The following is a 48,356-nucleotide window of genomic DNA, read 5'->3' on the forward strand; positions in this document are numbered from 1 at the left end:
CCAGAAAGCTTATATTTAACAAGGCTGCTAATAAGAAAGCCCCAAACCAGCATAAACCTGATTTGGGGCTTTTTGTTATTAAGTAACAAAAAAATATTTTACATTATTTATTTATGTAAAGAGCTAAAATTCTTTATTCTAAAAATTTGCAACTGACCACTTACTTATAAATATATAGTTAGTCGGGACTCAGGGTTTTGGCTTTGCTTGTTGGGGCATTCTGGTGCAGGCGGTAACTAATGGTAAGGTTTACCTGGCGGCGGCGGGGTTGGTTCTTACTGCTAGTATAAAAAGTAACCCCGTCCAGGTCGGTGCCCCGGTAAATGGCCCGGGTAATGCGGGTGTTAAACAAATCGAGAGCATTGAGGGTAATAGTACCTTTTTTATTCATAAAATCTTTGCTAAGGCCTAAATCCAGGTAATACAAAGCTTTCAGACTGCCCTGAGGTGTTTTTTGCGGCGCTTCGTAATTGCCGCGCAACTGCACATCAATATTTTTGGGGAGCGAAAACCGGGAAGTGTGCCGGGTAAACCAACTGTAGGTATCGGTACTAAAGTTTTCTGCGAAGTTGCTGCCATCTATAATTGAGTGGAAAAAGTTAAAACTCTGATCTAATTTCCACCAGACTACCGGGGTAAAAGAACCGGTAAATTCAGCGCCAAAAGCGTCTTCGGCTTCCAGGTTCTCGGGGCGTAAGTTAGCCACTCCCTGGGTATTTACCCGCCGGATGGTAGCAATACGGCCAATAGAGTGCCGGTAAAACAACGAAGACGAAAGCGAACCTTTATCAAAATATTTAATGTGTCCAAAATCAAAGGCATGGGTAAATTCCGGGTTTAAGTTCGGGTTACCAGTATTTACATTCCGGCTATCGGATAAAGTAGAGTAGGGGCTTAAATCGTTGTAAACGGGGCGCCGCACCCGTCGGCCGTAACTTACTTGCAAAGCGTGCTCTTTGGGTAAATTATAGGTGAAATGCGCACTCGGGAATAAATTGGTGTAACGCCGCGGGTTTACTTCGTTTGTTTCGCGCAGAGTGGTTTTTACATCGGTATGTTCGGCGCGCAAGCCCACCTGGTACGATAGTTTTTTGGTTTTATTACCCAGTATCCCGTAAATGGCGTTAATATTCTCGTCGTAAATAAAATAATTATCAAAGCCGGGTAGCGGGGTTATTACGCCGTTCTCGTCCTGGTTGCCTACTAAGTAATCGTTTACCATATCACGAAAGCTGCTGCGCAAGCCAGCCTCCAGTTTGCCACCTTCGCCAAAAGGCTGCACGTAGTCTACTTGGGTCAGGTATTGTTTTTCGTACTCATCGTTTATCGACCGCTGGTATAAAGACTGAGAAATATCGCGGTTGCCCTCCGGCGAGTACGTGTCTTGGGTATAAATTTGGTCGGAGTTTTCCCAGTAATCTAAAAACCGGAAATCGGCGGTTAGCTCCTGACCGGGGCGGGCAAACGTTTTTTTGTAAGTAAGCGCATACTCGGCATTAACTTCATCTTCGTCTTCGTCTTGTTTGCGTTTGGTATAACTCTGCAGCGATTGGCCAGCCACGTAGTCTTCGTAGCGAATATTCCGGATGCGGTTTACATCGCTCCGCCTAAATAGGTAAGATGCCGTTAGGATGCTGGTTTCGGTAAAGAAGAAATCCAGTCCGCCGCGAATATTGTTGTTAAAACCCTGTAGCTTGGTTTTGTAATTTTGCCTTAAAAAAGAGGCGGTATTATCGGCAAGTAGTTCTTGGTAAAGCGAACCAACACTGGGCGTAATGCGGTAAGCCAAGCCATAGTTTATAAAAAAGTTAACTTTGTTATGGCGATAATTTAGGTTAGCGGCCCCTCCGTAATTGGTAGGCTCGCCGGCAATAACTTCAAAAGAACCATTAAAGCCATTTTTACGCTCTTTTTTTAAAACAATGTTTATAATGCCCGACATACCTTCGGCTTCGTAGCGGGCCGAGGGGTTGGTAATAATTTCTACTTTATCGATTAAACTACCCTGCAATTGTTGTAACCCGCTGCCGCCCTTAAAACTAACCAGGCCCGATGGTTTTCCGTCGATCAAAATCCGGACATTCTCGCTGCCCCGCAGTTTTACGTTGCCTTCGGCATCTACCGAAACCGACGGAATATTGCTTAATATTTCGGTGGCCGAGCCGCCGGCATTGGCTAAATCCTGACCTACATTAAATATTTTTTTATCTAGTGATAATTCCATGCTGCTTTTTTCGGCTTGCACCACCACTTCGTTCAGGGTTTTGGCCGCAGCAGTTTCCAGCTTTAAAGTGCCTAAATTATGGTCTGGTTTATCGTTGGTTAAGTTAAAGATGGGCGATTTTAAAGCTTTGTAACCCATAAATTCTATTAAGGCGTAGAATTCGCCTAAGGGCGCATCTAAAGTAAACTGCCCGGCTTCATTGGTAATATTTCCACTCACTAAACCATTACCGGAGTTTTTAAAAAGCCGCACGGTGGCATAGGGCAGTGGCTGACCGGTTTGGGCATCGAGTATTTTGCCGTTTACCGCCGCTTTTTTATTTGCCTGGGCCACACTTATTAACGGTAATAATAAAAACAGCCCGCAGACCACAGCTGGCAAATATATTTTAAATATTATTTTGGGTAAAGGGTGGGGCATACTTTAAAGCTTTGTGGTGAATGAATGACCGGCATTTGCACAAAAATAAAGGCGCTGCACAAACACGTTGTAAGATAATAATATAAGGTAAATTATTCTTGAAAAAAGCACTTACCAGCTAAAAGGAAAGCGTTAGCCATTAGCTTGGGCATAGCAAATGCAGCAGATAATATTCTTTCCCGATAAAGTATTTAGGATTTTATTTTACCTTAGTAAAAAAGGAGCGAGGCAGTTAAAGTATGTTTAGCGGCGCTTTTTCTCCGGGGTCCAAATGAGAATATATAGTTTAGCGGCCCCGGTAAAAATAGATAAACGGCTTTGCCGATAGCTAAATATTTAATTTTGCTTTTTAGCAGTTTGCATAATCCCGTAAATAACCGGGCTAAAAAAAGCCAGATTTTCCAGAATGCAAGCCATGCTATAAAACTTCTCCGGATTTATTTCGCCATGTTCGGCCATGGCCACCAATAAATTATCTACCGTTTCCTGAATTGTATGGTCAAATTCTTCTTTTGTAAGCTCCATTGCAGAATAATATCATGTCTTTATTTATTAACCGCAATTTCGTTAATTTAATTTCACCGGGTACATGGTTCGGTTAATATTTAGTTAGAACTACAGGCTTAATTGTTTGGCGTAGTTGTTCCTTAATCAATTCTAAATATTTAAAGTATAAACCAGAAGTAAAAGGAATTAGTAGTAGCGTGCAGCCTATAGATAAAAGTTTATAAGCTTAAAGGATGTCACTTTGGGGCAATACTGGTTAAAAGGACCTAAACAATAGTTAAAGTTTGGGGATTTTTGTGTGCGCAATATTTAATAAAAAAGGCATCATCCTTACATAATTCCAGGCCTTTTAAAGAAGCTTCCTGCCAACTGCAAAAATCGCCCAGAATAGTTTCATTCTTAATAATAATGTAACGGCCGCTGTAGCCTTTGTTTAAATCTTCCTGGTTCTGATAGAAAAAGGAAATATCCTTTAACATAGTTTTAATTGGTTTATTTAGTTATTCTCTGCGAACTGCGGAAATTACAATCTTGCGCGGGTAGTGGTTCAATATTGTTTAATAATTACGTATAAGTTGATGTTATTTAAGTATTTACATCGCTATAGGTGTATTGGCTACTGTATATTTATAGATTAGAGTTCGTTCTGGATAAGGCCAGAAGAAATTTGTTTGTAAATAGCTAGTGGCGTAACAATTTATGCTGCTAAATCTAACTACAGGTATAATACCCCGCTTATTTAAATAAAGTGCTGGTTTTGTTAAGCTTTGCCGGAACAGCTATTTGTTACATTAAGGCTGTAGTAACACCTTCAGAAAGTTTATGACAACAAAAGTTAGTTATAACGCGCTTTACTATTCATTAGTAACAAAAAAAGTTGTCTGGAAAAGGGAAGGGCAGAGTTAAGTTGAACCCTAATCTGACGCCTTCCTAAATATTAATCTCTGAAAACAGTTAATATTGATTGCCTTGCTTTGCAAATATTACGGAGGTTAGCAGCAATATATAGTAGTGGTATATAGATAAAATTATATTTTTAAAAGTAAGATTAAATACTTAATTTCTGGTGAGAATTAAGCTAATATTAAAATTTGTTTCGGCTAAAAAGCTACCTTTAAAGAAGGGGTAAGGCTGTTTTAAGGCTTGTATGTATTATTTGAAATGAAAAATAAGTACTTATTCCAGATTAATTTGGTAACCATATTTTCTGGAATATGCGTAAAAGTAGGCTGTTAGTTTTCTTTAAACTTAAATAAATTAAATTTATGAAAAAAGGTTGGATTTCGGCTTTCGCTGCAGCTTTGATGTTCTCATCAACATCCCTTATTGCCGCCTCTACAAATAACCATACAAAAGACTTTGATAAACCAGCACAAACTACCGGCGGAACTACTGCTGGCGGTACATCTGGATCTACAACTAGTGGTTCAACTACAACTGGTTCAACTTCGGGCACTACTGCTGGCCGGGGTACAACCTCCGGCACCACGGCGGGGCGTAGCACTACGGGCACAACTAGCGGCACTACCGCTGGCCGCAGTACTACCGGCACTACCAGTGGCACTACGGCCGGCCGTAGCACTACTGGCACCACAGCCGGTACTACCGCTGGGCGCACTGGCACTACTGCGGGTATGACTACTTCTGGTACCACAGCCGGTACAACCAGAGGTACTACTGCCGGCTCAACCACCGGAACTACAACTGGTACTACCACGGGTACTACTGCCGGCCGCACAGGAACCACTACCGGCACAACGGCTGGTACAACTAGCGGTACTACCGCTGGCCGAACTACTACTGGCACTACTAGTGGCACCAGAGGTACTACCAGCGGAACAACTGCCGGCAGAACCACAGTGGGTACTACTAGTGGCACAACCAGCGGGACTACTGGTGGCGGTTCAACTAGCGGTACTACAACCGGTGGGAGATAATCTGAAACCTGATAAAATAAAAAGGGCAACCAGGCAAGCTGGTTGCCTTTTTTATTTTATCAATATTTTAAGAAAAGCCACTACGGGTTCTGGTAACTAACTTTCTTGCATAAATCCTTAATGCCACCTGTAGCAGCAGCTCTGCTTTCTGTAGTATTGCCCGGGGCAGGATGCTTTTGCTTAAGCTCTTAACTATTTGACTGTTGTTTAAGCGTAATTATTCTTTCTTTCTTTCTCAATTAATATTTCTATAATATTTCTTCCAGTATAAAATTATTCGCTACTTGGTTTTGCAGCCCGATAATAGCTGTTTATTTAAATGGCTAAACCTTGTCCTGCTAACCGATAGTACCAATTCAGGCACTCCACCGGCTGAACAACCACTAGCGGTACCACTACTGGCGGCACAAGATTGGGCGGAACCACTTCAGGTGGTACTGCTACCGGAGGAACAACTGGTGGTGGCGGTTCAAGCGGTGCTTACTAGTTTTAATAATTTCGTAAGGGATAAAAGACAGTCTTTAATATAAAGGCTGCTTTTTTGTTTTCTTTACCTGGTATTAAGAACTTCTTACATCCAAGAGTTAATCAATACCATCGTTCATAGACTGGTACTTAAGTTCAGTAGAGAGCTATGGGCGGTCCGGGGGCGGTGGTTTTGAATATGTCTGGATCAATTTATCCTAAGGTTCATTCTAGCCACTTTGTAGCGGCAAGGTGTGCCTTGAATTGAATTTCTTGCCCTCTGCCGGAGTAAGATAATGAACCGGCAAAACCGTGTTGTACCCACACCCGGACAATCCCTGGCATCTGCTTCCTGATCGCTGAGCTGTCTTTTGCACTAAAATAATATTAAGCAGAGTGGCAGAATATCTTCGGCTTACAAGCCTTTGTAATGGAAACGTAGTATTAATCGGTTAGCTATTAGGTAAGTCCCATAACTGAAATTTCTTCAGAGTTTTTTTAGGTCCGCTAAACGTAAGTTAGTCTCGTTAAAGTTCAGGTTTGCCACCTGTTACTTAAGCATAAAGTTCTCCTCCTCCAGTTAATAAAATTACGTAGTTCGGACAGTCCTAATCCATCTTATTTTTCAATTGCAGAAGGTGGTCTCTGAACTATCTATTTCCCTGCATACTTCTGATTTCTTAATTCCTATCTCAAATTGCTCGATGGCGCAGCTATTTGCTTCTATGTGAATTTTGATCTTTTTACGGCATTTTGGTTTGCTTTAGTGCGACAACTTGCCTGTTCGCTTTACTTATTTATGAATAGGTTAGATTTTAGGACATGTTAAAAATATTCGTGGAATAAAAGGCTACATTCTTATAATATAGATGCTTACTTTTAAAAAAAAATAGATAAAGTTTTTTTAATTAAATTAAAAACTAACATATTTAAGCATATTTAACTCAATTGCTAAGGCATCTTTATGTCTTATCTTAAATTATGAATAAAAGAAAGCCAATTATTATTTAATGTTATCAAGAGCATACATTGTTATCCAGTTCAATTCTAGTGGAAATGCATAGAATAATCCTTAGAAGATTTTGGTAAAAGCATCTGTTCTTTTACAGGTGATAGTTTGTACTGTTCTTGATATTCCCTTTTTGAGGCACTAAACAGCAAAAGAACCTTTGGGAACTTACCCATTAAAGAAGCTTAAGAAAAAATAGAAAAATACATAGTAAACAAACTATGTTTTAGTTATTGTACTTTTTTAATAAAAATAAAAGCACTTTAAAGCAGCCTCATTTTAAAAAAGCCCTGAACACATGAAAAGAAAGGAGGATTATAGTTAAAAATAGACATGCAAACAGACTCTTAAAGAATTGATATTATAACTGTGACAATATTATTAAGGGATATGAGCAGTTGATTTTAAAACCTATAATTTGAAGAAAGATGTATAATCTTAAGTTTATATTTTTACTGACATTTTTATTGTCAGCATTTTCTTTACACGCCCAACACAAAACAATTACGGGTACTGTTAAAGATGTGCAGGGAACGCCACTTCCGGCAGTTTCTGTTTTGGTTAAAGGCTCGAATGTAGGAGCTATTACGGATAATGCGGGTGCCTTTCAGATTAATACGGAAGGAGATGTAACCTTAATGTTTAGCTATACAGGCTTTAATAGCCAGGAAGTAAGTACAAAAGGTAAAACCAGTATTAATATAGTATTAGAGGAAAAGAGTGTTGGTTTAAACGAGGTAGTTATCGTTGGGTATAACGAGGTAGAAAGAAAGCACCTTGCCTCTTCTATATCTGTTTTAGACGTGGAAAAGGTAAAAACACGTCCGGTGGCAAAATTAGAAGAAGCTTTTAGCGGTACTATTGCGGGTGTTACCATGACCCAGGGCAATAACTTACCCGGAAGCGTTCCGGGATCTATTTCCATCCGGGGTATCAGTACACTTCAGAATGCTTCACCACTGGTAATCGTTGATGGTATGGAGCAGTCGCTGACCGATATCGACCCCAACCAGATTAAAAGCATTACGGTACTAAAAGATGCGGCTTCTGCCTCTATGTATGGCTCACGCGGTGCCAACGGTGTAATTATCATTGAAACCAATCGGGGTACAACTACCCAGTTTAAAGTAGATTTGCATTCCTGGGCTGCCATTAGCAAACCAATAGATTTACCAAACCTGGTAGGTTCGGCCGATTATATGCGCCTCAACAATGAGGCAAGATCGATGCAGGGACAAACACAGCTCTACACCGAGGAAGACATCACCAAAGCCAGCCAAGGATTAACCCCTAATACCGATTGGTTAGGTGAGGTTATGGAAAGACAGGCGTACTCCCACAATACGGCGGCTAATATTTCAGGCGGTGGCGGTGTGGGTACTTTCAGTTTAATGGTTGGCTACTTAGAAGAAAATGGGTTAAACAACTTCGAGGGTACCAATAAATTCAGCACCCGGTTTAACACCAATATTAATATTGCGGATAAATTTGTTTTACTGGCCGATTTCTATGCACATCGCTTACAAGTAAACCGGTTAAATGCAAATAACGATGGGCACGGATTATACCAGATTGCCCAGAGAATGAATCCTACCCAAAGCGTTTTCTACGAATCTGACCGGCAAGATCATTACATCCTGCATAATAACATGAACCCTGTCGCTTCTATCAACCACGGTGGGTCCTGGAATGCACTGCACGACCGGAGTTCCATTAACTTAAGACCAAGCTACTTTATTAACAACAACCTGCGTATTGATGGTAATGTTTCTTATGTAATCAATAAATCGGCAAATAAATCTAAAAGAGAAACCTTTAAATTTTTTGATGGCGATGGAAAACCCGTTACTACCTGGGGCAATGCCGTTGCCGCTGAACAAGGGGTAAGTTCGGGTCAGATTACGGCCCGTGCCAATATTAATTACGAGCGCGACCTGCGGGGCGCAAAAGACAAACTCTACCTGGTAGCTGGTTCTGAAGTAATGAACTATAACTACACCGACTACCGCGAGGTAACCAAAGCCTCGTTTTTTTCTAAGCTTAACTATTCATTTGATGAGCGCTACCTGATAGAGGTTACCGGCCGCCGGGATGGCAGCAGTAAATTTTCTCCGGGACACCGCTGGGGTTTCTTCCCCTCTGGTGCCATTGCCTGGAATGCGCATAATGAAAAGTTCTTGGCCGGTCTGAAAAAGAGTGGTATTGTAGATAACCTGAAATTCCGCTACTCTTATGGTTTAATTGGTAATGAAAACGTAGACCCTTACCTGTGGCAGGAAGTGGTAAACACCTGGGGTTGGACCATGCGGGTTCCTAATCCGTTATTCTCATGGGAAAAACAAAAGCAATCTAACTTAGGGGTTGAATTTACCACTTTAAAAAACAAACTGAACCTAACCGCTGAAGTGTATAACAAGCACTCCTATGACCTGATTTATTCTGATTTCCCGGTACCTCCCCTTACCGGATCGTACTACCTAACCTCCTCCATTAACATTGGGGAAGTAGAAAATAAAGGCTGGGAAGTTTCTGCCAACTGGAGTGATAAAATAGGTAAATTATCTTATAGCATTGGCGGGATGCTTTTTGACAACACCAACCGGGTATTAAAAGCAGGTTACACTACGTCAGACACGTTAATCTTTAAAGACAACAACGACAAGCTTTGGTACCGCGGCATTGCCATTGATAACTACTTTGGCTACCAGAGCAACGGCTATTTTAGAGATAAAGAAGATGTTAATGCAACCTCTGCCAAATTACCTAACACCCTTCCGGGCGATATCAAATACGTAGATCAAAACGGCGACGGTGTTATCAATGATCGGGACAAAGTTAATCTGGGAGACCCCTTCCCACATTTAAATTACTCGGTTAACATGAATTTAAGTTATAAAGGTTTTGATTTCAGCGTACTGGGCCAAGGTGTTGGTAAGCGCACCGGCCGCTTGGGCGGCATGGAAGGCTATCCTATCTTAGTAGATGGAACAAACAATAACTTGGGTGTTCCGCGGGTAGAATATATGCAAAACCGGTGGACCCCTGAAAACCAGAACAGCCGCTTCCCACGGGTTTGGACAGGTACCAGTCCCAATGCCGTTTTAAGCGATGTTTGGTTAAGTGATGCCTCTTTCTTCCGGATCAAAATGCTTCAATTGGGCTATACCATACCAAAACTGGGCAATAACATTAAAAACGTTCGGGTATATATCAATGCGCAGGATGCTTTCACCTTTACCAAATGGGAAGGTCTTGAGCCAGAAAGAAACGGTGGTAATGGTAATTACCCCAGAATGGCCGTCTTTAGTTTAGGTGTAAGAGGATTGATATTCTAAAAAGAAAATTAACAGAAATGAGAAAGTTAAATATAAAGAAATTATGCGTAGTCCTGTCCTTGTCAGTGGGCTTGGTAGGGTGCGAAAGCTGGCTGGATAAAACCGACCCTACCGCCACATCGTTTGTTGAATTCTTTAATACCGAAGAGGACCTGCGCCGCGTGGTGTACAGCAGTTATGTAGATGTGTTCACAACTGCTAATAACCATCAAATGATGTTTTATATGCGAGATGGCAAATCTGATAATGCTTATAGCCGCGTAGAAGGCCATCATCATCAGCAAATAGCCAACGGAAACATTAACAGCAATACCCCCGCCTTCTTGTTTTATTATGAACTGCACATGAAGCACTTAGGTAGGTTAAATACCTTTATTGCTAATGCTGATGTGCCTTATGTACAAGATGAAGCTATCCGGACTAAATACAAAAACATACTGGAGGCATTACGGATCTGGCATTACTTTGAATTAACCTTCCGCTGGGGAGATGTGCCGTTTTTTTTGCAACCTGCTAGTTTAGCCGAGGCCACACAGCCGGCAAAACCCAAAGAGGAGATATTGAATATTTTATTCCCATTAGCGGAGGAAGTTGCAAATAAGCTGCCGGAAGACGAGTATACGACTGACAAGTACATGTTTAACCGCAATTCTCTGAAGGCTTTAACCATGCGGTATGCACTTTACAATGGCCGTTATGAACTGGCAGCCAAGTTGGCTAAAGAAATAATGGACAGTAAAAAGTACTCTTTGCATCCTAAGTATGGTGATTTGTTTCAGTACGTGGCCGACGCCAATAACAAGGAGTTCATCATGCACTTTAACAAGGAAAGCCGGAGTAATGCCGCCAGCAATTCCTTCCGGGATTTAGGGCCGCATTTCAGAACAGGTAACGGGCAGTCTTACATTGTTCCTGTAAAATCTTTAGTTGATTCTTACTGGACTTTACAAGGGCACAGCATTGACAACAGCCCGCTTCATACAAAAGAAGAGTATGAACTAAATCCTAATCTGAACCGTGATCCGCGTTATGCCGCGTCTATTATGGGCCATGGAAATGTCTTTTCCGGCGAAGTGATTAATATTTATAACCAAAGCAGCCCTATGTATTATCAGAATCTACGGGCAAGTAAATCAGGCTATTGGTTTAGAAAATTTGTTTCCGATGCCGATGCTTTCAGGTCGGGTGGTAATATGGATTTCCCGCTTTTGCGTTATGCAGAAGTATTATTAACCTATGCGGAAGCAAAAATCATGATGAATGATGTGGATAATTTAGCAAAAAGCTGCATCAACCAGGTGCGGCAGCGTGCCGGCCTGGACATGAAATTTGCGGATGTGACTTTATCTCCATACACTGGTTATAATCAGCAGCAATGGCTTGATTTAATCCGAAATGAAAGAAGGATTGAGTTAGCCGGAGAAGGCCTGCGCTATGACGACATCATCAGGTGGAAAATAGCAGAGGATGTGTTAAACAAACCCGCCTTAGGACACACCACGAAGGTGAATGGAGAGCTTGTTTCCTTAAAAATTGAAGACCGCTCATTCCAGCCCCATAATTATTTATGGCCATTTCATGCCAATAGCTTAAGGGTGGAACCAGGGTTAACACAGAACCCGGGTTACTAGAAATTAACCGAATGTAAAAGGGCTGCTATCATAAAGATAGCAGCCCTTTCTTTTTAACCATAAAATGTAAAAAGTGATTAATACCAGCTAGTATTTAGATTATTTCATAAAAATGAAATGGACAAAGTATCTAATAAAAGTATTTAATCCATCACGGTTGTTCTAGAAAATATTCTATCAATATTACCTATATACAATATACTGTAAAATGGAATAGAACAAAAAAAGCCAGTTCATCTGAACTGGCTTTTCTATCTATAATATATTCTTAAAAATTAAGCTTCAATTTCCTGCTCCTGATTAACTAAGCTCAAATATTTGCTGGTTTTCTCGTAAGCTTCAATCTTATCTTTCAGGGCTAATAAATAATCAATATCGTCGTAGCCGTTAATTAAGCAAGTCTTTTTGTACTGGTTAATTTCGAACTTTTCCGAAATATTGGTACCCGCAATGGTTACGGTTTGGGCTTCCAGATCTACTTCTAATTGCGTGTTTTTATCGGCAAAAATATGCTCGAATACGGTGGCTAAGAATGATTCGGAAACTTGTACCGGCAGTAAACCATTATTCAGGGCGTTGCCTTTAAAAATATCGGCGAAGAAGCTGGAAATAACTACTTTAAAACCATAATCGGCAATGGCCCAGGCAGCGTGCTCGCGGCTGGAACCGCAACCAAAGTTTTTACCGGCTACTAATATTTGCCCGCTATAGTTGGGGTTGTTCAGGATAAAATCCGGCTTAGGATTATTCTGGTTATCATAACGCCAGTCGCGGAAGAGGTTATCGCCGAAGCCATCGCGGGTAGTGGCTTTCAGGAAACGCGCCGGAATAATCTGGTCGGTATCAATATCTTCGATGGGTAACGGAACGGCCGTTGCGGTTATCTTTACAAATTTTTCCATTTGGGCTAAGCGTTTAAAAGTTCACGAACATCGGTTATTTTGCCGGTAATGGCAGTGGCCGCAGCCGTTAACGGACTTACCAGCATGGTGCGGGCGCCTGGTCCCTGGCGGCCTTCAAAATTCCGGTTAGACGTGGAAACACAATATTCGCCTTTGGGCACTTTGTCTTCGTTCATGCCCAAACAAGCCGAGCAACCGGGTTCGCGCAGTTCAAAACCAGCTTCCAGTAATATTTTGTCCAGACCTTCGGCAATGGCTTGTTTTTCTACTTGTTTCGAGCCCGGTACAATCATGGCGTTTACGTTGGGTGCTTTGCGCTTGCCTTTTACAAAATCGGCTACCAAGCGTAAATCTTCGATGCGGGAATTGGTGCAGGAACCAATAAACACGTAATTAACCGGTTTATCAATTAAGGTGTCGCCGGCATTAAAGCCCATGTACGCCAAAGACTTTTCGAAAGAAGCTTTACCGCTTTCTTCTTTTAAATCTTCTATTGTTGGGATATGCTCGTTAATTTTAATACCCATACCAGGGTTAGTACCGTAGGTAATCATCGGGGTAATGTCGGCGGCATCGTAGGTATATTCTACATCAAAGGTAGCGCCTTCGTCGGTAAAGAGGGTGCGCCAGTAAGCTACTGCTTCTGCAAATTTTTCGCCTTTAGGGGCAAATTCGCGGCCCTTAATGTAATCAAACGTAATATCGTCGGGGGCAATTAAGCCTCCGCGGGCACCCATCTCAATGCTCATGTTGCAGATGGTCATGCGGGCTTCCATGCTCAGGCTACGGATGGCCGAACCGGCGTACTCCACAAAGTAACCGGTAGCGCCGCCCATCGAGATTTTAGAAATAATATACAGAATAATATCTTTCGATAATACGCCGGGGTGCAAATCGCCTTCGATATTGATGCGCATGGTTTTGGGCTTGCTCTGCATTAAGCATTGCGTAGCCATAACCTGCTCTACTTCAGAAGTACCAATACCAAAAGCAATAGTGCCAAATGCGCCGTGGGTAGAGGTATGGCTGTCGCCGCACACAATGGTCATGCCGGGTAAGGTTACGCCCAGTTCCGGCCCGATTACGTGTACAATGCCCTGAAAAGGGTGACCCAGGCCATATAGCTCAATGCCAAATTTCTCGCAGTTTTCGGTAAGTTTATCTACCTGAAACCGGGAGAGTGGTTCGGCAATAGGCAAATGCTGATCTTTGGTAGGTACGTTGTGGTCGGCGGTAGCCAGTATGTTCTGGGTCCGGAATACGCCGATACCGCGTTTTTCTAAGCCCGCAAAAGCTTGCGGACTGGTTACTTCGTGAATCAAGTGGCGGTCGATGTACAATACATCCGGACCATCTTCAATGCTGGTTACCACGTGGGCATCCCAAATTTTCTTAAATAATGTTTTCTTATCGGATTCCATTCTGAATTAAGCTTTTATACCGGCCTTCTCCTTTTTTATCTCAATTTTTTGGTAAAGTTCAGCTAAGTGTTCGTCGTTTACTACCTTTACTTCATCTGCTAACACCAGGTAGTCTTTATAAATTTCATTCAGCTCTTCTTTTGAAATAAAATAGCCCAGGTTTTCCATGCGGTGTTTCAGGGCGGCGCGGCCACTACGGGCAGTTAATACAATTTTAGAGTTATCTACCCCAACATCATGTGGGTCGATTACTTCGTAAGTTTCGCGGTGTTTCAGGAAGCCGTCCTGGTGAATACCCGACGAGTGCGCAAACGCATTGTCGCCGACAATGGCTTTGTTCGGTTGCACCCGCATGCGCATTAACCGCGATACCAACCGGCTAACCGGGTAAATACGCTTTGAGTTAACCCCAGTGCTTAGGTTAAGCTCTTTGTGGCTTTGCATAATCATGACCACTTCTTCCAAAGAGGTATTGCCGGCGCGTTCGCCAATGCCATTAATGGTACACTCAATCTGGCGGGCACCATTCATAACCCCAGCTACGGAGTTGGCGGTAGCCAAGCCTAAATCGTTGTGGCAATGCACCGAAATAATAGCTTTGTCGATATTTTTAACGTTTTCTTTCAGGTATTTAATTTTCTGGCCGTAATCCCAGGGTAAGGTATAACCGGTCGTATCGGGTATATTTACCACGGTAGCGCCGGCGGCAATTACGGCTTCCACCATTTGAGCCAGGAAAGGCAAATCGGCGCGGCCGGCATCTTCGGCGTAAAATTCAATGTCTTCTACAAACTGCTTGGCATATTGCACAGCCCAAACGCCCCGCTCCAGTACTTCTTCGCGGGTTGAGTTAAATTTATACTGAATGTGCATATCCGATGCCCCAATACCGGTATGAATGCGTTTGCGCTTGGCAAATTTTAAAGAATCAACGGCAACATCAATATCTTCTTTGCGGGCCCGGGTAAGGGCGCAAATTACGGGCTCCGAAATGGCTTTGGAAATTTCTACAATAGAAGTAAAATCGCCGGGGCTGGAAATAGGAAAACCGGCTTCGATAATATCTACCCCTAGTTCTTCCAGGGCCAGAGCTACCTCTATTTTTTCGCGGGTATTCAACTGGCAGCCGGGAACCTGTTCGCCGTCGCGCAGCGTGGTATCAAAGATATAGACCTTATCGTTGTTCATGATGATAGGTATAAAGATTAAAAATTTAAAGTATTAAATAAAGATATTTTTACAAGTTAGGAACTCTTGCATTAATTGTAAACAGAAATCTGTTTTTTTTAATTTGTGTACCTAAACGCGACTCAGAATAAATTCTTTTAGGTCGTTGTAATTTTGGCTCATTTTTACCGATTCTTTTGGCCGGTGCAGCAGTTGTGCTAAATTTTCGGGTACTTCTATTTTCCGGCCAATCGTTTCTTCAACAATGTCGATAAATTTGGCAGGGTGCGCTGTTTCCAGGAAAATACCGGTTAGGTTGGGTTTGTCTTTTAAGTAATCGCGGAGGGCACCATAGCCAATAGCGCCGTGCGGATCCAGCATGTAGTTGTATTGCTGGTAAACTTCCTGCATGAGCTGGCGGGTTTCGTCGTCGGAGAACCGGTAACCAATTACTTCTTCCCGCATTTTTTCCAGGGAGTTGCCGTACATATCCATCAGGCGGGCAAAATTGCTGGGATTACCCACGTCCATGGCGTTGGAAATGGTATGCTCCGACGGGCGCGGCAAATAATGGCCGGTGTGCAAATATTCCGGTACAATATCGTTGCGGTTGGTAGCGGCCAAAAATTTATACACCGGTAAGCCCATACGTTTGGCCAGCAAACCGCCGGTAATATTGCCAAAGTTACCGCTTGGCGTCGAGAAAACGACTTCTTGCCCCTTCTCTTTTACCTGCGCGTAGGCGTAGTAGTAATAAAAAGATTGCGGAATAAGTCTGGCAATATTAATAGAGTTAGCCGAGGTGAGTTGCAGTTTCTGGTTCAGGTCTTTGTCCAGGAAAGCTTTTTTTACGAGGTACTGGCAATCGTCGAAGGTGCCGTCTATTTCTAAAGCTGTAATATTCTGGCCCAACGTGGTTAACTGTTTTTCCTGGATATCGCTTACTTTGCCGCTGGGGTACAAGATAACCACGTTAATACCCGGTACGCCCAAAAAGCCATTGGCTACCGCGCTGCCGGTATCGCCGGAGGTGGCTACCAGTACGGTAAGTTGTTTCTGGCTGCCTTGGGTAAAGTGGGCCAGCAAACGCGCCATAAAGCGGGCACCTACATCTTTAAAAGCCGAGGTAGGACCATGAAATAATTCCAGGGAATAAATATTGTCGTGCACCTTAACCACCGGAATATCAAAGTTCAGGCTGTCTTCCACAATATTCCGCAAATCTTCCCGGCTAATTTCATCTTTCAGCAGCGTTGCAGCTACTTCCAGCGCAATTTCGGGTAAGGTTAAGTTCTGAATATTCTGGAAAAAAGAAGTTGGTAATTGCGGTATATGGGTAGGCATAAACAAGCCATTGTCGTCGGCCAAACCTTTTACTACGGCCTCTTTCAGGCTTACTACCGGGGTTTGTTTATTCGTGCTGTAAAAAGACATTTTTAGTTGTAAGTTGTTAGCTATTAGTCTTTAGTTTTTATGGTAAAACAGGAAAAAAAATAACTAAGGTTATCTATTTTTAATTTCTTATTAGCGACTGCTACTCGCTTTAATCCTGATTATTTGTAAACCAGTTGTGAGCATTTTAACTAACAACTAATTACTGAAATCTACAAAATTCTGGGCCCTTGCTTGTTTATTTTACACACATAACTGTGGTTTTCAATTTCAAATTTGCTGAACGTGTCGGTCATGGCCAGGGCTACTTGCTGGGCGGTTTCTAAGGAACTGCTCAGGGCAAACATAGACGGGCCCGAACCCGAAATGCTGGCGCCTAAAGCCCCGTGGGCCAGTGCTGCTTCCTTTACCTGGTCGAAACCCGGAATTAAGGTAGAGCGGATTGGCTCAATAATTACATCTTTTAACGAACGGCCAATCAGGCCATAATCGCCTTTCATTAAACCAGCAATCAGGCCGGCAATGTTGCCCCATTGGGTTACGGCGTCTTTCAGGGTAATGCCTTTCTTTAATATTTTACGGGCATCTTCGGTTTTTACCTCAATTTGCGGGTGAATAATGGTGCAGTGCAGCTCTTGGGGGTAAGGAATCTGGATTATGTCCAGTGGGTTGTAGCTGCGCACCAGCACGAAACCACCCAAAATGGCCGGCGCTACGTTATCGGCGTGGGCAACGCCAGCGGCGGCTTTTTCGCCTTGCATGGCAAATTGCACCAAATCGGCTTGTGCCAGAGGCCGGCCCAGTAATTCGTTTACCGCAAAAACACTGGCGGCCGCACTCGCCGAGCTGGAACCAATACCGCTGCCGGGTTTTATTTTGGAGTGAAAAGTGATTTCAAAGCCCTGATCGGAGTTGATATGCTCCAAATAAGCTTTTAGGGAAACAACGGCCGTATTCTTGTTCGGGTCGCTCGGGAAAACCGTATCCGGGGTTTTGTTGATGACGGTAAAGCCCGGTTCATTGCGCGGACGTACTTCTATTTCGTCGCCGGGGTTTTCGAGGGCAAAGCCCAGTACATCAAAACCACAGGCCACATTGGCTACCGTTGCCGGCGAAAATACTCTGATACTTTCTTTCATTTATTTATGCCAGAAGGTTGTGCTTCTGGTTTATATTTTTGTTCTGGGGATAAAACAACCACCCCCAACCCCTCCTAAACTTAGGAGGGGAGCAAGATTACGCTTTCGGCTGCAATAGGATATTTCCCATTGCGTTTATTCTGCATTTCTGGCGCGAGCGCCCCACTCGTGCCTTGTATTTAACTGGCCTCCGGCCAATTTTATCTTAAAATTCATCGGCCAGAGGCCGGCGGGAAATAGACACGAGCGGGACGCTCGCGCCAGCAGACATAATGAGCAATATTAAAAATTTACCATCTCCAGTACATCTACCTTAAATTAACTTGTAGCTAATTACCAGTTAGACCAACTCCCCGCCTTAGCTAAGGAAGGGTGGGAGTGGTTGGATTTTAACCCCTCCAGAACTAACCACTAACCACTAATAACTAATAACTAATTCGCAATTCGGATAATATCGGCAAATACTCCGGCCGCCGTAACTTCGGCACCGGCCCCCGAGCCTTTAATAATCAGGGGTTGTACTTTGTAGCGCTCGGTGGTAAATAAAATAATATTATCGCTACCGGCTACCGAATAAAACGGATGGCCTTTTTCTATTTCGCGTAGTTCTATGCGGGCTTTGCCGGCTTCCCAGGAGGCAATTAAACGATAGCCTTTGCCTTGTTTTTCCAGTTCGGCGCGTTGGGCTTCAAAGGTATCTTCGTAAGCCCGCAGGTTTGCCCAGAATTCATCCATAGGGCCATCTTGCAGGCAGTTGGCCGGTAAAAATGGTTTAATGGCTACATCTTCCAGTTCCAGGTTTTCGCCGGTTTCGCGGGCCAGAATTAATATTTTCCGGGCTACATCTTTACCACTTAAATCTATGCGCGGGTCAGGTTCGGCGTAACCCAGATCCATGGCTTCCTGCACTACGGTACTGAGTTTTTTCTCGGCACTTACCGTGTTAAACAAATAATTCATGGTGCCAGAAAATATTCCTTCAATTTTTAACACGGTGTCGCCGCTGCGGATTAAATCGTTTAGGGTGCTAATAATAGGCAAGCCGGCGCCTACGTTGGTTTCGAACAAAAACTTTACACCGCGTTTGGCAGCTAATGCTTTTAATTGCCGGTAATTATGGTAATTGCCCGAAGCTGCAATTTTATTAGGCGTAACAATAGATATACTTTTATCGAGCAATGTCTGGTACACGGCGGCTACCTCGGCACTGGCGGTAGAGTCAACAAAAATGGTATTGGGCAGGTTAAGCTCCAGCATTTTGTTCACAAATATATCAATGCTGGAGGCTTCGGTCGAGTTTTTAAGCGCTTCCTGACACGAATCCAGCGGAATACCGGCTTCATTAAACAAATAATTACGGGAATTGGATAAGCCCACTAACCGCAAGGCAATATTATGGGCCTTGTATAAATTGGCTGCCTGGCTACTGATTTGGTTTAATAAAGTAGCGCCCACGGTGCCGGTGCCCACCACAAATAAATGCAGGGTTTTGGTTTCGGACAGGAAAAATGCCTCGTGCAAGGTATTCAGGGCTTTTTCTTCGTCTTTCTTCTGAATTACGCAAGAGATATTAAGCTCTGAGGTTCCCTGTGCAATGGCGCTGATATTGATGCCGTTGCGGCCCAAGGCGCTGAACAGTTTACCCGCAATACCCGGCGAGTTTCGCATATTAGAGCCTACTAAAGCTACAATGGCCAAATCGCTTTCCAGTTGTACCTGATCCACAATGCCGGCTTTCATTTCTAAAGTAAATTCTTCTTCTACGGCCTGCTGCGCCCGGATAGCATCTTTTTGGTTAATGCCCACACTAATAGAGTGCTCCGATGAAGCTTGGGTAATTAATATTACGTTTACGCCTTTGCGGCCCAAAGCCCCAAAAAAGCGCATGGCAACGCCGGTAGCACCCACCATGCCGCTGCCCGATATCGTGAGCAAAGTAATATTTTCGATAGAAGAAATACCTTTTACCGGCGCCTCGCTGCGGCGGGGCTGGTGGGTAATAACCGTGCCATGCGCAGTAGGCACAAAAGTATTTTTCAGCCGGATAGGAATATGCTTGCTTAACGCCGGTTGGATGGTAGGCGGATAAATAATTTTAGCTCCAAAGTAAGAAAGCTCCAATGCTTCTTCGTACGACATTTCGTCGATGGGAATGGCATTCTTTACCCGGCGCGGATCGGCGGTCATCATGCCGCTCACATCGGTCCAGATTTCCAGGTCAGAGGCATCAATGGCAGCGGCAATTATGGCGGCGGTATAATCTGAGCCCCCGCGCCCTAAAGTGGTGGTAGTGCCGTTATCGGTAGTGGAGATAAAACCCGGTACCACTGCCAGAGACTCGCCGTTGCCGTTAAAATATTGCTGAATATTGGCGTTGGTCAGTTCAAAATTTACCCGGGCGTTACCAAAATTGTTATCGGTAATAATAAAGTTCCGGTAATCTACGGCCGTAGCCGGTAAGCCATTTTCTTTAAACGCTTCGGCCACAATATACGACGACAGCCGTTCGCCGAAACTCAAGATAAAATCCAGGGTTTTGGGGCTGAGCTCTTTTACCAGGAAAACACCCTGCATAATATCTTCGAGCTCATTTAATATAAATTTAACGTTGGCTACAATGGAGCTCTGGCGTTTGGCATGAATCAGCTCTTTAATAGCCGCTAAATGCCGTTCTTCTATTTTAACCAATGCCTCTTTAAAAGTATCGTCGCCGCGCTCGGCCAGCCGGCTGGTATGCAGCAGGTGGTCGGTAAGGCCGCCAAACGCCGATACTACTACGGCCAGTTGTTTTATAGAAGCATGCGACCGTACAATTTCCAGGACTTTTAAAATATTTTCGGGGGTGCTTACCGAAGAACCGCCAAATTTAAGAACTACCATGTATAATAATTTTGTATGTTGCTGTAAGCTATCGGCTTTATTTTTTTGCCACGGGCAAATTTAAAAGCTAATATTTTACCACCGTTGTAGTTGTTGTAAATAAATTATGCAAGCGCCCATTAACAAAAATCTAAAACCAAGACGGTTAATTGCCTCTATATTTTTAATTTTTTAAAATAATAGGCCCACCGGCTAAAGCAGTGGATTTGCGGGTGCCAATATGAAAAATTACCTTTGAAATTAAAATTTATATTTTGTTTTGTTCTAAATAATTAATTACTTAGCGCCCCAATTTAAAGCATTTACCGAGCCAACCGGAACATGAACTTTCGCAGCGTCATTCTAAGCCGAATTATTTTTAGCGTCATTATTGATGCTAAGCGGTTGATGGTGTGATCTAGTTTTAAAATATTGTAGAAGCGCCATTCCCGAAAGAGTGGCGCTTTTTTTTAAAGGTGTGCTCGGGAAATAAATGGCTGAATAGAAGTTAAAGAATTAAACCTTTTTACCCATACGCATGAGTACTAAATTAAACCGCTACAGTTACCTGGTTACCCAGGAAGAAACCAATCCGGCTGCCCAGGCCATGTTGCACGCTATAGGCCTTTCTAACGCCGATTTACAAAAAGCCCAGATAGGAGTGGTAAGTACCGGGTTTGATGGCAATCCCTGCAATATGCACCTGAACGACTTAGCCAAACTGGTGAAAGATGGGGTTAACAGCACCGATGATGTATTGGGTTTAATATTTCATACCATTGGCGTAAGCGATGGTATTTCGATGGGTACGCCGGGCATGCGCTATTCTTTGCCCTCGCGCGATATTATTGCTGATTCTATTGAAACCGTAGTAAATGCCCAGAGTTACGACGGGGTAATTGCCGTAGTAGGTTGCGATAAAAATATGCCCGGTGCCCTAATTAGCTTTGCCCGCTTAAACCGCCCATCTATTATGGTGTACGGCGGTACCATTGCTTCGGGTAATTACTGCGATGCGGCCGGTAAATTCACGGATAAAAGATTAGATATTGTTTCGGCGTTTGAAGCTCTCGGCGAAAAATATGCCGGTACCATTTCGCCGGAAGATTTTAAAGGCGTGATAGAACACGCTTGTCCGGGAGCAGGCGCCTGTGGAGGTATGTATACGGCCAATACCATGGCTTCAGCGGCCGAAGCATTGGGTATGGCCTTGCCTTACTCTTCTTCTAACCCCGCTATTGGCCCGGAGAAAAGCGAAGAATGTGTGCAGGCTGGTATAGCTATCCGCCAGCTGCTGGAAAAAGATATCAAGCCGCTGGATATCATGACGAAAAAAGCTTTTGAAAATGCAATGGTGGTGGTAACCGTATTAGGCGGCTCAACCAACGCGGTACTGCACCTGCTAGCCATTGCCCGCACGGCCGGGGTAGATATTACCATCGACGATTTCCAGCGCATTAGTGATAAAACGCCTTTATTGGCCGATATGAAACCTAGCGGTAAATACCACATGGAAGCCGTGCACCAGATTGGCGGTATTCCGGCCGTAATGAAAATGTTGTTAAAAGCCGGCTTGCTGCACGGCGATTGCTTAACCGTAACTGGTAAAACCATAGCCGAAAACCTGGCAAACGTACCCGACATGACCGAAGGCCAGGATGTAATTATGCCATTAGATCAGCCCATTAAAGAGACTGGCCACATACGGATTTTGTACGGCAACCTGGCCGAGCAAGGAGCGGTAGCCAAAATTACGGGCAAAGAAGGCGAATTATTTACCGGTACAGCCGTGGTGTTCGACGGTGAGTTTGAGGCCAATGACGGTATATTATCGGGTAAAGTAAAAGCCGGCGATGTGCTGGTAATACGGTACGAAGGGCCAAAAGGCGGTCCCGGTATGCCGGAAATGCTGAAGCCTACTTCTTTAATTATGGGAGCCGGCTTAGGTAAATCGGTGGCATTAATTACCGATGGCCGTTTTTCGGGCGGTACCCACGGTTTTGTGGTAGGCCACATTACGCCGGAAGCCCACGTGGGCGGTATGCTGGGCTTAATTCAGGATGGCGATAAAATTACCATTGATGCCGTGAACAATCGCCTGGAAGTAGATTTGAGCGCAGAAGAAATTGCCCGCCGGAAAGCGGCCTGGCAGCCGCGGCCTTTGCGCAAAAATACGGGTATTTTATATAAGTACGCCAAGTTGGTGTCGTCGGCATCAGAAGGTTGTGTAACAGACAGATAATTTATTTTATTGATATTCAGTATATAAAGAAAAAATAAAACCCTTGCGGGGAATAATTATCTTTGCAAAAGGGTTATTAAAGTAAAACCTAAGGTTAAAAGTCATGAGTGTAGCAGTAGAGATCAAAGAAAAGGAACTGAAGCCAGCACCAAAAAAGACGTTGGTTACCGGCGCCCAAGGCGTATTACTCTCGTTGTTGGAAGAAGGGGTAGACACCGTATTTGGCTACCCGGGGGGCGCAATTATGCCCATTTACGATGCACTATATGATTTTAACGACCAGCTGAAGCATTATTTGGTGCGGCACGAGCAAGGTGGCGCCCACGCGGCTCAGGGTTATGCCCGTATTACCGGCCGACCGGGTGTTTGTTTTGCCACCTCCGGCCCTGGTGCTACTAATTTAATTACCGGTATTGCCGATGCCCAAATAGATTCTACGCCCATGATTTGTATAACCGGGCAAGTATTTTCGCATTTATTGGGTACCGATGCTTTCCAGGAAACGGACGTTCTGGGCGTAACCATGCCGGTAACCAAATGGAGCTACCAGGTAACCCGTGCCGAAGAAATTCCGGAAGCCATTGCCAAAGCTTTTTACATTGCTACCTCTGGCCGGCCCGGTCCGGTATTGATTGATATTACCAAAGATGCTCAGAATGCCACTTTTGAGTTTGATTACAAAAAGTGGAAAAAAATTTCCAGCTACATTCCGGTTCCTAAGTTAAAAATTGCCGAAGTAGAAGCCGCCGCCGCGTTAATTAACCAGGCTAAAAAACCTTTTGTAATCTGGGGACAAGGTGTGCTTTTATCGCGGGCCGAAAAAGAATTTAAAGAATTTATCGAGAAAGCTGGTTTGCCGGCCGCCTGGACTATATTGGGCTTATCGGGTTTACCTACCGAGCACCCGCTCAACGTAGGTATGCTGGGTATGCACGGCAACTACGGCCCTAATGTAAAAACGAACGAGTGCGATGTACTTATTGCCATTGGCATGCGTTTCGACGACCGGGTAACCGGCGATTTAAAACGGTATGCCAAGCAAGCCAAAATTATTCATATTGAGATTGATGCCGCCGAAATAAATAAAAACGTGCGCGCCGATGTGGCTGTGAACGCCGATGCCCGGGAAGCCCTATTGGCCCTAATGCCGCTGCTAGAAAAGCGGGACCATACCGAATGGGTACAAAGTTTTTTCGAATGTTATAAAATAGAGTTTGATAAAGTTATCCGGGAAAAGCTTTACCCGAACACGCCAGGCTTGCAAATGGGCGAGGCTGTACGCCTGATCTCGGAACTGACCGACGGCAAGGCGGTGGTGGTTACCGACGTAGGGCAGCACCAGATGATGGGCATGCGTTATTACAACTTTAAGGAAATCCGCAGTAATATTACCTCAGGTGGCTTAGGTACCATGGGCTTCTGTTTACCGGCAGCTATGGGCGCCAAAGTAGGCGCGCCGCACCGGCAGGTAATTGCCATTATCGGCGACGGTGGTTTCCAGATGACCATTCAGGAATTAGGCTGTATTTTCCAGTACCAGATTGGCGTAAAAATAGTAATCCTGAACAATAATTTTTTGGGCATGGTGCGGCAGTGGCAGCAATTGTTCCACCAGAAACGGTACTCGTTTACCGAAATGGTAAACCCCGATTTTGTGGGAATTGCCAAAGCCTATGGCATAGCCGGCAGCAAAGTAACCGAACGGACTGATTTGGCGGCGCAGATAAAACAAATGCTGGATCACGAAGGCCCTTACTTGTTGGAAGTAGTAGTGGAGAAAGAAGAAAACGTTTTCCCGATGGTTCCGGCCGGCGATTCAGTAGCCAATATCCGGTTAGACTAGTTGGTTTATTAAGCAGTTAACTTAAAAAATAATACTTACAGCCAGGCGAGGAATATTAAAAGAAATAAAATAATATTCCGCCTCTGGCCGCAGCAATAAAAAATGCAGCAATGGATTCAATACCAAATTACGCCGATTCAGAAGAACAAAATTATACCATATTTGCCTTTACCGAAAATAGAGTAGGTCTGCTAAATCGCATCATTATTATTTTTACCCGGCGGCATATAAATATCGAAAGCCTTACCGCCTCAGAGTCGGAAGTGCCGGGCGTTTACCGGTATACCATTATTATCCGGGCCCGCTACGAGCAGGTCGAAAAACTGGTAAAACAAATCGCCAAACAAGTAGATGTGTTGCGGGCTTCTTTTTATCGCGAAGAAGAAACTGTTTTCCAGGAAATGGCCCTGTATAAAATACCCATGACCTCTTTAATAAGTGGCCACGAAGTAGAAAAAATTGTGCGCGACAGTCATGCGCGTATTTTAACGGTAGATCCGCAATACATTATTATTGAAAAAACCGGCCACCTGGAAGAAACCCGGGAGTTGTTCGAACAATTAAAGCCTTTTGGTATTCTCCAGTTTTCCCGTTCCGGCCGGGTAGCTATTACCAAACACATGAAAGACCTGAGTACTTACCTGCGCGAGCAGGCCGAGGCCCATGTATAACCCAAAGCCGGTTAAGCTATCAAAACAACTACTGCCAACTAATAAGCTTAGAATTAGTGGCTTAACTTTAATAAATATTACCTTTTAAATAATAATAAATAATAAAACAATGGCAAAAATCAACTTCGGCGGAACAGAAGAAAACGTAGTAACCCGTGAAGAATTCCCCCTCGAAAAAGCGCGGGAAGTACTCAAAAATGAAGTAATTGCAGTATTAGGTTACGGCGTTCAAGGTCCCGGCCAGGCGTTAAACCTGCGCGATAACGGCTTTAACGTAATTGTTGGTCAGCGGAAAGATTCTAAAACCTGGGAAAAAGCCCTGAAAGATGGTTGGGTAGAAGGTGAAACTTTGTTCGAACTGGAAGAGGCTTGCGAGCGTGGTACCATTTTACAGTTCTTGTTATCAGATGCCGGCCAGATTTCGGCTTGGCCTATGGTACAAAAAGCCTTAAAACCAGGTAAAACCCTTTATTTCTCTCATGGTTTCGGCGTTACTTTCAGCGAGCGCACCGGTATTGTGCCGCCTAAAGATGTTGATGTTATTCTGGTAGCTCCTAAAGGTTCTGGTACCAGCTTACGCCGGATGTTCCTGGAAGGAAAAGGCCTTAACTCCAGCTTCGCCATTTACCAGGATGCTTCTGGCCAGGCCCGCGATAAAGTAGTGGCTTTGGGTATTGGCGTTGGTTCTGGTTATTTATTCGAAACCGATTTCAAAAAAGAAGTATATTCTGATTTAACTGGCGAGCGTGGTACCTTAATGGGTGCTTTAGCCGGTATCCTGGAAGCACAATACAACCTGCTGCGCAAACGCGGTCACTCGCCTTCTGAGTCTTTCAACGAAACCGTAGAAGAATTAACCGAAAGCTTAATTTTGTTAGTTGCTGAAAACGGTATGGACTGGATGTACGCCAATTGCTCTACCACGGCGCAACGCGGTGCTTTAGACTGGAAAAACAAATTCCGTGATGCGGTTGCTCCCGTATTTGAAGACCTGTACGACAGCGTAGCTACCGGCCAGGAAGCCCAACGCTCTATCGATACCAACAGCCAGCCTGATTACCGCGAAAAACTGGACGCTGAGTTAAAAGAACTGCGCGATTCAGAAATGTGGCAAGCCGGCGCGCAAGTGCGTAAGTTACGTCCGCAAAACAACTAATTAATTTAAACTTATAGTTATGAGGCCACAGTAACAGAAATAAATAACAATTCTGTAACTGTGGCCTTTTAGCTTGTATAAACAGGTAATAAAATGTCAGAAGTAGCGCAGGCAGCGGTAAAGCGTTTAGTAAGTGTAGAAGGAATACAAGCTGCCGAAGAAAGATTAAAAGGAGTAGTTGTGCGTACCCCACTTATCCGGAGCATGAATTTATCGGAGCGGTATGGGGCCAATATTTACCTGAAACGGGAAGATTTGCAGGTAGTACGTTCGTATAAATTGCGAGGCGCTTATAATATTATGCAAAGCTTGTCGCCGGAGCAGTTAATAAATGGCGTGGTGTGTGCCAGTGCCGGTAATCATGCGCAAGGGGTGGCTTATTCTTGCCATAAAATGGGTATTCCGGGCCATATTTTTATGCCCATAACTACGCCTAACCAAAAAATTAAGCAAGTACAATTATTTGGCCGCGAACACGTAGAAGTAGTTTTGGTAGGCGATACTTTTGATGATTGTTACTTCGAGGCCCTTAAGTTTTCGGAGCAGCTCCAGACTTCTTTTATTCATCCTTTCGACAATCCTAAAGGTATTGAGGGCCAGGCAACTGTAGGCGTAGAAATACTGGCCGACATGAAAGAACCCATTGATTTATTGATTCTGCCGGTGGGCGGCGGCGGCCTGGCAGCGGGCGTTTCCAGTTATTTTAAAGAGATGAGCCCCGCTACCAAAATAGTAGGAGCAGAGCCCGAGGGCGCCCCTTCTATGAAAAAATCGCTGGAAGCGGGCCATAAAGTAACCCTGGAGCAAATCGATAAATTTGTGGATGGTGCCGCGGTAAAATCGGTGGGTGACTTAACTTTCCAAATTTGCCGCGAAAACCTGGATGAAATGCTAACCATACCGGAAGGTAAAATATGCACCACCATTCTGCAGCTTTACAACGAAGAAGCCATTGTAGCCGAACCAGCCGGCGCTTTATCTATCTCGGCTTTAGATTATTTTAAAGACGAAATAAAGGGCAAAAACGTGGTATGTGTGGTAAGTGGCGGCAACAACGATATAACCCGTACCGAAGAAATAAAAGAACGTTCGTTGTTATACGAAGGGCTGAAGCATTATTTTATTGTAAACTTCCCGCAACGTGCCGGCGCTCTGAAAGAGTTTGTAAACGATATTCTGGGCCCTACCGATGACATTACGCACTTTGAATACACCAAGAAGAACAGCCGCGAAAAAGGTCCGGCCTTGGTAGGCATTGAGCTGAAAAACCGCGATGATTTTCAGGCCTTGGTAAAACGCATGGCTGACCGTAACTTTAATTGCGAATACATAAACGATAGGCCGGAGTTTTACCACTTTATTATTTAAATAATTGCCTGTAAGCAGGTAGCCAAGCCCAATAAAAAGGACAGCTTTTCTTTACACCAGGAGCTGCCTTTTTTTTGGGCTTTATTTTTTTATAGACCTCCTGTTTTGCGTAGCTTATTTCCGGACAGTCAGCAATTTTGTGAAAGTCGGTAATATTCTTTTTAAGGGTAGTTATATTTAAGTATCAGGTAGGGTTTATACAGATTTATAAGATATAATAATATAATTAAATATATATGGCATAAGTAATAAAGTTGTACTATTTTTAAAATGTATATAAATAGTAATAATATATAATATAATATATTTATTAAATATATAGGATTTAAATAATTGGGCTAAAACTATGTTATACATAAAATGTACTTCCAGGGGCTTTAAATGCGTGTTATTTCGGATTTTACTTGTTGGTTTAATTGAATTTTATTAATTAGTATAAAAGTATTAAAAATTATAAATGTAAAATTAGTTAAAATATGCGTATGTATTTTAATAAAGTACTTTTTGTAATTTTTTAATAAAATTGTATATAGTAAATTTCTTTTATTTACCTTTCGAGTGTAAATGAATTATTAACATTATTTGTATGGATAAGCTTAAAATTCTTCTGGCAGAAGATGATGCTTACAACCAGTATTTGGTTAGGAAAGTGACGAGTGATTTTGGTTTTGCATTAGATATTGCCGAGAACGGACAAGCGGCAATAAATAAACTGGACGAGAATGAGTATGATTTGATATTAATGGATTTGGAGATGCCGGTAATGGATGGCTACGAGGCCACTACTTACATCCGCTCCAAAATGGGCCGTAAAAGCAATATTCCGATTATTGTGGTGTCTTGCCGGTCGGCGGTTACCGAAGCGTCAAAGTGCCTGCTGCTGGGGGCTAATTCTTATTTGCCCAAGCCTTTCAACTCACGTCAGTTGTTGTCCGAAATTAATACCTTGTTTATTTAGTTTGCCGCTTATGGAATAGCAACTACGCTTATTAAGTTATATTTTATAATCGGCAAGCTACGGTTAAACTTCGGACCGTAGAATTTCTAACGGCGATTTGCTTAGTACACTGCGGCTATTGAGTAGTCCGATAATTACGGTTAGCAGCGATACAATGGCAAACACAACCAAAGCCGGACCAAGCTGCGGATTGAAGGGTGCCTCGAAAGAATATTTGGCAAGTGCCCAACTGGCAACTATAGATAAAATAATGCCGGTAGCCGCTGCTAAAGCTCCCAGGAAAAAATATTCCAGCGCGGTTATGGTTAAAATTTGCCGGCGGTTTGCACCCAGCGTTCGGAGCAGTACACTTTCCTGAATGCGCTGGTACTTGCTTATCAGCACTGAGGCAATTAATACCACCAAACCGGTACTAATGCAAAAAGCGGCCATAAATTTAATTACAAAGGCTATTTTGCTTAATATTTCGTCTAAAGTGGTTAGAATTAAAGCTAAGTCTATAACCGAAACATTGGGAAATTGCCGAACCAGCGTTTGCTGGAACTTAGCCGATACCTGGTTAGACGGAACCCGGGTAACCAGCACGTGAAACTGCGGTGCTGCTTCTAATATGCCTTCCGGAAATACCACCAAAAAATTAGTTTGTACCCGCCGCCAGTCTACTTTCCGGATACTACCCACAACCGTAGGAATAAGCGCACCCTGTACATTAAAAAGTAACCTATCTCCAATTTTAGCTTCCAAGTTTTCAGCATAATTATCAGAAATAGAAATGTAAATGGTGTCGTTAGGCGAACTTACTTTGCCGCGCCATTTGCCCGAAATAATTTTTTCTGATTCGGTAAGCGTATCGCGGTACGTAACGCGGTACTCGCGGTTAAATACCCAAGGCCGAATTTTAGCCGTTGAATCTTTTTTATATTCTAAACCCGATTTTCCGTTTATTTCTTCTAAACGCATGGTTACAATAGGTACCTGTTGCAGCAGTGGAAGTTGGTTTTGCTGCGCCAGTTGGGCTACTTGTGCGCGTTGGTTTGTCTGAATATCAAACAAAACCATGTTGGGTTGGTTGCCGCTCGATGATAAACTTACCTGGTTAATTAAAATGCCCTGCGTAAAATAAAGCGTAGAAATAAATGCCGTACCCAAACCAATAGACACTAATAAAATTAACGTTTGGTTATTGGGGCGATATAAATTGGCAAAGCCTTGCCGCCATAAATAACCCCACGAGGACGGAATTAGTCGGCGGACCAAAGCCATCAATCCGTAAGCTACGGCCGCTAAAACTACAAAGCCCAGCAAAACCCCGCCGGTAAAAAATACGGCCTGCCGCCAGGTTTCCATTTGCAGCAAACTAAAGCTTAAAATAAATAATATAATTAAGCCGTAAACTGCCCATTGCCACGGGTCGCGGTTTAGTTTAGTATCTTCTAAAGAAAGCCGCAACGTGTTTAGCGGCGAAATATTCCGGACCGATACCAAGGGTAATAAGGCAAACAACAACGATATAATTACGCCCAACGCAATACCCTGCCCAATTGCCGCCCAGGAAACTGCCATGGTTATTTCGATGGGTAAAAAGTCTTGTAATACGGCTGGTAAAGCCCGTTGCACCAAGGTGCCCAAAATAGCGCCTATTACTGATCCTATCAGCCCAATCGTAACAATCTGGATTAAATAAATTAGAAAAGCTTGTTTTGTTTGTACGCCTAAACAACGCAATACCGCAATGCTGGCAACTTTTTCGCGCATGTAAATATGAATGGCACTGGCTACGCCTATACACCCCAAAAGCAAAGCAATAAAAGCCACTAAGGTTAAAAAGCGGGTTAGGTCAGCAAAAGAACGGCCGGTACTTTCTTTACTTGAGGCAATGGTATCGGCATTCAGGCCTTCTTTATCTAGGCGCGGCTCCAGGCGTTTGGCAAGTTGTTCTACGTCTTTGCCGGGCGGATATTGGTAGTAAAATTTGTAGTTGACCCGGCTGCCTTTCTGAATAAGACCGGTTTTTTCTAAATATTGGAGCGGAATATATACTGCCGGGGCCACTGTGCTGGAAAGGCCGGTTTGGCCGGGCGCTTTGTTTAAAATTCCCGCAATAGCAAAATTTAGATTCCCCACTTTAACCGAATCACCGATTCGGGCGTTGTATTGCAGCATCAGGGTTTTATCAACCAATACCTGGCGGTCCTGGCGGAAGCTTTTACTCGCACTAACGGGTGTTGTTTCTATGTCGCCGTAATACGGGAAACCACCGGCTAAAGCGCGTATTTGTACCAGACGGGTATCGCCGGTACGGCTAAAGGTCAGCATTGAGGCAAAGTTGCGTTCCTGTGACCGCGTGGTGCTAAGCGAATCGAGCATTTTTTGTACTGCTGGCGTAGGTGCCTGGTTGCTGCTGATTACCAAATCGGCACCTAATAATGTTTTGGCCTGGTTATCAATGTCGTCGCGGAGGTTGTACCCAAACGAATAAATAGCAACCAAAGCGGCAATTCCCAGAATAATCGACGACACAAATAAAAACAGCCGCGACCGGTTACGGCGGCTATCGCGCCAGGCCATTTTTAACAGCCAGGGCAAATTTAAAGGCGTCCGGAAAATACTACGGTCAATATCCATTTTTATGTTATTCGTTGTTCGTTAATCGTTGTTCGAATTATCGAAAATCGATTATGAATTTTGTTGATGGTTGTTAATTGTTGGTTGTTATTTTTTATGGAATAGAATAACATTCCTTTACTTAAAATTATAGTAGTCGCTAACCGCTCACGGTTACTTGTTCCCGGTTCACGGGTTCGTCAGATACAATGTGGCCGCCTTTAATGCGGATTATGCGCTGGGTTTTAGAGGCTAAGTCTAAATCGTGGGTTACCAGTACCAAAGTGGTGCCGGCGTCGCGGTTTAAATCAAAAAGCAATTTTTCTACTTTTTCGCCAGTTTCAGCATCCAGGTTACCGGTAGGTTCATCGGCAAATAAAATGCGGGGACGGTTAGAAAAAGCTCGGGCCAGCGATACGCGTTGCTGCTCGCCGCCCGAGAGCTGCGCCGGATAATGGTGGTGCCGGTGGGCCAGCCCTACTTTATCTAATAATTCCAAAGCTTGTTTTTTGCTGCTTTTCTCACCGCGTAATTCCAGCGGAACCATTACATTCTCGAGGGCGGTAAGCGTGGGAAGTAACTGAAAATTCTGAAAAATAAAGCCCACGTACCGGTTGCGTACCTGTGCGCGTTCGTCTTCGCTAAGTTTATCTAACCGGATATTATTTAACTCTACGGAGCCGGAGCTAGCCCGATCCAAGCCGGCGCAAAGGCCCAGTAAGGTAGTTTTGCCGCTCCCCGAAGGGCCCACAATGGATACCGTAGCGCCTTCCGGAATGGCAAAGTTAATATTATCCAGTACCGTTAAACTTTTGCCTCCGCTCTGGTACGTTTTACCCAGGTTATGTATATTTAAGATTGTTGCCACAGCTATTAATTTATAGGACAGATTCCAGTATATTGCCCGCCCGTAAAGATTTGTTCTAAAAGAATAAACTCTTTCGTTAAAGATTTATTTTATACAGGTAAACCCAAAATCACTATACCTTGTTTAAATACCACAGGGTTTTAATAAAACACTTTTAAAGGTAAATATGCTTAAAAATATTATATATAGTTGGTTCTTTCTCGTATTAGGGCTGGTTGGCTGCAACAGCAATAATACCAGCGGTAAAGCAGAAACCGCTGCTGCCGACCAAGACAAACCGGAAGTTTCAGAGAAACAAGCGATGAAAAACATTCTTTTTTTTGGGAATAGCCTTACGGCCGGCTACCAGTTAGACCCCGCCGAAGCTTTCCCGGCCTTAATTCAGGAGAAAATAGATTCTTTAAATTTACCCTATAAATCTATAAACGCCGGCTTGAGTGGCGAAACTACCGCTGGCGGGAAAAACCGGATAGATTGGTTATTGCGGCAACAAATCGATGTATTTGTCCTGGAACTGGGTGCAAACGATGGCTTGCGCGGTATACCGGTTACCGAAACAGCTAAAAACTTACAAATTATTATTGATAAGGTAAAAGCCAAATACCCCGATGCTAAACTGGTATTACTGGGTATGGAAATTCCGCCCAATATGGGAGGTAAATACGCCGCCGATTTTAGGGTGATTTTCCGGCAAATTGCTACCAAAAACAACATGGCTTTTGTACCTTTTCTGCTCGAGGGAGTAGGTGGGGTGCGCGAACTAAACTTAGGCGATGGTATTCACCCGACGGCCCAGGGCCACAAAATATTAGCTAAAAACGTTTGGGAAGTATTAGAAGGTGTTCTGAAATAAGTGGCCGGGGCATGCTCATTTAAAATTAAATGAAGTGTGGCTTTTGCAGTTAGTAAAAAATAAACCGGTGGGTACTTTGGGCTTAATTTCTTTTAATACCTTTTTATTACTTTTAAATTCCCTATTATTTTTAATACATGATACAAGCAGTAGGCGCCTTAAATGGGTATGAGGTTAAATATATTGCCGATGATGCCAGTTTTGAGGCTGCTATTAACCAATTGGCCCAGGCTAAAACCCTGGCCTTAGATTTAGAATTCGACGATAACCGTTATACTTACGGCTTAACCTTGTGCCTGATTCAGGTGGCCGATGCCGATACGTGCTTTTTGCTGGATCCTTTTAAAATTACGACCCTAAAGCCGCTCTGGAAAATAATAGAAGACCCAACGGTAGTAAAAATATTTCATAGCGCCAGCAACGATATTTTATTGCTTAAAAAGTTAGGCTGCCAGCCCCGTAGTATTCTGGATACCGAAATAGCTGCCAAAGTACTTAATTACGGCCGTACTTCTTTTGCCAACATGATGGCGGTACTCTTTGAGGTGGAAATTGATAAATCTTACCAGGTGAGCAACTGGAATCTTAGGCCTTTGGTGACCGAGCAATTGCAATATGCGGCCGCCGATGTGGTTTACCTGCATGCCCTGAAAGACCGGCTACTGGTCGAAGTGGATAGATTAAACCGCCAGGATTGGTTAAAAGAAGAATGTTACCTACTGGAGCAAATAGAGCAGAAAGATCAAACTGAGCGGTATAGCAAACTACGCGGTGCCGATCGCCTGAATTCTTTTGAATTATTTATTTTAAAGCACTTGTACGATTTTCGGGAAACCCTGGCGATTAAGCTAAATAAACCGGCGGGCTCTGTTATTCCAAACGAAGTGCTTATAAATCTGATTTTGTATCCGGTAACCGAATTCCGGGAATGGCAAAATACCAAAGGCCTCATGGGGCGCATAAAAGACCACGCACACTATAAAAGTTTTATTGATGCTTACCGGCAAGCCCAGCAACGGGCAGAAGAATTAAATATTCCGCACGAAAGGCCGCCTCGCCCGCGCCGCCCCGATTACCTGGTTACCCGCGAAGAAGCAGAGCGCCGCAAAAGCCGGATTATGCCCTTACGGCTGCAGTTAATAGAAGAGTACGGCGAAAATGCGGCTAACCTGCTTTTTCCGCAAGGAATGGTAAACGACTACGCCGAAGGCAAAGATATTCAAATCAAGAAAAAATACGCTTACCCCATTGTGGCGCCGCTGCTCCAGGCTTTAGACGAATAAATAGTAACCTGCTATTCTTATGTCCTTGTCATGTATTTTTGGTTGTCGGGCTACAGGTCTGTAACTTATTTATATTGTCTGGCTGGCATAAGTACTTGTTGTGGTAGGGTTTGTGTTGTTAAAGCAAAAGCAATAATTTTAAAGCTGAAATATGGTCCAATCCGGTAAACAGGGGCGATGGTTTAATTACCAGCCAGCGAACGGTTTAAATTCTTTTATCTTGCGTTGCCAGGCAAAACCTTCTGAAGTAAGTTTAAATAATATCTATTAAAGTAATTTGCTCCTGTAAGTAATACTTGCTTTGTTCAGGAAACAAGCGCTCATAAGTTGCCCTTTCTATTTTGGTTTATTAATAGGTTGAAACAATATTTTCACCTGTTCTGCTTAAGTAATATCCTGATTGTGAATCAAATATTGTCTGCTGGTTTTCCGGATCTCGGTAAGTTAAGTTCAGATGCGGCAAGCAAACACCTCATCTTTTTCTCGCCTTAAATTTATTCATTACAACAGTCTTGCGCCTGATAGCTTTTTACCTGGGCTTATTAAAAATAAGTACGGTTTGGGTTAAAAGAAGAATTTGTATTTTTTGTCTATTTTGAACTTTGTCTGGTTTTTTGTCCGGGGATATGCTTTTGTTTAAGATTTACAATATTGAATTAATTAAATCAATCGTAAATATTAGACAAATTTAATATAGATAACTATACTAATTGTTGTACTATAATTTTATTAATTTGATTATTGTTTAGGCGAGATATAGGGCTAAATAATAGAATTATACTTTAAAATAAAAAAATGTACTTCTACGCTGAACTTTAATAAATTGTTGCAGGGGGCTTGGTAAATATAATTTTATTTTCGGATATTTGGCATCAGTAAAAATTGTACTTAACTAAACTGGTGCTTGGTGTGAGAGCGCAATATTGTTTTAAATTTTAATAGATATCGGATGAAAAAAATTATACTTTATCTGATAGTGTTTTCTTGTTTTTCCATCTCTGGCATAGCCCAGGTTAAACCTGCTTTGGGTACGGCGGCCAGTTTTACGGTTTTGGCCGGAACTGGTGTGAACAACTCGGGTAGTACCGAGGTAGATGGTAATTTAGGAACTTCGCCCGGTAATACTTTAATTGGTTTCCCGCCCGGCACTATCCGGGGAGCCACGCACCGGAACAACGCTACCGCTGCTGCCGCGCAAACCCAATTAACCGCTGCTTACAACACGGCAGCCGGTCAGGCGGCTACCCAGGATTTATCGGGTCAGAATTTAAGTGGTAAAACCCTGAAGCCGGGCGTATATAGATTTAACGGTACCGCCAGCCTGAATGGCACCCTGGTATTAGACAACGACGGGAATCCTGATGCGGTTTTTATCTTTCAGGTAAGCGGTGATTTTACCACGACTGCCGGTGCGGCGGTTAATTTTGTAGAAACGGCCAAGCCCCGGATAAATAATATTTTCTGGCAGGTAGCCGGTAACGTGAGCATTGGTGCCGGAAGTTATTTCCGCGGTACCATTATGGCTAATCAGAATATTACCATGATGACCGGTGGGACCATTCAGGGCCGCTTAATGTCGCGGACCGGTACTGTAACCCTGACGAATAATATTATTACCATTCCTACCGATTTAGCGGTTACCAAAGCCAAGAGTCCTGGTGTAAAAGGTCCAGATTTATACTCAGTTGGGGAAAATATTACTTTTACGATTACTGCCCGTAACCTGGGCCCGCTGGATAGAACCAATGTACGGGTGAACGACATATTGCCGCCGGGTTTAACGTACGTAAGCTCGCAGGCTACCACCTCCAGCTACGACCCCGCCACCTCTCTGTGGGTAATAAATCTGGCCAATGGCGCTACCGAAACCCTTACCATTGTAACCCGGATTACCAGCAGTTCTTCGGATTTTATCGTTAATAACGCTACCATTGCCGGCGACGGTTTCGACGAAATTATTGAAAACAATAAAGCTACGGTAGATGTTTGCGTGGCGCCCGCCGACCCCGGCGCAATTTCAGGACCGGTTTCGGTTTGTGTTAACAGCTCCAATAATACTTTTAGTATTACGCCCATTGATGGTGCCCGTTCTTATAACTGGACGGTACCTACCGGCTGGACCATTACCGGCGGACAAAATACACCTACCATTACGGTAACCGCAGGGAGTTTAGGCGGACAAATAACCGTAACCGCCGAAAACGTTTGTGCGGTGAGCTCCATCAGTAAAAAAGATATTCAGGCTTCGCTTACGCCGCCCGTTATGCCTGGCCCAATCCGGGGCAATCCGGCTTCGGTAAACGTTTGTGCAAATCAGTCTAATAATACGTACAGCATTGATCCGGTAGCAGAAGCTTCTTCGTATGCCTGGACCGTACCGGCCGGCTGGGTAATTACCAGTGGGCAGGGAACAACTTCTATAACCGTAAATGCCGGTACTTCGGCCGGAAATATTGCCGTGGCTGCGGTAAATGGCTGTGGTTCTAGCCCGGCGCGTACCCTGGCCGTAACAACTTCTACAGCGCCGCCGCCGCCACCTACTACCATTACAGGTAATACGTCGCCGTGTATTGGGGTTAGCGCTACTTATACTGTTTCGGGTGGCAATGCTGTTAATACTTACTCCTGGACGGTTCCTTCCGGCTGGACTTTAACCGGCGGACAGGGTACCAATACCATAACCGTTATAGCCGGTACTTCGGCCGGTAATATTTCGGTAACAGCCGCCAACGGTTGCGGGGTAAGTACAGCTACTATTTTGCCCGTAAGATCTATTACCAATACACCACCGGGTAACATAACCGGACTGGCGGCCCCTTGCGTTACCAGTTCCGGCAACACGTATACCGTTGAGGCAGCATCTGGTACGGCTAGTTACACCTGGACGGTTCCTAACGGCTGGACGATTACCGAAGGCCAGGGTACTACTACTATTAAAGTTACGGCGGGCAACAGCTCGGGTAATATTACTGTTACAGCTTTCAACGATTGTGGGGCCAGTGCTACCCGTACTTTTCCGGTTGCGCCTTTAAATAAACCCGAAAGCCCCCTGGCTATTACCGGTACTACCAGCCAACCTTGTGCTGGCCAAACCAGTTTAGCGTATTCAATTGCGGCCGTTAGCGGTGCTACCTCTTATACCTGGACCGTACCGGCCGGCTGGGCGATTACCGAAGGCCAGGGAACAACTGCTATAAAAGTAAATGCCGGAAGTACTAGTGGCAATATTGCCGTGGTAGCGGTAAACAGTTGCGGTAGTAGTGCTCCTTTAACCCAGGCCGTAACCCCCAGCACCACCGTACCGGCAGAACCCTTAAAAATTACGGGTAAGGATAATCCTTGTTTAGGCGAAACCAATGTATCCTTTTCGGTAGCTGCCGTAACGGGCGCTTTGGGTTATACCTGGACCGTGCCGGCCGGTTGGCAAATAACCGGTGGACAAGGCACTACTACCATTAATGTAACCATTGGTAGCGGTTCTGGTGAAGTTACAGTAGCATCTACTAATAATTGTGGTAACAGCAACGTAGCAACTTTAGCGGTAGTAGCTTCTACAGCGCCATCGCCGGCACCCGGTGCCATTACTGGCAGCCAGTTACAACCTTGCTCCGGCGAAACCAATCTTACATATTCTATTGCGCCGGTAAACCGGGCTACCAGTTACGCCTGGGTTGTACCGGCCGGTTGGACCATTATCAGTGGGCAAGGAACAACAGCTATTTCGGTAACGGCCGGTAGTACACCCGGTAAAATTTCGGTAGCTGCGGTAAATGGTTGTGGTACCAGTGCCGCGAGCGAGTTAAATGTTACGCCGGTAACCAGTGTGCCGGTAACGCCAATTGCTATAACCGGTACCGCCGTTCCTTGTGCCGGACAAAATAATTTAACCTATTCTATTGCGGGCGTTGCCAATGCTATTTCTTACATTTGGTCGGTGCCTACGGGTTGGAGTATTGTATCGGGACAAGGTACTACTGCTATTACTGTAATGGCAGGTACGCAGCCCGGCGAAATTTCGGTAGCTGCCCGTAACAACTGCGGTAACAGTACGGCCAAAACCCTGGCGGTTAATGTAAGTTCAGTTGCACCGGCTACACCGGCCAGTATTTCTGGTAACACCAATTTATGTGCTTCGCAAACCGGCATTACGTATTCCGTAGCCGCAGTAACGGGCGCAACGGCTTACACCTGGACCGTACCCGCCGGTTGGACCATTACCAGTGGTCAGGGCACCAATGCCATTGTAGTAGCAGCCGGCAGTACACCTGGGGTTATTACGGTAAAAGCTACCAATAATTGTGGTACCAGTGCTGCCCGCGAAATACCGGTAGCACCCACTACTATGGCCCCAGCCGTGCCGGGAGCTATTACGGGCAGCAGTTTAAATGTTTGTGCGGGCCAAACCGGGCTTACTTATTCTGTAGAACCTGTAGCTGGCGCTACTACTTATAACTGGACTGTACCCACCGGTTGGAATATTACCGCTGGCCAGGGCACCAACACCATTACCGTTACCGCTGGCAGCACCGAAGGCAATATTACCCTTATTTCTTTTAATAATTGCGGCGCTAGTGCGGCTACTTCCCTGGCGGTAGTGCCGGGTTCTATTGCGGCAGCACCAATTGCTATAACCGGTAACAGTATACCTTGTTCGGGCAGTACCGGAAATACTTACAGCATAGCACCGGTACCGGGTGCCGTATCTTACGCCTGGACGGTTCCCGCTGACTGGACCATAACTGCGGGCGCCGGTACTACTTCTATAACCGTAGCGGCGGGCCCCGGTAAAGGTACTATTTCGGTTAAAGCGGTAAATGACTGCGGCAACAGTACGGCAGCTTCCTTAAATGTTACGCCCGGAACAGCCATACCCGGAGCACCCGGCAATATTACTGGCAATAATAACGTATGTGCGGGGGTGGCTAACTTAACCTACTCTATTAGTCCTGTCGAGAATGCCTCTACTTATATTTGGTCGGTGCCAAGCGGCTGGGTAATTACAGCCGGTCAGGGTACCACTAGTATTACGGTTACCGCCAGCAGCAGCCCTGGCACTATCTCGGTAATTTCAGAAAATGGTTGCGGTATTGGTGCCGGTAGTATATTGCCGGTAGCCGTTACCGGTTCAGTGCCGCCCGTGCCGGTAGCCATTACCGGAACCACACCGCATTGCGAAAACGAGACAGAAATTCAGTACAGTATTGCGGCGGTAAATGGCGCTACTACCTACAACTGGACTGTACCAACCGGCTGGGCTATTATTTCCGGACAAGGCACAACGGCCGTTAAAGTAAAAGTTGGTAGCACTTCCGGTAATATAACTGTTGCTTCCGGTAATGGTTGCGGCCTTAGTGCGGCCCAGGCCCTGGCTGTTACGGTAAATAATGTACCCGCCAAACCGCAGAATATTGTGGGCCCAACGGCTTTGTGTGCCGGTAATAATGCAGTTATCTACCGGGTAAACCGGGTTACATCCGATACCGACCCCATATCATATACCTGGACCGTACCAAGCGACTGGAAAATTGATGCTGGTCAGGGTACTAATGCCATAACGGTAACCGTAGGTCAGTCATCGGGTAATGTATCGGTAACCGCCAGCAACTCTTGCGGCAATAGCGTGGCCAATGCTTTGGCGGTTACATCGTCTACTACACCATCGCCAGCTCCGGGCCGCATCCGGACTACCCAGGTTCTGGCTTGTGTCGGACAAACAAATATCACGTATTCTATCGACCCGGTTAATACCGCCACCTCTTACACCTGGGTTGTACCCGCCGACTGGATTATTACCGATGGACAGGGAACTACCAGTATTACGGTTACGGCCGGCGAAACAGCTGGTAGCGTATCGGTAAAAGCCATAAATGGTTGCGGCGAAAGCGAGGCCAGTAGTTTAAGTGTTTTTCCATCAGAAAACGATGCAGTAGAAATTGGAAGTATTACGGGCGAGCCGGTAGTGTGTGCTGATACCAAGAGCCTGGTTTATACCATTGAGCCAGTAGCCGGTGCCACTACTTACACCTGGACCGTACCAACCGGATGGGTAATTGAAAGCGGCCAGAATACAAATAAAATAACGGTAACGGCTGGTAAAAATGCCGGTACGATTACGGTAACGGCCGCTAATAGCTGCGCGGTAAGCTTGCCCAGTAAGCTCGAGGCAATCTTAAATGCTGCTCCAGCCGGCCCATCGCGAATTAAAGACCTGAGCAAACCTTGCGGTGTTTTGGCTTACACTATCAATCCAGTAGAAGGGGTAACGGGCTATACCTGGACCGTGCCAACCGGTTGGAGCATTACTTCTGGTCAGGGCACAACCAATATTACGGTAGCCGCTCCGGCGGGGGCAAGTGGTGGTACTTTATCCGTGATAACCAATACGGCCAGTTGTAACAGTTTGCCTACCACCTTGGCGGTAGAACCGGGCAAAGCCAATGTAGCTTTAACCGTAGCCAATGTTTTCTCGCCAAACGGCGATGGCGTAAACGATAAATGGGAAATCGCTAACCTCGAAAATTATTCCGAAAATAACCTGACTGTTTTCAACCGGTGGGGCAACGAGGTTTACCGGACCCAAAATTACCAGAACACCTGGACCGGAGGAGAACTAAGTGCCGGAACCTACTTTTATATCCTGAACGTGAAAGAATGCGACGGCGCTTTCCGGACTTACAAAGGATATGTAATGATCATGCGCTAATACGACAGAACTAAAAAATACAAGCAAAGAATTTAAAGTATATGAAAAAACTTTTACTCGTGTGGCTGTTGCTGGTGGGTTACCAGGCAACAGCGCAGCAGAGTTCCCTTTACAGCCAGTACATATTCAATGGCTTGGTTATCAACCCGGCTTATGCCGGCAGTAAAGGCATATTGAGTGTAAACGGTGTTTACCGCGACCAATGGGTAGGGCTGGAAGGCTCGCCGAAAACCCAAACCCTGAGCATAGATGGCGCGGTACTACAGGAAAGAATTGGTTTAGGATTGCACCTGATAAACGACCAGATTGGCGCCCAGGGCCAGAAAAGTGGTTACGCCAGTGCCGCTTTTCGGGTAAAATTAGGGGAGAATGCCCGCTTAGGTCTGGGTTTAGCCGGTGGCTTTTCGCAATATTACACCGATGGCACCATGCTTAACCCCAACAGCAAAGATTACGACCCACTTATTCCGGTTAACCGCGAAGTAGCTACTTTGCCCGATGCCAAAGCCGGCTTGTTTTTTAATACCGAGCGCTTTTATATGGGAGTATCGGCTTTTAACCTGATTGGCTTTAAAAACCAGTTTATGGTAACACCTACCCGCCATTACTTTTTTACCACCGGGTATATTTTTGACCTGAGCGATATGTTTAAATTTAAGCCCAGCATATTGTTGAAAGACGATTTAAAAAGTATTGCCAATCTGGATGTAAACGCCTTTTTACTCGTAGGCGACCGGGTTTGGTTAGGTGGCGGCTACCGCACGGGGGTTAAATACCAGAACCGCCCGGTTTACGAAAATAAAGATCTGAGCATGAACAATGCCTGGATGCTGATGACCGAAATTTATTTAACTCCAAAAATCAAAATCGGGTATGCCCACGATATTGCCCTGACCAGTTTGCGGAGTTATTCCTCGCACGAAGTATCGGTGGGGTTCTATTTCTTTAAGAAAGAAGATTCCCGTTCGCTTACCATCCGCTATTTTTAACATAATGCCACCAATTGTTATGATTTTAGGAAAGATGCGCTACACGCTGCCGGTGGTAATATTTATTCTTTTTATGGGTACCGCTACCATGGCCCAGAAAAAAGATATTAAAGCGGCCGATGTACTTTATCAGAAATTTGAATACGCTCGGGCGGTAGAGGTTTACAAAAAAGCCTTTGAAGCCGGACAACCTTCTTTAGCCGTTAGCAGCAAAATTGCCGATTGCTACCGGTTAATGAACAATGCCAAAGAAGCCGAGTTTTGGTATGCCCAGGTATTGGCTTTTCCGGAGCACACGCCGCAGCAGATTAAATATTATGCCGATGCCGCCCGCAAAAACGGTAATTTTACCAAAGCCCAGCAATTGTACCAGGCCTACGGTCAGAAACAACCCGATGCCGCGGTTACTGCCCAGGCGCTGGCCGATGCCTGTACCAATGCCCAGCAATGGTTAGCCAAGCCCGAGTCGTATGAGTTAACAAAAGTGCCTGCGCTAAATTCAGAGAACGCCGATTTTAGCCCCACCGTTTACCAGGATGGTTTAGTATTTACATCTAACCGCCAAACGGCTACTAAAACCAAAGACGAAGTATCGGGCTGGACCGGAAAACCCGATTTTAAATTATTCTTCGTAAAAGGCAACGACACTAGCTGGCAAGCACCAGAGTTAATGCCCGAACCCCTGAATAATAAATTTCAGAACGGATCGGCGGTATTTTCGCCCAACCAGGACGTAATTTATTTTACCCGTATAAACCGGGTTAAAGCCAAAAACAAAAAAGCCAACACCGATCCGTTTAGCTGGGTTAAATTCCCGACCGGTAACGAATACACCAATCGTTTAGAAATATTTATTTCCGAAAAGAAAGACGATAAATGGTCGGAGCCGGTGGCTTTTCCTTACAACAAAGTAACCGAATATTCAGTAGGGCATCCGGCTTTGTCGCCGGATGGTAATATTTTATATTTTATTTCGGATATGCCCGGTAGTCTGGGCGAAACTGATATTTATTTCAGCCAGAAACAAGCCAATGGTACCTGGAGCAAACCCGAAAATCTGGGAGCTACCATTAATACGCCCGGTAAAGAAATGTTCCCGACTTTTGGACCCGACAGTACTTTTTACTTCTCGTCGGAAGGCCACAGTGGCATGGGCGGCCTGGATATTTATGCCGCCGAAGGCGCAATGAGCACCTGGAAGAATGTGCGTAACTTAAAATATCCGCTTAACTCTTCGCAAGACGATTTTGGAATTTTATTTGATAAAACCAACGAAGCCGGTTACCTAAGTTCTAACCGCGAAGCCACCGATGGTACCGACGATATTTATGCCTTTAAATTTGTGCGCGTACCGTGTAATCTGGCGGGTAAAACCATTGAAAAAGTACAGGTACGGCCTGGGGTTTACCGCGAAGTGCCCGTAGAAAAAGTGTTGCTGCGCTTATACAAAGAAGGCGATACTACTTCGGTTAGCACCTATTCCGATGCCAAAGGATTTTTTACTTTCCCTATTCTGGACGGCGTAACGTATACAGTTAAAGGTATAAAAGAAGGCTATTTAACCCGTTCGGTAACGGTAGCGCCTAGTTGCCAATCTACCCTCGATATGGTAAAAATGGGTATGGTACTTAACCGCAATACCCTAAACAAACCCATTGTTGTGGAAAATATTTACTACGATTTAGATAAATATTACATCCGGCCCGATGCTGCCGAAGAGTTAGACAAATTAGTAAGAACTTTAAAAGATAACCCTACTATTAAAATTGAGTTAAGCTCCCACACCGATAGCCGCAATACCAATGCCTATAATAATTTATTGTCGCAACTAAGAGCCGAAGCCGCGGTTAAGTACATGATTTCGAAAGGAATTGCGCCGGACCGCATGATCGCAAAAGGCTACGGCGAATCGAAGTTGCTAAACAAATGCGCCGATAACGTAAAATGTTCGGAAGAAGAACATCAGTTAAACCGCCGTACTGAGTTTAAAATTTTAAGAATCAAATAAAGAACTTAAACTGCTTTTAAAAAGCAGCATATTGGTTCTAAGTATATGCTTCCGGAAAATATACGCAGGCAAGTAATTTTTTCCGGAGGTTATATTAATAATATTAAATTTTTATTGTAATTAGCTGAGCCCTCCTGTTTAATCAGATAAGGCTCAGCTAATTTTTTTACGCCCCCTTTTATTTTCCTGATTTATCGACAAAACCTATACTTAATTACTATGCCCATTTTTACCTTTTACCTCAATAAAGAGGCCAGCGAATCTATCCAGGTTGCCCACGGCAACAATCTTAAAAACTTAGTAATTTCCCAGAACAACCAAATAATTGGTCAGGTAGAAGCCAAAGCCGAATTAAAAGAAGGCCGTTCTTTTGTTTTACCGGATGGCCGGGTACTTTCGGTGCAACTCAAAGGCAAATGGAGTATTCAGCCGGAACTCGAAATATTGCTCGATGGCGTACCGCTGGCCGGCAGCAATACTGATCCGCAACAACGCCTCAAAAATGTAATGCACGTATTTTACTACCTAATTGCCATAAATATTGGCTTGGGGTTGGTAGCCGAGTTAACCAAATTAGACGTGCTGGTTAATTTGGGTTTGGGCCTGGAAAGTATAATAATGGGCTTTATTTATTTACTGCTGGCATATTTGGTTAAAGCAAAATTATCGGTAGTGGCCTTGTATGTGGCCATTGGTTCCTTGGTGCTGGATGGTATTCTGACCGTAGTGCTTGCCGCCGATATGACGCGTAATCCTACCATGGGGTTGTTCTTAAAAATATTTATGGTTTTAATTTTGCTAAAAGGCGTTCCGGCTGTAAAAAAACTAAAATCCTACCGGAAGTTAGCCGAGGCCGAATATGATTACGTGTAATTTTTTTTGCGGCTAGCCCGGTTACCATTTTGCCAAAGGCTAAATTGTCACCTTCAAACTAAAAGTTTAAATCCAATATTTATATCAGAAGGCAGTATTAAGTAATTCTACCAGTATGCACCACAAAGTAGCATTTACCCAGGCATTGCAAAAGCTTACCCAAACAAATAAAGCGTTTCTTACTTTTTTTACGCATGGTTCCTTAACGGTAGAGTTGTATAAACCCCATTTAACCGATAAGCAAATGCCTCATTCCCGCGACGAGGTTTACTTGATTGCTTCGGGGCAGGCAATATTTAAGCTCGAAGCTGAAACAACTGCCGTACAAACCGGCGATTTTTTATTTGTACCGGCGCGGGCACAACACAAATTTATTCAGTTTACCCCCGATTTTAGTACTTGGGTACTTTTCTACGGTCCACCGGAAGGCGAGAAAGGAACCGCCCAAAACTACTTACCAGATTCTTTGTAAATAAAAGGCAAGTTTTAGGTGCCTTTTTCTGCTACACATTATTCGTAATATTTTTGTTTATTTTACCCATCAAATAAATCAGCTTTTGATAAGATCGGGCAATTACCAAAACCGGCCGGTTAGAATTTAATAAAAGTTAGGGTAGTTAAAGTAAATTTTTATCGATAAGTTTCTAAACCGTTTGGGCTTAAATACGATAAATAGTTACAGGCAATTTTAGCAAGCTTTGGAACATCCGGCTTTACCTTACATTCATAAAGAAATTAAATTTTATTCTTTCGGTGAAAAAAAGCAGTTGCTTTTACTGAACGATGAAGTAATTGCCCTAGGCCCAAATACCATTCGGCTCGCCGATATTACCCATTTTAGATTTGGCCTCCGGGGCCTGCAGGTAGGCATGTTTGCGGTAGGGCGTAAATACCAATTGCACTTAAAAACTCCGGCTACACAGTTAAATATTGTTTTCCGGACGTATCTTAAATTAGATAATGCCTACTTCAGTAAATTATTCCACGAAATAATCAATGGCGTTTGGTTAAGAATCGGCGACCGTCTTTTAACCGAAATGATATCGGAGGTAAAAGCCGAAAAAACCCTGAAATTCGGAAAATGCGTTGTAAGCAAAACGGGTATTACGTTAAAACAAAAATCTGAGCGGAAAAAGTTTTTTATACCTTGGTCAGATTTAACGTACGAGAAAAAGTACAACCGTTTGGTGTTAAACAGCAAGTCGCAACCCCAACGGTGGATTAATTTGTATTACCTGGAGCATTGGAATATGGATGTGCTAACAGAGTTCCTGGATTGGGCTTACCGCGAAAATGGCTTGGTGTCTCTGGAAAACTAGCGTATAATAACACTGTTTTAAAGATAACAAAATATTTAAATATTTACTTTACTATATTATAAACATTTAAAGAGGTGTTTAGGTATACTAATAGTTATTGGTAGATTGTTGTTTTGTTTAATTCTGATATTTATACAGAAACTTGAATTAAAAATATACTGCTGCACTAATAAGTACTTTAAAGGTTTTTTCTTGCAATTTTGGGTAAAAAGCCCTCTAAAGTGCTTCTAAACAGGGGTGGATTGCCCAAAAATTACCTTTAAATAAATTTTATCTAAAATTTATTTTATTTTTAATCGAATAGATAATATTTCTTTATATATTAGTAGCCTAATATAAGGTTTTATTGTACGATTACCAGCATGAGAGATTTTACTAAGCGGAAAAAATATTTACTTACTCTTGTTTTACTGTTAAGCTTAAGCGGTACGTTTGGCTTTGTCGATCGGTATTTCGAGATAGCTAAAAACCTCGACACATTTGCATCGGTGTACCGGCAGCTAAACAACCACTACGTCGATGAAGTAGATCCGGCCGTTTTAATGCAAACCGGCCTTGAAGCCATGCTGGGTTCACTTGATCCTTATACCGAGTATGTGCCCGAATCGGAGCTCGAAAATTTTAAAATGAATTACCTGAGTAAACAATATGCGGGTATTGGTGCTGAGGTTTACAACAATAAAGAAGGCAAAGTAATTATTACAGAACCCTACGAAGGTTTTGCGGCCCAAAAATCCGACATCCGGGCTGGCGACGAAATACTAGCGATAAACGGCGTATCGGTAGTGGGCAAAAACAGCAACAGTGCCACCGATCTGCTAAAAGGGCAAAAAGGCACATCGGTAACCCTGGTTTTAAAGCGCGAAGGCGAAAGTAAACCCCTCGAAAAAACTTTAGTTCGGGAAATTATTTACTTTAACAATGTGCCTTATTACGGTTTATTAAACGATAGCACCGGTTATATAAAGCTCGATAAGTTTTTAGAAAATGCGGCCCAGGAAGTACGCGATGCTTTCCATACCTTAAAAAGTAAGCACCATATAAAAAGCCTGGTGTTAGATTTGCGCGGCAATGGCGGCGGTATTGTGCAGGAGTCGGTAAATATTGTAAATTTATTTGTAGAAAAAGGCCAGGAAATAGTAACCCAAAAGGGTAGGGTTAAAGACCGCGAGGTAGTTTACAAAGCTGTTTTTACGCCCATGGATGCCAAAATTCCGCTGGTGGTGCTGGTAGATAAAGGTGCCGCTTCGGCCTCAGAGATTGTGGCAGGTGCTATTCAGGATTTAGATCGTGGTACCATTATTGGACAACGTACTTATGGTAAAGGGCTGGTACAACAAACCGTAAACTTGCCGTACAATTCCTTGCTTAAAGTTACTGTTGCCAAATATTATACACCTAGTGGTCGCTGTATCCAGGCCTTAGACTATGCCCATCGCCAGGCTGATGGTTCGGTAAGCCGTATTTCTGATTCTTTAATGACCGAGTATAAAACCCGCCACGGCCGTTCGGTATACGATGGCAGCGGTATTTACCCAGATATTAATACTCCGGCCAAGCAGCATGCCAATATAACGTATAGCTTAATAAATAAAATGCTGCATTTTGATTACGCCACGCATTACCGCAGCACCCACCCCGTTTTACCGGCGGCCCGTAACTATAAAATGAGCGATGCCGAGTATGCTGATTTTGTAAAGTTTTTAGCCGGTCGCGATTATAGCTATACCACTAAGAGCGAAAGAAATTTGCAAGAGCTTAAAAATTTAGCGGTAAAAGAGAAATATTTTGAAAATATAGAAAGTGAATATGCCGCTTTAGAAGCCAAAATGCAGCAAAACAAAAAAGATGATTTAGTACAGTACAAAGAAGAAATTAAAGAAGTGCTGGAAAATGAAATTATATCGCGCTACTACTTCCAGACCGGTAAAATGGAAGCTTCGTTTAAATCTGATACCAGCATAAAAGAAGCTTTACGCGTACTAAACGACCGTAAATTATACGCCTTTATTTTAAAAGGTGATGGCCCGTATAAAGTTATTGGTAAGCCAAAATCTCTGGCGTACGTTGTTACCAATGGCCCTGGTGCAGATAATAATTCTGGTAGCCACTAATAAAAAGGCGTTGGGTTTAAAGTGTTTAACTTTAAACCCAACGCCCACACAAATAAAAAATATTCGCTTATTTTTAAGCTTCGGCCTCTTCTAATA

General features: G+C 43.9%; 29 protein-coding genes. 18 read left to right on the forward strand and 11 right to left on the reverse strand.

What is annotated here, in order from left to right:
• Positions 1–178 precede the first annotated feature (178 nt).
• The 3 genes from ACO1R6_RS15210 to ACO1R6_RS15220 form a co-directional block, all read right to left on the reverse strand.
• A complete protein-coding gene (locus tag ACO1R6_RS15210) occupies positions 179–2,644 on the reverse strand; it encodes a TonB-dependent receptor (protein WP_486265785.1) in 2,466 nt (821 codons plus the stop codon).
• A gap of 336 nt (positions 2,645–2,980) precedes the next feature.
• Positions 2,981–3,169, reverse strand: a complete 189-nt coding sequence (locus ACO1R6_RS15215) for a hypothetical protein (RefSeq protein WP_486265786.1) — start codon at positions 3,167–3,169, stop codon at positions 2,981–2,983.
• Positions 3,170–3,417: 248 nt separating this feature from the next.
• Positions 3,418–3,630, reverse strand: a complete 213-nt coding sequence (locus ACO1R6_RS15220; RefSeq protein WP_486265787.1) for a hypothetical protein — start codon at positions 3,628–3,630, stop codon at positions 3,418–3,420.
• A 786-nt stretch (positions 3,631–4,416) separates the two neighbouring features.
• Between ACO1R6_RS15220 and ACO1R6_RS15225 the strand changes: the two genes are divergently transcribed.
• From ACO1R6_RS15225 to ACO1R6_RS15235, 3 genes are all read left to right on the forward strand, one after another.
• Positions 4,417–5,088 carry a hypothetical protein gene (locus tag ACO1R6_RS15225; protein ID WP_486265788.1) on the forward strand — a complete coding sequence of 224 codons (672 nt, stop codon included), beginning with the start codon at positions 4,417–4,419 and terminating at the stop codon, positions 5,086–5,088.
• A gap of 1,941 nt (positions 5,089–7,029) precedes the next feature.
• Positions 7,030–9,897: a SusC/RagA family TonB-linked outer membrane protein gene (locus ACO1R6_RS15230; protein ID WP_486265789.1), complete on the forward strand. Its 2,868-nt coding sequence runs from the start codon at positions 7,030–7,032 to the stop codon at positions 9,895–9,897.
• Between the two features lie 17 nt (positions 9,898–9,914).
• Positions 9,915–11,528, forward strand: coding sequence for a RagB/SusD family nutrient uptake outer membrane protein (locus ACO1R6_RS15235; protein ID WP_486265790.1), 1,614 nt, complete (start codon positions 9,915–9,917; stop codon positions 11,526–11,528).
• Positions 11,529–11,803: 275 nt separating this feature from the next.
• On the opposite strand, the gene leuD is transcribed toward ACO1R6_RS15235, so the two are convergent.
• From leuD to thrA, 6 genes are all read right to left on the reverse strand, one after another.
• The gene (gene leuD, locus ACO1R6_RS15240; protein WP_486265791.1) at positions 11,804–12,430 is read right to left on the reverse strand and encodes a 3-isopropylmalate dehydratase small subunit; all 627 of its coding nucleotides are present in this window, start codon (positions 12,428–12,430) and stop codon (positions 11,804–11,806) included.
• A gap of 5 nt (positions 12,431–12,435) precedes the next feature.
• Positions 12,436–13,851 (reverse strand): 3-isopropylmalate dehydratase large subunit, encoded by a 1,416-nt coding sequence (leuC, locus tag ACO1R6_RS15245; RefSeq protein ID WP_486265792.1) that lies wholly within the window; start codon positions 13,849–13,851, stop codon positions 12,436–12,438.
• A 6-nt stretch (positions 13,852–13,857) separates the two neighbouring features.
• On the reverse strand, positions 13,858–15,039 hold the full coding sequence (locus ACO1R6_RS15250) for a 2-isopropylmalate synthase (protein WP_486265793.1): 1,182 nt from the start codon (positions 15,037–15,039) through the stop codon (positions 13,858–13,860).
• Between the two features lie 111 nt (positions 15,040–15,150).
• Positions 15,151–16,452: a threonine synthase gene (gene thrC, locus ACO1R6_RS15255; protein ID WP_486265794.1), complete on the reverse strand. Its 1,302-nt coding sequence runs from the start codon at positions 16,450–16,452 to the stop codon at positions 15,151–15,153.
• Positions 16,453–16,622: 170 nt separating this feature from the next.
• The gene (locus ACO1R6_RS15260) at positions 16,623–17,549 is read right to left on the reverse strand and encodes a homoserine kinase (protein ID WP_486265796.1); all 927 of its coding nucleotides are present in this window, start codon (positions 17,547–17,549) and stop codon (positions 16,623–16,625) included.
• Positions 17,550–17,981: 432 nt separating this feature from the next.
• Positions 17,982–20,429, reverse strand: coding sequence for a bifunctional aspartate kinase/homoserine dehydrogenase I (thrA, locus tag ACO1R6_RS15265; RefSeq protein ID WP_486265797.1), 2,448 nt, complete (start codon positions 20,427–20,429; stop codon positions 17,982–17,984).
• Between the two features lie 517 nt (positions 20,430–20,946).
• On the opposite strand from thrA, the gene ilvD reads away from it, so the two are divergent.
• From ilvD to ACO1R6_RS15295, 6 genes are all read left to right on the forward strand, one after another.
• Complete coding sequence (ilvD, locus tag ACO1R6_RS15270) at positions 20,947–22,650, forward strand: dihydroxy-acid dehydratase (RefSeq protein WP_486265798.1); 1,704 nt, start codon at positions 20,947–20,949, stop codon at positions 22,648–22,650.
• Between the two features lie 103 nt (positions 22,651–22,753).
• The gene (ilvB, locus tag ACO1R6_RS15275) at positions 22,754–24,493 is read left to right on the forward strand and encodes a biosynthetic-type acetolactate synthase large subunit (protein ID WP_486265799.1); all 1,740 of its coding nucleotides are present in this window, start codon (positions 22,754–22,756) and stop codon (positions 24,491–24,493) included.
• A gap of 110 nt (positions 24,494–24,603) precedes the next feature.
• Positions 24,604–25,164, forward strand: coding sequence for an acetolactate synthase small subunit (gene ilvN, locus ACO1R6_RS15280; RefSeq protein WP_486265801.1), 561 nt, complete (start codon positions 24,604–24,606; stop codon positions 25,162–25,164).
• 109 nt (positions 25,165–25,273) lie between these two features.
• Positions 25,274–26,320, forward strand: a complete 1,047-nt coding sequence (gene ilvC, locus ACO1R6_RS15285) for a ketol-acid reductoisomerase (RefSeq protein ID WP_486265802.1) — start codon at positions 25,274–25,276, stop codon at positions 26,318–26,320.
• A gap of 93 nt (positions 26,321–26,413) precedes the next feature.
• Positions 26,414–27,688, forward strand: coding sequence for a threonine ammonia-lyase IlvA (ilvA, locus tag ACO1R6_RS15290; protein WP_486265803.1), 1,275 nt, complete (start codon positions 26,414–26,416; stop codon positions 27,686–27,688).
• A gap of 586 nt (positions 27,689–28,274) precedes the next feature.
• On the forward strand, positions 28,275–28,646 hold the full coding sequence (locus ACO1R6_RS15295; RefSeq protein WP_486265804.1) for a response regulator: 372 nt from the start codon (positions 28,275–28,277) through the stop codon (positions 28,644–28,646).
• A 63-nt stretch (positions 28,647–28,709) separates the two neighbouring features.
• Here the strand turns inward: ACO1R6_RS15295 and ACO1R6_RS15300 are convergent, their stop codons facing one another.
• Complete coding sequence (locus ACO1R6_RS15300) at positions 28,710–31,271, reverse strand: ABC transporter permease (RefSeq protein WP_486265806.1); 2,562 nt, start codon at positions 31,269–31,271, stop codon at positions 28,710–28,712.
• Positions 31,272–31,410: 139 nt separating this feature from the next.
• Positions 31,411–32,118 carry an ABC transporter ATP-binding protein gene (locus tag ACO1R6_RS15305; protein ID WP_486265807.1) on the reverse strand — a complete coding sequence of 236 codons (708 nt, stop codon included), beginning with the start codon at positions 32,116–32,118 and terminating at the stop codon, positions 31,411–31,413.
• Positions 32,119–32,284: 166 nt separating this feature from the next.
• Between ACO1R6_RS15305 and ACO1R6_RS15310 the strand changes: the two genes are divergently transcribed.
• The 9 genes from ACO1R6_RS15310 to ACO1R6_RS15350 all read left to right on the forward strand — a co-directional run bounded on the left by ACO1R6_RS15310 (position 32,285) and on the right by ACO1R6_RS15350 (position 48,260).
• A complete protein-coding gene (locus ACO1R6_RS15310; RefSeq protein ID WP_486265808.1) occupies positions 32,285–32,971 on the forward strand; it encodes an arylesterase in 687 nt (228 codons plus the stop codon).
• Positions 32,972–33,108: 137 nt separating this feature from the next.
• Positions 33,109–34,254, forward strand: coding sequence for a ribonuclease D (locus tag ACO1R6_RS15315; protein WP_486265810.1), 1,146 nt, complete (start codon positions 33,109–33,111; stop codon positions 34,252–34,254).
• Positions 34,255–35,203: 949 nt separating this feature from the next.
• Positions 35,204–40,957, forward strand: coding sequence for an ice-binding family protein (locus ACO1R6_RS15320; RefSeq protein WP_486265812.1), 5,754 nt, complete (start codon positions 35,204–35,206; stop codon positions 40,955–40,957).
• A gap of 41 nt (positions 40,958–40,998) precedes the next feature.
• The gene (locus ACO1R6_RS15325; protein WP_486265813.1) at positions 40,999–41,946 is read left to right on the forward strand and encodes a PorP/SprF family type IX secretion system membrane protein; all 948 of its coding nucleotides are present in this window, start codon (positions 40,999–41,001) and stop codon (positions 41,944–41,946) included.
• A 19-nt stretch (positions 41,947–41,965) separates the two neighbouring features.
• Positions 41,966–43,954 carry an OmpA family protein gene (locus tag ACO1R6_RS15330; RefSeq protein ID WP_486265814.1) on the forward strand — a complete coding sequence of 663 codons (1,989 nt, stop codon included), beginning with the start codon at positions 41,966–41,968 and terminating at the stop codon, positions 43,952–43,954.
• A gap of 219 nt (positions 43,955–44,173) precedes the next feature.
• Positions 44,174–44,827, forward strand: coding sequence for a hypothetical protein (locus ACO1R6_RS15335; protein ID WP_486265815.1), 654 nt, complete (start codon positions 44,174–44,176; stop codon positions 44,825–44,827).
• Between the two features lie 115 nt (positions 44,828–44,942).
• Positions 44,943–45,299, forward strand: coding sequence for a cupin domain-containing protein (locus ACO1R6_RS15340; RefSeq protein ID WP_486265816.1), 357 nt, complete (start codon positions 44,943–44,945; stop codon positions 45,297–45,299).
• 226 nt (positions 45,300–45,525) lie between these two features.
• The gene (locus ACO1R6_RS15345) at positions 45,526–46,146 is read left to right on the forward strand and encodes a hypothetical protein (protein WP_486265817.1); all 621 of its coding nucleotides are present in this window, start codon (positions 45,526–45,528) and stop codon (positions 46,144–46,146) included.
• Positions 46,147–46,508: 362 nt separating this feature from the next.
• Positions 46,509–48,260: a S41 family peptidase gene (locus ACO1R6_RS15350; RefSeq protein ID WP_486265819.1), complete on the forward strand. Its 1,752-nt coding sequence runs from the start codon at positions 46,509–46,511 to the stop codon at positions 48,258–48,260.
• The last annotated feature ends 96 nt before the right edge of the window (positions 48,261–48,356 follow it).

Source organism: Adhaeribacter sp. (genome assembly GCF_057359045.1).

What these genes read in the sequence shown, in the direction of transcription:
- ACO1R6_RS15235 (WP_486265790.1), top strand. Translation starts at nt 9,915, where the DNA reads ATGAGAAAGTTAAATATAAAGAAATTATGCGTAGTCCTGTCCTTGTCA.
- ACO1R6_RS15335 (WP_486265815.1), top strand. Translation starts at nt 44,174, where the DNA reads ATGCCCATTTTTACCTTTTACCTCAATAAAGAGGCCAGCGAATCTATC.
- leuD (WP_486265791.1), bottom strand. Translation starts at nt 12,430, where the DNA reads ATGGAAAAATTTGTAAAGATAACCGCAACGGCCGTTCCGTTACCCATC.
- ACO1R6_RS15250 (WP_486265793.1), bottom strand. Translation starts at nt 15,039, where the DNA reads ATGAACAACGATAAGGTCTATATCTTTGATACCACGCTGCGCGACGGC.
- thrC (WP_486265794.1), bottom strand. Translation starts at nt 16,452, where the DNA reads ATGTCTTTTTACAGCACGAATAAACAAACCCCGGTAGTAAGCCTGAAA.
- ACO1R6_RS15225 (WP_486265788.1), top strand. Translation starts at nt 4,417, where the DNA reads ATGAAAAAAGGTTGGATTTCGGCTTTCGCTGCAGCTTTGATGTTCTCA.
- ACO1R6_RS15340 (WP_486265816.1), top strand. Translation starts at nt 44,943, where the DNA reads ATGCACCACAAAGTAGCATTTACCCAGGCATTGCAAAAGCTTACCCAA.
- ACO1R6_RS15215 (WP_486265786.1), bottom strand. Translation starts at nt 3,169, where the DNA reads ATGGAGCTTACAAAAGAAGAATTTGACCATACAATTCAGGAAACGGTA.
- ilvA (WP_486265803.1), top strand. Translation starts at nt 26,414, where the DNA reads ATGTCAGAAGTAGCGCAGGCAGCGGTAAAGCGTTTAGTAAGTGTAGAA.
- ACO1R6_RS15350 (WP_486265819.1), top strand. Translation starts at nt 46,509, where the DNA reads ATGAGAGATTTTACTAAGCGGAAAAAATATTTACTTACTCTTGTTTTA.
- ilvN (WP_486265801.1), top strand. Translation starts at nt 24,604, where the DNA reads ATGGATTCAATACCAAATTACGCCGATTCAGAAGAACAAAATTATACC.
- ACO1R6_RS15315 (WP_486265810.1), top strand. Translation starts at nt 33,109, where the DNA reads ATGATACAAGCAGTAGGCGCCTTAAATGGGTATGAGGTTAAATATATT.
- ilvD (WP_486265798.1), top strand. Translation starts at nt 20,947, where the DNA reads ATGAGTACTAAATTAAACCGCTACAGTTACCTGGTTACCCAGGAAGAA.
- ilvB (WP_486265799.1), top strand. Translation starts at nt 22,754, where the DNA reads ATGAGTGTAGCAGTAGAGATCAAAGAAAAGGAACTGAAGCCAGCACCA.
- ACO1R6_RS15220 (WP_486265787.1), bottom strand. Translation starts at nt 3,630, where the DNA reads ATGTTAAAGGATATTTCCTTTTTCTATCAGAACCAGGAAGATTTAAAC.
- ilvC (WP_486265802.1), top strand. Translation starts at nt 25,274, where the DNA reads ATGGCAAAAATCAACTTCGGCGGAACAGAAGAAAACGTAGTAACCCGT.
- ACO1R6_RS15260 (WP_486265796.1), bottom strand. Translation starts at nt 17,549, where the DNA reads ATGAAAGAAAGTATCAGAGTATTTTCGCCGGCAACGGTAGCCAATGTG.
- ACO1R6_RS15325 (WP_486265813.1), top strand. Translation starts at nt 40,999, where the DNA reads ATGAAAAAACTTTTACTCGTGTGGCTGTTGCTGGTGGGTTACCAGGCA.
- ACO1R6_RS15330 (WP_486265814.1), top strand. Translation starts at nt 41,966, where the DNA reads ATGATTTTAGGAAAGATGCGCTACACGCTGCCGGTGGTAATATTTATT.
- ACO1R6_RS15210 (WP_486265785.1), bottom strand. Translation starts at nt 2,644, where the DNA reads ATGCCCCACCCTTTACCCAAAATAATATTTAAAATATATTTGCCAGCT.
- leuC (WP_486265792.1), bottom strand. Translation starts at nt 13,851, where the DNA reads ATGGAATCCGATAAGAAAACATTATTTAAGAAAATTTGGGATGCCCAC.
- ACO1R6_RS15320 (WP_486265812.1), top strand. Translation starts at nt 35,204, where the DNA reads ATGAAAAAAATTATACTTTATCTGATAGTGTTTTCTTGTTTTTCCATC.
- ACO1R6_RS15295 (WP_486265804.1), top strand. Translation starts at nt 28,275, where the DNA reads ATGGATAAGCTTAAAATTCTTCTGGCAGAAGATGATGCTTACAACCAG.
- thrA (WP_486265797.1), bottom strand. Translation starts at nt 20,429, where the DNA reads ATGGTAGTTCTTAAATTTGGCGGTTCTTCGGTAAGCACCCCCGAAAAT.
- ACO1R6_RS15310 (WP_486265808.1), top strand. Translation starts at nt 32,285, where the DNA reads ATGCTTAAAAATATTATATATAGTTGGTTCTTTCTCGTATTAGGGCTG.
- ACO1R6_RS15300 (WP_486265806.1), bottom strand. Translation starts at nt 31,271, where the DNA reads ATGGATATTGACCGTAGTATTTTCCGGACGCCTTTAAATTTGCCCTGG.